General features: G+C 69.4%; 21 protein-coding genes. 7 read left to right on the top strand and 14 right to left on the bottom strand.

Features of this window, described 5'->3' with window-relative positions; genetic code table 11:
• On the bottom strand, positions 1–2,433 hold a 2,433-nt coding region (locus tag ACYVE7_RS01920), incomplete at its 3' end, for a hypothetical protein (RefSeq protein WP_460362618.1).
• A 429-nt stretch (positions 2,434–2,862) separates the two neighbouring features.
• On the opposite strand from ACYVE7_RS01920, the gene ACYVE7_RS01915 reads away from it, so the two are divergent.
• A complete protein-coding gene (locus ACYVE7_RS01915) occupies positions 2,863–3,648 on the top strand; it encodes an SLATT domain-containing protein (protein ID WP_460362616.1) in 786 nt (261 codons plus the stop codon).
• 161 nt (positions 3,649–3,809) lie between these two features.
• On the opposite strand, the gene ACYVE7_RS01910 is transcribed toward ACYVE7_RS01915, so the two are convergent.
• From ACYVE7_RS01910 to ACYVE7_RS01880, 7 genes are all read right to left on the bottom strand, one after another.
• Positions 3,810–6,899 carry an ATP-binding protein gene (locus ACYVE7_RS01910; RefSeq protein WP_460362615.1) on the bottom strand — a complete coding sequence of 1,030 codons (3,090 nt, stop codon included), beginning with the start codon at positions 6,897–6,899 and terminating at the stop codon, positions 3,810–3,812.
• A complete protein-coding gene (locus ACYVE7_RS01905) occupies positions 6,896–7,525 on the bottom strand; it encodes a hypothetical protein (protein ID WP_460362613.1) in 630 nt (209 codons plus the stop codon). Before ACYVE7_RS01905 ends, ACYVE7_RS01910 begins: the two co-directional genes overlap by 4 nt.
• A 3-nt stretch (positions 7,526–7,528) precedes the next feature.
• A complete protein-coding gene (locus ACYVE7_RS01900; RefSeq protein ID WP_460362611.1) occupies positions 7,529–8,611 on the bottom strand; it encodes a hypothetical protein in 1,083 nt (360 codons plus the stop codon).
• Positions 8,608–9,108: a DUF4365 domain-containing protein gene (locus ACYVE7_RS01895; protein ID WP_460362609.1), complete on the bottom strand. Its 501-nt coding sequence runs from the start codon at positions 9,106–9,108 to the stop codon at positions 8,608–8,610. Before ACYVE7_RS01895 ends, ACYVE7_RS01900 begins: the two co-directional genes overlap by 4 nt.
• A gap of 149 nt (positions 9,109–9,257) precedes the next feature.
• Complete coding sequence (locus ACYVE7_RS01890; RefSeq protein ID WP_460362607.1) at positions 9,258–10,412, bottom strand: hypothetical protein; 1,155 nt, start codon at positions 10,410–10,412, stop codon at positions 9,258–9,260.
• A gap of 29 nt (positions 10,413–10,441) precedes the next feature.
• On the bottom strand, positions 10,442–11,344 hold the full coding sequence (locus ACYVE7_RS01885; RefSeq protein ID WP_460362605.1) for a GNAT family N-acetyltransferase: 903 nt from the start codon (positions 11,342–11,344) through the stop codon (positions 10,442–10,444).
• Complete coding sequence (locus ACYVE7_RS01880) at positions 11,341–13,308, bottom strand: helicase-related protein (protein WP_460362603.1); 1,968 nt, start codon at positions 13,306–13,308, stop codon at positions 11,341–11,343. The genes ACYVE7_RS01885 and ACYVE7_RS01880 overlap by 4 nt, the downstream gene beginning before the upstream one ends.
• A gap of 120 nt (positions 13,309–13,428) precedes the next feature.
• On the opposite strand from ACYVE7_RS01880, the gene ACYVE7_RS01875 reads away from it, so the two are divergent.
• Positions 13,429–14,316 (top strand): helix-turn-helix domain-containing protein, encoded by an 888-nt coding sequence (locus tag ACYVE7_RS01875; protein ID WP_460362601.1) that lies wholly within the window; start codon positions 13,429–13,431, stop codon positions 14,314–14,316.
• Here the strand turns inward: ACYVE7_RS01875 and ACYVE7_RS01870 are convergent.
• Entirely contained in the window at positions 14,301–15,050 is a 750-nt protein-coding gene (locus tag ACYVE7_RS01870) for a DUF6879 family protein (protein WP_460362599.1), read from the bottom strand. The genes ACYVE7_RS01875 and ACYVE7_RS01870 overlap by 16 nt on opposite strands.
• Before the next feature lie 1,395 nt (positions 15,051–16,445).
• Here ACYVE7_RS01870 and ACYVE7_RS01865 point away from each other — a divergent pair.
• The 5 genes from ACYVE7_RS01865 (at position 16,446) to ACYVE7_RS01845 (ending at position 28,572) form a co-directional block, all read left to right on the top strand.
• A complete protein-coding gene (locus ACYVE7_RS01865) occupies positions 16,446–17,966 on the top strand; it encodes a 3'-5' exonuclease (protein ID WP_460362597.1) in 1,521 nt (506 codons plus the stop codon).
• A 63-nt stretch (positions 17,967–18,029) separates the two neighbouring features.
• Positions 18,030–21,824, top strand: a complete 3,795-nt coding sequence (locus ACYVE7_RS01860) for a protein kinase domain-containing protein (protein WP_460362595.1) — start codon at positions 18,030–18,032, stop codon at positions 21,822–21,824.
• Positions 21,821–23,467 (top strand): methylation-associated defense system protein MAD7, encoded by a 1,647-nt coding sequence (gene mads7, locus ACYVE7_RS01855; protein WP_460362593.1) that lies wholly within the window; start codon positions 21,821–21,823, stop codon positions 23,465–23,467. Before ACYVE7_RS01860 ends, mads7 begins: the two co-directional genes overlap by 4 nt.
• Positions 23,468–23,574: 107 nt before the next feature.
• A complete protein-coding gene (locus ACYVE7_RS01850) occupies positions 23,575–28,263 on the top strand; it encodes a helicase HerA domain-containing protein (RefSeq protein WP_460362591.1) in 4,689 nt (1,562 codons plus the stop codon).
• Positions 28,264–28,452: 189 nt separating this feature from the next.
• Entirely contained in the window at positions 28,453–28,572 is a 120-nt protein-coding gene (locus ACYVE7_RS01845) for a DUF397 domain-containing protein (RefSeq protein WP_460362589.1), read from the top strand.
• Here ACYVE7_RS01845 and ACYVE7_RS01840 read toward each other — a convergent pair.
• From ACYVE7_RS01840 to ACYVE7_RS01820, 5 genes are read right to left on the bottom strand one after another with little or no spacing between them, the layout of a single operon-like run.
• Positions 28,556–29,461, bottom strand: a complete 906-nt coding sequence (locus ACYVE7_RS01840; protein ID WP_460362587.1) for a serine/threonine-protein kinase — start codon at positions 29,459–29,461, stop codon at positions 28,556–28,558. The genes ACYVE7_RS01845 and ACYVE7_RS01840 overlap by 17 nt on opposite strands.
• The gene (locus tag ACYVE7_RS01835) at positions 29,458–31,626 is read right to left on the bottom strand and encodes a UvrD-helicase domain-containing protein (protein ID WP_460362586.1); all 2,169 of its coding nucleotides are present in this window, start codon (positions 31,624–31,626) and stop codon (positions 29,458–29,460) included. Before ACYVE7_RS01835 ends, ACYVE7_RS01840 begins: the two co-directional genes overlap by 4 nt.
• A 2-nt stretch (positions 31,627–31,628) precedes the next feature.
• The gene (locus tag ACYVE7_RS01830; RefSeq protein ID WP_460362584.1) at positions 31,629–38,087 is read right to left on the bottom strand and encodes a DEAD/DEAH box helicase; all 6,459 of its coding nucleotides are present in this window, start codon (positions 38,085–38,087) and stop codon (positions 31,629–31,631) included.
• Positions 38,084–43,240 carry a DNA methyltransferase family protein gene (locus tag ACYVE7_RS01825; protein WP_460362582.1) on the bottom strand — a complete coding sequence of 1,719 codons (5,157 nt, stop codon included), beginning with the start codon at positions 43,238–43,240 and terminating at the stop codon, positions 38,084–38,086. Before ACYVE7_RS01825 ends, ACYVE7_RS01830 begins: the two co-directional genes overlap by 4 nt.
• Positions 43,237–45,975, bottom strand: coding sequence for a helicase-related protein (locus tag ACYVE7_RS01820; RefSeq protein ID WP_460362580.1), 2,739 nt, complete (start codon positions 45,973–45,975; stop codon positions 43,237–43,239). The genes ACYVE7_RS01825 and ACYVE7_RS01820 overlap by 4 nt, the downstream gene beginning before the upstream one ends.
• Positions 45,976–46,136 lie beyond the last annotated feature (161 nt).

Genomic DNA, 46,136 nt, shown 5'->3' with positions numbered 1-46,136 from the left:
CGCCGGGGCCGGCTCGTCCGCGCCGGCCCACTGCCCGGCCACCGCGGCCCACACCGGGAGGGTCGTGCCCCGCAGCTCGGAGGCCCGGCCGGAAGCACGGCCCGGATCACCGAACGCGGCTTCGAAGAGCACCTCGACGGCTTCCACCGGAAGGAGTTCGAGGGTGGCGCCGAGCTCCGCGTACCGGTCGCGAACCGCGGCGATACCCTCCAGCGCGCCCCGACCGTCCCCTGCCGCCGCCCGGACGACGAGCTCGGCGAGATCGCACTGGGCGACTCCGATCTCCTCGAAGACCGCGGCGCTCAGCTCACGAGCCCGCGGGATCAGTGGGCGGGCGGCCTCCGGGTCGGACCACATCAGCGCCAGCACCCGGTGGCGGAGCGCGCGCGCCTCCCAGAGCGGTGCGTGCACTCTGCGTGCCAGGTCGAGCGCGTCGCGGAACAAGCCGGCGGCCTCCGCGAACCGGGCGTTGTGCAGGGCGGCATGACCGAGCATGTCGAAACGCCGGATGCGGTCGATGGCCGTCGGGGCGTCATCGCCCATCAGCCGGACCACCTCCCGGTAGTCGCTGCGGCGCAACGCCCCGTCGGCGCGGGCGAACGGCAGGCAGGCGCTGACGTAGCCGCCGTCGTCGACGATGGCGTCGTTGTGCCGGTCCGCGACGTCGAGCAGCCCCGCGATGTGGGCGCGGCTGGCCAGCTCGGCGTGGAAATAGTTGGCGTAGGGGCTGCCGGCGAAGTCGCCCGCGACCCGCCGGAGAGCGAGATAGCAGTCCCGGGAGCCCAGCCCGCCGCGAGCGTTGAGGCGGGCGAACGTGACAAGCCTCAGCAGTTCCGGCGAGTCCGGGAAGTCCTGCAGCCCGCCGACGATCTGACGGTGGCCGAGCATCCCCAGCGTGTACAGCATGTCACCGAGCTCTCGCGGCAGCAGCCCGTGCTCGTGGGCGGCGTGCAGCGCGAGCAGTGTCGCCGACGCGCACCGGCGGCTGAGGTGTGGCCGTCCGTCCTCCCAGACGGCCAGCGCGAGCTCGGCCAGCCGGGCGATCGCCCGTTCGGCGTGGGCGCGCCGCTCGGCCTCGGTCCAGCCGTCGTCGGTGCGCTCGTCGGCGTCGGCCACCCCGCTCCGGAGGGTGTCGGGGAGCCGGAAGGGCGGCCAGACCGACGGGTCGTGCCCGATCTCGGGGCGGTCCAGGAACGCCGCGATCCGCCGTGCGCCGACCTCCGGCAGGACGGCCGCGAGCAGGTCGGCGTCGAACGCCTCCAGCAGGGCGGCCGCGCGCAGCAGAGCACGCTCCGCGGTCGTCATGTCCCGCATCACCCGCAGGACCAGCTCGGGGAACGGCAGCCCGAACGCCTCGGCCGGCGGGCTCTCACCGCGCGCCAGAAACCCCTGGTAGAGCCCTGTCGACAGCTCCAGGTAGAGCGGGGATCCAGCCGCACCGCGCACGATCCGCTCTCGCGCGCGGGCGTCGACGACCGACCGGCCGCCGACGGTCAGCCGTGTCGCCAGGAACTCCCTGGACGCGTCGTCGCGGAGAGCCTTGACCTCGATCGGGTGCGCCAGACCCGGCCAGAGCGCCGCCCCGCCGTACCGCAAGCCCGCGGACCGGGTCGGTTCGTGCCAGGCCAGCCGCCGACGCCCCGAGGCCAGGAACAGGACGTTCGGCATCAGATAGACGAGCCGTGCGACCAGGTCCTCCATTCCGTCGCGTTCCGCCGGCATCGCCTGTACCTGCTCCAGAGAGTCCAGCACGCACAGCGCGAGCACCGGACCGCGCGCCCGCGCCCGCTCCAGGTCGGCGGCGAGCAGAATCGGCATGTTGGCGAGCATCTCGTCCGGATCCTGCTCGTCGAGCAGCACCTGGAGTGCGGGGAACTCCCTGCGCATCCGTTCCAACCGGGTGTTCCCGACGACCGTCCGCCGCGCCTTGTTGAGCGCGTTGACCACGAACGAGATCGCCCCGAACCCGCCGAGCACCTGATCGACGATCTGCCCGATCTGCCGGGCGACCTCCGGCGAGCTCCGCCCCACGAACGTGACCAGCGACTCCCCTGGGTGCTTGCGCGCCCAGTACACGGCCAACGCGACGTCGAACATCGGCCAGGACCCCGCCAACGGCGCCAACGCGGCCCGCAACCGCAACAGCACCGCCTCGAACCCGGCGCTGGCCGGGTGCGCGAAGTCCACGAACGCGCACCCGCCCTGCGCGCCCCTGCCGTCGAGCACGGACGCCGTCCAGTGCCGGGCCAGAGTCGACTTCCCGATCCCGCCTGGTCCGTACAGCGACGTCAGATTCTCGGCCGGCCGCCGGAAGTCCATCAGCTGCTCGGGCGCCCACCGCCGCACCTCGTGCGCCGCGACCCACCCCGCCAGCCGCTCCGCCTCACTCTCCCGGTTGACGAACACCTCACGCCTCTCGAACGGCGCAGCCAACCCGTAAGTGAAGAAATCCCGAGACCCCACCCCAAAAGCTGATCACACCCCACCCACCCCCGTCCACCCGGGTCTCCCGACGGCAGGCACAACACGGCCGTCAACTCCCCGACGTCGCCGGCCAGTGCCATGACGAGGTCGCTATATCGCATCAGGCTTGGTGGGCAGGTGCCTTCATCCGAAGGAGGCCATCCTCACGATCATGCTCGACCGCTTGCATGAATTGATTGCCGACTCTCTGATCTCCATCACCCATGCCTTACACCGTGAACGGTCCACCGACCGATCCCCAGGTGACGGCATTCTGTCAGTGTCTCTCTCTAATCTCTGTTTGGACCGCCACATCGGCGGCACTTGTGCACCTTCTCCTCTTGAAGGTCACCGCAGCAGCAAAGGAGCCCCCTCTTGAGCACGAATAAGGCGATAGACATGACCGGCATCGAGACCAGTATCGCGATCACCCAAGAGAACCTGCGGCAGAGGCTGTTCTACCAGCGCCTTCTCGGCCTTTGGCTGCTCGTCAGCCTCACTCTGACGATCGGATTCGCCTGGGTGGTCGTCCGAGAGATCAAGAGTTTCCCCCGCGAAGCGCAGTACTGGTGCTTCGGAATAGCCTCGGTGTCACTGCTGCTTACAGGGCTCCTCATCGCTGGGCTGCAGAGCACACGTTTCGATGCGGAACGAGAACTGCGACGACTACAGACACTGCGGCGCTCGCCGGGCACGGCACCGAGCAAAGGCGTAGACGCCGTAAGAGCGAGGTATCGCACCGAGGCCTGGGACGATGTTGAACGAGAGCGCGAAAAGGCTGGCCGCAACCGGCAGCTACACCGCCTCATGCAGGCGGTCGTGATGCTCGGCTCCATCCTCGTCACCGCACTGACCGGCGCGACGGCTCCGGCGAATCCCACCAACTGGGTGATCGTCGGGATCAGTATCTCCGTCGCCGGAGCAGCTGGATTCAGCAACCTGTTCCGCTGGCGCGAACTGAGCTTCAGCCAGCAGCAGACCGCAAACGAGATCGAAAAGCAGTACAACCACCTAGACCTGCTCATTCACGACTACGCAGCGCCCGGCATTGATCCGTTGCAGCTCTTCGCGGAGCGGATCGAGGCGCTGAAGGAGGAGCAGCGCAACCGAGAACTCCAGTTGGAGCACTCGCCCGATCGCGGCGGATCAGATGCGGCCGCTGCGGGTTCGCCTCAACCCACGTAGCCGACCCGCCCGCCAGACGGAGGGGCGAGCAGCCTTAAGTTAATCGCTCGGCCCAGCCAGCTTAGGAGCGGACGGACACACGGCCGTCCGCTTCCTACTGCGATAGGCATGGTGCATGTGCCCCTGCCTGATTGGGCTCGTCGATTGTTAGGGCGTCGAGGTCAGGGGTGGGCTCGGTGGAGGATTTCTTCTTCGGTGAGGGGGGATGGGGGGTGGTGGGTGAGGCAGTGGGGGGTTTGGAGGAGGGGGGAGGGGAGGTCGGCTGAGGTGGCGTAGAACTCGCCGGCGTTGAGGCGGCCTGCCCGGTCGGCGTTGCCGCCGCGGGCGCGGGCCATGTCCTTGACGACGGCCAGCTGGGTCGGGTTGTTGATACGGCCGATGAAGACCGTGGTGGCGTTTCCGGAGACCTTGTTGTCGACGCCCTTGGGGGCCTGGGTGGCGAAGATCAGGGCGAGGCCGTACTTGCGGGCCTGGGAGATGAGGGTCTGGGTGCTGGCCAGGGCCGGGGTCCGGCGGCCCGAGGGGGCGAAGTCCTGCGCCTCGTCCATGACGAACAGCCCGCTGAGCGGCTTGTCCCGCACCGGATTCCGTTTGATCCACGTGAACAGCGCCGTCTGAAGCTGGCTGACGAAACCCGGACGCGCCTCATGGGTCAGCCCCACGAGGCTGATGACGGAGACCCGCGCCCGCTTACCCGGCGACGGGGTGAGGAGAAGAGCGGGATCCATGGGCTCACCCTGGCCGGCGAAGAGCGGATCGTTGATCGTCGCCGCCCTGAGGAGCTGGCCGATCTCCGCCGCGATCTCGTCGGCCTTGTCGAGGCCGCTCGCCGCGAACGGCAGCGCCGACAGCATCTCCAGGAGAGCGGGGAAACCGGTCCTGCCGGAGCGGGCGAAATGCTCCAGGGCTTGGCGGAGGACCGCCCTGCCCTTGCTGGCCTTGGCGCTGGCGCCGTCGAGCCGCGCGCGTGGCGCGAGGGTTTCGACCGCGAGGCTCAGAGCCGACTCCAGTTCGTCGGGGTCGTCCAGAAGCGCGGCGAAGTCGGGCAGGGGCTGGAAGGTCAGCGGACGTCCCCGCGAACGTCCGGGAGTCCAGACCACGACCTCGGTGTCGGCGAAGTAGCGGTCGGCGCGGTCGGCGTCGCCCGGGCGCCAGGTCGCGGGCGGTTCCGGCCACGGATCGCCGAGACGGGCCAGGTCGTTGTTCGGGTCGAGGACGATCGAGGAGACGCCCTGCAGAGCGCACTCCTCGATGATCCGGCGGAGCAGGACGGTCTTCCCGGAACCCGACCCGGCGAAGACCGCGACGTGCCGCGCCAGCACCGACAGGTCGAGCGCCACCTCCGTCCGGTCGTCCATCCGCTGCCCGACCACCAGACGCGGCTGGGAACCGGAAACCTCCGGGACCGCTTCAGGAGTGCGCTCACGCTCGGCCGCCGGCGCGATCGCGACGTCCGCGAGCAGCGCGCCCAGCAGCTCCGTGCCGCTGGCCGGCCGCCGGGAACGCAGCCATGCTTCGAGATCGCCGTCGGCCTCCTCCGCCAGGATCCGCAGCGCGGAGAACACCCGCAGATCGTCGCGAGGAACGGGGACGGCGGTCCCTCCGCACTCCTTCAGCTCCGCGAGCCGGGCCCGCGTCACCTCGCCGTCCAGCCAGCCGTGATTGCGCAGGATGACGAAGGACCGGTCGGGGACGTCGGCGCCCAGCCCGGAAGCCTTCATCCCGGCCTGGATCCTGGCCAGATAGGCCCTGTGGTGGACGTCGCCGATCATCCGGAACGTCCAGTGCCGCTCCTCCTCGGTCACCGGATCGAGGGTCTGCCGGAGCCTGGCGTGGAGCGCGGGCTTGCGGCCCGACGGCAGCGGGTCGATCCGGAAGGCCCTGCCGTCCTCCTGCCCCTGCTCGGTGATCCAGGCATCCAGGCCGGCGAAGAGCAGGGGCGGCACCACGACGTCCTCGCGGACGGGATCGTAGGCGGCGTCGATGTCCGCGGCCGCTTTGAGCTCCCGGAACCGGGCGTCCAGCCGTGCGAGATCCGGTTCCTTCTTGTGGACGGTGACGGCCTTCTCCGCGACGGGCTGCGCGAACTGCTCCAGGAGCCGCACATCGCCGGCGTTCCGGCAGCGTTCGATGTGGTCGCCGATCCTGCGGAGCAGGGTGCGCGGAGTCAGCCCGACAGCCGTCGTGAACGCGCCGGGAGCGATCGGCCAGACGGGCTCGGGCGGGACGAACTCGGCTTTGGCGAACGCCGCGGCGAACCGCTTCTCGATCATCGTCCGGGCGGCCCGGGGGTCCGCCAGGGTCGAGAGCACGAGCGAGGTGCGGAACCGGTCCTGAGCCGTGCCGACCGCGTGCTCCTCGATCAGTCTCCAGGAAGACGGCAGGCAGGCCACCAGGCAAAGGGTCCGCTGGGTGAGGTGGCGGAGCGCCATGAGGCCGCCCGCGATCTCCTCGATCGCGTCGGGACGCCCCTCGACCTCCGGGACCGTCGCCGTGCGCGATCTGCGCGAGAACTCCAGGAGCGCGTCGATCTGGTCGACCGCGATCGCGGTCGGCCCCGTCAACGCCAGCAAGGTCGACAGCTCCGAGACGATCTCGCGGTGGTTCCTGAGCCCTCGGCCCAGCCCCCACGCGGCCCGGTCGCCCTCCTGCGTCTCCTCCACCGAGGTGAGATGGTCGTGACCGACTTCGAGGGCGTCGCCGGAGCCGACCGCGTACAGCGCCAGGGCCCGGAGGGTGTCCCGGCATCGCAGGAGCCGCTTGTCACGGGCGAGCACGCCCGCGACCAGCGCGTCAAGGTCCGCGCGGGTGCACGGACGGTATTCGGCGAACCGGTCGCCGACCCCGGCGAAGGACGCGAGCCGCCGCAACGCGACGACCGCCTGCACGGGACCGTCGGAAGCGCTCCTCCCGAGGTCCTCGACCATGGCGTTCGCCACCAGCCGCCAGAACTCCCCGCCCGAGCTGAAGTCCACCAGGAAGAAGTAGCCGCCCGCCTCGGCCATCCTTCCCTTGACCCAGCCGAGCAGATGCGTCTTGCCCGCGCCTCCCTCGCCTTCGATCACGACCCCGAGGGGACTGGTGCCCGACGCGGCGACGGCCTCCTCCACACCGTCGGTGATCAGCCGTTCGGCGTGGGGTTGAAGGCCGGCCACATGGAACGGCGGCGGGTTCCAGGCGTGTTCCGCCGTCGCGGCCCAGTCGAGGATCCTGGACACCTCACGCAGCGCCCTCTCCTGCGCCCCGTTCACCGCGCCTCGATCGCCAGCAGGTGCTTCTTCACTCCGCCCACGCTCACGGCCGCTTCCCGATCTTCGTCCAGCAGGGTCTTCTGGTCCGCCTCGGGCACCAGGTGGACGTCCGGGAGCTGCTCCATCACGCGGAGCGCGTCATCGATCTCGGTTCGGGGGACGGCCGTGAGCAGGGGCCGCAGCCTGGTCAGCAGCACCCACTCCCGGGGCTTGGCCGCGACCTGCCAGTAGGCGTCCCGGATCAGGGCGGGCAGGTCGGCCTCCTCGCGGGGCCCCCTGGCGGTCAGGACCAGATCGCCGAGACTGAGGTCGGCCGCGTCGAGGTAGTCCCGGAGCAGTTCGAGGACGACGTAGAGCGCCTTGCCGAGTGAGCCACCGCGGTCCGGCGCGATCCCGGACAGCTCTGCGGCGCACCACGCCCAGCCCTCGTCGGTCAGCTCGTGCCGGAACGCCCTGCCCTCCTTCTCGCTCCGCACCAGGTGGAGCTCGTTGAAGCGACGCCGCGGAGCCCCGTCGATCGCGTCGCCGATCAGGGCGCGGAGTTCGGGATTGGACGCCGTGCCGCCCAACGCCATCAGCGCCAGCAGGAGCGACCGCTCCCTGGTCCCGAACGTGTTCTTGTCCATCTGTCAGGTCTCCTCATTCATCGGTTCGAAGAGGTCCGCCACGAGTTCGTGGCTGCCGTTCACCTCGCGGAGTGTGCCTTCCACCAGGACCGCACCGCCGGCCCGGTGCGCCGAGATGGCTTCGTCGTAGGTCGCCTCGTCCGGGAGCCGCACCCAGACCGACCGGTGGGTCGCCGTCCCGTCGACGGCGATCCGGCCCTGCACCTTCACCCGGAACCGGTTTCCGCTCCGGTCGTCGGAGAGGGCGCGGATGAATCCGCTGATCGAAGCCCTGCGCTGCCGGAGCCTGCGCAGCCGGTGTTTGACGGTGCGGAGCACCTGCCCGGCGCCGGCTTCGAACTCGACCACGGTCGCGGGGACATCCGGGGGCGCCGCGCGCGCCCAGCGGAAGCCGATCTCAAAGCCGGTGCCGCTCCCGGAGCCGCCGAGCTGCGCGAGCGCGCCGCACAGCTCCGCCGAAACCCCCTCGGCGACCGTCTCGTCGAAGATCCGGTAGTCCTTGCTCCGCAGGGCGCTGCCGGCCGCGTCACTGAGCAGCGGGAGCGTCCGCTGGAGCAGCAGCAGAGCTCGGCGCCCCAGGTCGGAACCGTCCGCGTTCTGGACGGGGACCCGCACCAGCATCGTGCCCTCGGACGCGATGACCGGCCCGACGCACGCTCCCTGGAGCAGCTCGCGGACCGGCGCGGGGGCCGCGCCGTCGAACACCGCGCTCGGACCGGAATGCGCCACCCGCGCCGCCGCCGACAGCACGTCCCGCGCGCCGGACAGCGCGGTGACCGTGTCGCCGAGGCCGATTTGCCCGTTCAGCGCGATCGCTGGGGTCCGGTACCACTGCAGGTCGGCCATCGGCGTCGCGATGTCGGCCGCGACCAGCTCGCGCGGGCGCCGTTCGAGCCGCGCCAGAACCCCGACGATCTCCTGGAGGCGCCGCGCTCCATCCGCGAACCGGTCGCCGTCCGGCACGACGACCTCGTGGTCGTCCCCGAGGATCCAGACGGACGCGCCCCTCCACCGCTCCGGCTGCCGTACCCAGCCCGAGCTTTCGAGGTAGCCGCTGACATCGGCGGCGGACAGCTCCCCCGTCATGCTTCCGGCGCCCCGACCAGCTCGCGCAGCGCCTTCACGGTGAGGACGTCTCCCAGGGAAAGCCTCAGCGGGGGATGGCGGCCCGCATCGGGTTCGAGGATCGGGGCCTCCCCGTCGAACCCCCGGTAGTAGCAGAGCCTGCTGAGCACGAGGCCGTCGGTCTCGACCCGGACATAGCGTTCGGCATCCGGCGGCACGACCACCACGAACAGGTAGCGGGGAACCAGGAACGGCCCGTGGACGAGCTTGTTGTACTGAAGCTCGTTCAGCCCCCGGTAGACGAGTTCGCTCCCTTTGATCACGGGTGTCGACCATGACTTCACCTGAACCTCGATCGCGGGTGAGGCGATCAAGCCGCTCCGGCCCGGGTACTTGAACCCGAGGTCCACTCCGTCATGGTCGAGGTCGTCCTTGAAGACCAGCAGCCCGGCCGCCGATGCGAGCGCCCGCACATAATCCTCAGCGAACTTCCCCTGATGGTTCCGCTTCTCCAGCATCCGTCCCCTCCCCCGCGATGAAATATCACCATTCAGGGCATAGCGGCGAGATTCCCCACAAGTAATGAAACCGTCATCGTCGATCACTTAGGCCACCGATCGCGCTGATGCACCATAAGCAATTGTTTCGGATGAATAGTTGAGGTTATTCAGCCGTTTCTGAAGGTGGATAGGGCGGTGTGGAACGCTTCGGAGGTGGAGTCGGCTTGGGCCAGGGTGCCGGTGAGGAGGAGCATCCGGGGTGGGCGGGAGGAGTCGTAGAAGGTGGGTTTGTGGTGACGGAGGAGGGTTTCGCCGTCGCGGGGCCAGGAGAAGGACGGGCGGTTCAGGAGGGTACGGAGGACCTGGGTGGCCCTGTCGGGGTCGCGGTCGGCCAGCCGGCGGAGCGGGATCGGGGAGAGCCAGTCGGTGCGCAGGTAGTGGGTGAGGGTGTCGCGGTGGGCTCGGCGGGCGACGAGCTCCGGGTAGGTGAAGGCGTCCTCCAGGAGGCCGTAGTCGCGGTAGACGTACATGCCCTCGCCCTCGGCGAAGTGGAGGGCGGCGCTGCGCATCTGGTCCAGGTCGGGTGGGACGGACAGCCGGACGACCAGTTGCTGGAGCCGGCCGGCCCGGATCTGCTGCTGTTCGCTCCTGCGGTACTCGGTCAGACGGGAGAGCAGTTCGCTGCCGGCGATGATGACCAGTTCGTCCCCGAAATGCTCGAGAAACGCCTCACGGTGGGCGTTCACCGCGGCTCGGGCGGCGGCCAGCTTCTCGGGATTGCGGAACATGAGCTCGGGACTCTTGATCGCCTTGACGGCCGCGGCGTCGATGAGGGGCTGGCGGTCCGCCGGCAGGGTCATCATCGGGTTGTAGGTGAACAGCCAGCCGTCCGGAACCGCGACGACCAGTCCTGTGAGGAGCCATCCGGGGCGTAGCCGCGGCGGCAGAGGGAGATCCGGCGGCAGGAGGACGGGGTAGTCGAGATCGTCGAAGACACTACGGACGATCATTCGGTCGGGGCGGATCGTGACGACCTCGAACGTGCCGCTCACGGAGTCGCGCCAGCCGAGGACGAGTTCCCGGTCTTCGCCGGTCAGCGTGCGGGCGAACAGGTCGAGGACCCGGCTTCCGGTGGGCAGTTCCTCCGAGAAGGTGAACTCGCCGAGCACCATGCCCCGAAGGAACGGATCGTTCACCAGGCCGGGTGCGACCGGGCCGCCCCGTACCCGGGCGCACTCGACGACCGCCTCTTCGATCTCCCGCTGGTAGTGGTTCAGCGCGAACTGCTTGGCGTCCTCGATCAGGTCGGTGGCCTTCTTCATGGGCTTTCTCCTGGTTTCCGTCGGTGGGTTCAGCTGGGAGGTGTGGTGGGGAGGCCGGGGATGGTCGGGGTTCGGACGGACCAGCCGTCGTCGGCGGCTATGCGTTCGAAGACGCGGATCTTGTAGGCCAGCCCTTCGGGGGCGCCCAGGTCGCAGTGGGCCCGGGCTTCGGCCCAGTGTTCGGGTGAGCGGATGAGGGGGTGGCCGCGGACGGCGAGGTGGACGGAGAAGGTGGTGAGGGCGTAGATGGGGAGTGCGCTGCGCGGGCGGGCGGCCTGGAGGCGGCGGTGGAGCGGAGTCTCCGTCAGGGACAGGCTGTCGCCTTGGCGTCGGGCGACGAGCAGGGGGCCGTCGGGGATCTCGAAGGTGAGGGCCCCTTCCGCGTCGATCACCCGGTAAGGCGGCAGACGGCCGGCACGGGCGAAGGTCAGGCCGTGTTTCCAGGCCGTCGCCCACATGCCGAGGTCCAGGTAGTAGGTGACGGCGCGCTGCCAGACCCAGTCGGTGTCGAGGCAGATGCCGTCGAGACCCGCGGCCACGGCCTGCTCGTACACGGTGTTCAGCGCGCCCCGCGCATGGCCGCGATGACGTTCCCGTGGCAGCACGTACAGCGAGGACACGTGAACGGAGCCGAAGCCGTGCGGGTAGCGGTAGACCTCGATCGTGCCGACGTCGCCGGTAGGCCCAGTCAGCCAGAACCGGCGGCTGAACCGGCCCGTCCAGACGGCGGCCTTCCTGCCGAGCCTGGCCTCCCAGGAACGCACCGCCTTCGGGGTGAGCAGCGCGGGATCAAGGACCTCCCCGTAGGCGCCTTCGATCGTCGACGCCAGGTCGCAGAGGTCGAACCGGCGCCCTTCCCCGAACTCGACCGGTCGCAGGTTCTCAGCAGAAGCGAGCCGCTCAAGCACCCGCTTCACTTCTTCATCTCTCATCGGAACACCTCCGAGTAGTCGTGGTGACAGGAGTCGCACTGGGGGAACCACGGAGGACAGGGACGGCCGCATCGTTCGCAAAGCCCATGGCGGGACCGATGGCCGACCAGAAGCCGGACGACCGTCCGAACGATCCGTTCCTCGGCGGCCGCGACGTCCGGCCGGGTGAGGCCGCCGATCGGCCCGAAGGTTCTGAGGGCCACGCTCAGATCACGGACATATCGAGCGTCTGACTCGGCCGTGGCGAGGTCGCGGGATGTCCGGCGCGGAAGAGCGAGGTCTGCGCCGGCGAGGACGGCCCGCGCCGTCGGCGCGAAGGCCGGTGCGTCGGCATCGACGGGCAGCAGGAGAAGCCGCCAGAGATCGTGGGACGAACCAGACCACCGGGTGGTGATACCCGGGCCTGCTCCGACCGCCGCACGGACCACCTCCCAGCGCGCCTTCAGACGCGCGACCTCGATCGGCTCCAGTAAGCCGGGTAGCTCCGCCGCGGCGGCCGCCCATCCGTCGAGCGCGTAAGGGAGCTCGGCGCAGGTCGGATTCCCCAGATCGGCCCAGACAGGGGCGAGACGGGCACGGCGAACGGCCAGGTCCGTGGCGACGGAGCCGTTGGCCGCCGCCACTGCGCGCGCGACCAGGCCCCGATCGGCCGAGAGCCCGGGGACACGACTGGAGTAGACGCCGGTTTCGCCGGTGCCGTCCGTATTCCCGCGGCCGGCACGCCCCGCGATCTGGGCGGCCTCCCAGAGCCGGAGCGGCCTACGGCGAACGCCGTCGTACTTGACCGTCTCGGCGAAGGCCACAGCCCGCAGCGGAAGATTGACGCCGTGGCCGATCGCGTCCGTGGCGACGATGACGTCCGCCTCGCCGTCACGGAAACGGTCGAGCTGAGACCTGCGGACGTCCGGTGGCATCGCGCCGTAGAGGACGACCGCTCTCCGTCCCGCGTCAAGGAGTTCCCTGTGGAGGGCCAGCACCGTCTTGCGGCCGAACGCGACGACCGCTGAGCCCGCCGGAACGGTCCGCGCCGTCCAGGGACCGCGTTCCCCCAGGAGCGAGAAACGCTCATGGATCACGGTCTCCACCCGCACCGCGTCGGCGAGGAGCTCCCGCAGCAGCGGCCCGGCCTCGGCTGCGGCCGTGACGTGCAGAACCCGATAGCCGCCCGAAGCGAGAAGCCTGGTCCAGACATGTCCGCGTTCCGGATCGGCCAGCCAGTGCGCCTCGTCGACGACCGCGAAGTCCGCGGTGGGCGGGGCCGCCTCGGCGGTGCAGCAGAGGATCGGCGCACCCCGGTTGCGCTCCTCCTCCCCCGTCAGCAGACCGACCCGCTCGGCCCCGACCCGCGCCGCCAGACGATCATGAACCTCCCAGGCCAGCGCCCGGAGCGGCGCGCAGTAGACGCCTCTGCCGTTCTCGGCGAGCAGCCCGATCGCCTCATGGGTCTTACCCGAGTTCGTCGGCCCGAGCCGCAGCACGACCCGTTCCGGCGGATCGTCGCGAGCCGGAACCCGGACGCGAGCCCGCGCGGCCACCTCCCGCACCCGCTCCGCCGCCCGCCGCCGTCGTTCGGCCAGCCGCTCGGCCCCTGCCGCCGCCTCCGCCCTGAGCCCCTCGACGTCGCCCGCCCGCCAGTAGCGAACCGTGAGAACCTTCCCGTACTTACGGATCTCCGCAGCCGCCACGACCTCCGTCCCGGCGTTCCGCGCCAGGGTCCTGAACCGCGCCGCGCTGACACCCAGCAACGCCCCGGCCTCCGTGGCGTTCAGCCGCGTCTCCGCCGCCAACCGCCGCCGGAACCCCTCAAGATCCTCTAACGCCTCAGCGACCTTCTCTGCGCAGAACGACCGCCCTTCCCTACGCAGCAGCCCGCACTCCAGCGCGAGGCCCACCTCCCGCTCCGAAAGCCCCAGCAACTCCCGAACCTTCCGCCGCCCCACCGGACGACCCGCGTTCTTCTCCATCCCCCAACCGTACGAACCCCCACTGACACTTTCGGTGACCGATCCCGATCGACACCCGTCCCCAAGCCCACGGAGACGGCAGAGCCGACCTCGTAGCGGACGACCTTCCATAATGGCGGTATGGCAGATTCACGATCGTCGTCGGCCCGGGCCGCCAGGGAACAGCTCGGCGCCCGTCTGCGAAGGCTGCGTGAGGACGCCGGTCTCAGCCCGGCGGAGTTCGCCCGACGAGCGAAGTGGGCGGACACCTCCCTGGTCTCCATCTACGAGAAGGGGAGACGGACCATCACGTCCAAGCACGTTCGGCTGTGGTGCTCTCTCTGCGGGGCCTCGGAGCAGGAGACCGGGGACCTGCTGGCCGATCAGGCGAACGTCGCCAAGGTATGGACCACCTACCAGCAGCTGAACCAGCGAGGTCTCGCCCCCGCACAGAAGTCGGTGCGCGATCTCTTCGAGCGGGTCGAACTGATGCGCGTCTACCAGACGAGGCTCGTCCCCGGCCTTCTGCAGAGCGAGGAGTACGCCGCTTGCGTCATCAGAGCCGTGCGGGCCGAGCAGGGCGCCGGGACCGATGACATCGCCGAGGCCGTGGCCGAACGGATGGATCGGCGGGCCGCCCTGCATCGGCCCGACGCCCGGTGGATGTTCCTGCTGGAGGAGGACGTCCTGTGGCACCGAACGGTCCCTGTCGAGACCCATGTCGAGCAGTTGCGGCATCTGCTCGACATGACCCGGCATCCCTCCGTCTGGATCGGCGTCATCCCGCGCGCTCAGGAGCGCCTGAGCACGCGGGGGCTCGGCGTCTGGCCCGAGGAGCCCTTCACGATCTCTGATGAGAGCCACGTCAACGTGGAGCTGGTGTCGGGCCTGCTGTCGGTGACCAGCCCGGACGAGATAGCGCTGTACGTCAACGCCTGGAACCGGCTGTCCCGCCTCGCCACCCCCGGAAACCCGACCCGGGAACTCATCCAGGCGGCTCTCGACTCCCTAGGTCATCGAGGGTCGTAGTCGGCGTGCGGAACCGCCCTCCGCCAGGCCCGATCGAACACCCGACGGCAGCGGGCCACGACCTCGTTGTCGCTCACGAACAGTTCGTCGCTCAGCTCCGAGCCGTCACCCCGATGAAAATCGAACGCCACCACACGGCCGTCGATCAGCCAGAGGTCCGCGGTCGGCAGCAGCAGATCGAAGCTCTGCCGACGCGGAAGCCAGGCCACCGACTCCCCCGCCGCGATGTTCTCCTCCATCAGCGAGTGCTCCCACCTGACATAGTCGGAGACCGGCTCCGACACGACGCGCAGCCGGCGGAAGTCCACGCCGCGCTCTGTGAGCCCGCCGACCAGCGACACCCACTCGGCGCGGTCATGGACGCCGCTCCCGCCCGCGACCCACTCCTGGAAAGCGGCCGACGACGTGTCGTAGGAGTCCCGCGACTGGAGCCGGTAGACCGACCGCCGGGCCCCTCTCAGCAGGTCGAACAGCGACACCTCGTCGGCGCCGATGCGGCTCCGACGTCGGCTTCCCAAGGCCGCTTCCGCGAGCATCCCCGCCATCCGCGCGGGCAGCCACACCACCATCTCGTCGGCGCCTCGCGGGCTGTGCCCTTCGATCTCCGCCAGAATCGCGGGATCGTTCACGATCCTGCCCTGGAAGAAGAAATCCCCTGTGTCCGGCGCCACGAAGATCGCTGGACACTTCTCCAACGGTGATCCCGGATCCTTGCCGACGAACGTCAACCCCATCTTGCGACCCCTCTCGGACGTGCTGCTTGTGCCATCGGAAGACCATCACCCGGTCCGCCCCATGGTCAAAGAATCCGAGGACAAGGTGTCAAAAATAGTCAAAACCCTGGCCACCGGCTGTTTTCTCCCCTACGCTCGAGCCCGCGGAAGCGATCTTGGAGGCCGTCCCTGTCCCCAGCGAGGGGCGGACACGGGCGGCCTCCCTGATGGCCGGCCCGGGCGGTGATGAACAGGTCCGCCGAGATCCACGGTGCGCCGGATGCCCGGTCCTGACCCATACGGTGCGACGGCTGGATACCGTGGGGTGCGATGTCCGAGAATCCCGACCCTCGCCCGTTCGCCCATGTGGACGCACCCAACAGGGCGCGTTCGACCGGGCCGAGCGGGTCGTCCTGCGCGGGCCGGTTCGCGCGGAGTTCGGCGAGCAGCGCCGCCTTGAGCTCGCGGCGGATCCGTCGAGCTTGGCGGCGTAGGCCTTCAGCGCCTCGGCCAGGTGGTTGGCGACTGTTCGATGGCCGCGTCGAAGCCGGAACCCCCAGCCCGTTCCTGCCGCGCCGACCCGCCCCACCGACCACACCTGACGCACCTGCACAGCCCGGGTCTCGCTTCCTCAGATCCCGAGCTTCAGGCCGACGTAGGCGATTTGATGTTCCCGCCGGACGGATCCGGCAGGAAGTGGATGCGTCCAGCGCCCGGGGTGAAGCGGGCACCTCAGAACGCGTCTGGATCTCGATCCGCTCGGAATCGACCGGTTGGAAGTGCCGATGCCTTGAATGTACTGGTCAGAGCCACTACGCCACAATTACCACAACCAAACAGGCGATTGCTTGGCTGAGCGGAGAAGTCAGCCCAGTCCCCCCGTCGCCACCCAGCCGTTCCGCCGGCCATCCAGTGGTGCGACCTGATCACCCGGACCTACGAGCAGACCGACGGGTTCCTGTTCGGGCGGCGCACGTGCGAGCTGCTCGCGCGGTCGTGGGGCCACCGGCTTCCCTCCCGGGCGCTACCAGCTCCTCGCCGCGATCAACGCCGTCCACACCTCGGCCCCGACATGCCCTCCACCGACTGGTCCCAGATACTCGCACTCTACGACCACCTCCAGACCCTCGACCCGTCCCCATCGTCACCCTCAACCGCGCCATAGCCCTGGCTGAGCTCTCCGGCCCCGAACCCCACCTCTCCTCCTTCACCGCCTCGGCCGCCCCACCGGCTCCCGCACCTCCTACGACTGGGCCATCTCCACCACCCCGGCCGAATCAGCCTTCCTCACCTGCGCCGAGGCCGCCTCCCCTAGCGAGCGAAGTGCACAGCCCATTTCGATAACAGATCAAGGATCTCCCGACGGAACTTCGACCGTTCGTGTAATGGTCAGGTTGGTAATTTCGAGGAGGTTAAGTGGGGTCGGCAGGCGAATCGCTCCTAAGTAGATTGGCTCGGGGTTTCCTGGCGGATGGGCTCGCGCTGTGCGCCAGCCGCGGCGACCGACCAGACCTCATCCTGGCGGACCGCGTCTGCGGGCTGGTCGTTCTCGATATTGAGAGCGAGGAGTCCGACCCGACATCACGGGCTCCCTTTGCCCGGCTCAACCGGAAGGTCACCGATCTCAGGGAGCAATACCCGATCGTGGCGAGCCTCCGCCCCCATCGGCTGGTCGTCTTCGAGGGGTGTCCCGACTCGCTCCTCCCCGCGGCACCCGAAACCGCACCCCGAACCTTGGGGCTCGCGGACGTCTACTCCGGCGTGTGGCGGACCCGGCTCGAATCCCGTCCGATCAGCCCCAAGGTGCTGGGCGCCCTGCGCGCGGAGCTCTCGCCTGCGCTCTCCTTCGATCTGCGCTATCACCAGGGTACGAACGACCCGGGCCGAGCCGAGCGAGCATCCCTGCGGATCGAACTCGATGCCCGGCAGGCAGCCGCGGCGACTCTTCCCAGCAACGAAGTCCTGGTGCTGACCGGCTCTCCGGGCAGCGGCAAAACCCTCGTCCTTGCCAGCAGGGCCCGCCATTTGGCGACGCTCCATCCCGACTGGCGCATTGCCATGCTCTGCTACAACAACGCACTCGTGCCCCATCTGCAGGCTCTCGTGGCCGAGCATCCGAACATCCGGGTGCAGACATTCGCCAAATATGCCCACCAGTCGGGTCACCGTTTCGCCTTCGACACCGCTTATCGCGCCGACGCCGACTTCGCCGCCGCACAGTCCAAAGGAATCACGCCCGAGGTCGACGCACTCCTCGTCGACGAGTTCCAGGATTTCCACAACGGCTGGATCCGGTTCCTGCTCGCCACCGTTCGAAAAGAACGCGGCGGCACCACCCTCGCAGGCGACGACGGACAGGCGATCTATCGAGAAATATCACCAACCACCGCCCTTGTGGGGCGAAATGTCGACTATCTGGCTTTGGGGCACCCCTATCGGAGCACCAGGCAGATTCTCGAGGCGGCCTCAGCTCTTCAGCCAACGAACGCGTCATCCGAAGGGCTCGAGGGACAACCGGTAGAACTGATCTGGGCCCAGTCGTGGAGTGACCAGGCCGAAGCCGCCGCCTGGCACATCCGCCACATGATCGAGAGCGACGAGCGCCAGCCAGGCGACATCGCGATCCTCGTCACCCAGCGGCGGGGAACGCTCAAGCGACTGCTGACCGCGCTCTCAGCCGCCGGGATACCCCACCAGATAGAGGGAAAACCCGAGGCCGCGAACCCCACCGCGGACGTGCGGCGATCGAGCGTGCGCATCATGACGGTGCACGCGGCCAAGGGCTTGGAATTCGACGTCGTCATCCTCTTCGGCCTTGAGGCTCTGCCCTATCGAGGATCCCGCCCGCGCTCCCCAAGGCCGTGTCGGCTTCGTCGGCGCGACAAGGGCTCGCGATCAACTCCTGGTGACCTACACCCGAGCGAGTGGACATGTTGAGGCGCTCGGTAAGAGTCCGAGCGTCCACCGGTCCATCTGGCCCAACGACTACGAGGGATGACCATGGCCGAACTGTTCGTACTGGGCGAATACCAGGGACCCGGCGAGCGCGAGACTGCGGAGACCCTCGCCCGGGACCTTCCGCAGCACTGGTGCGTGCTGGCCGGACGCAAGCTGAGCGGGCCCGACCGCAGCGACCTTGATCTGGTCGTCGTGGGAGAAAGAGCGATCTTCCTCCTGGAGGAGAAGCACTGGGGACCTCGGATCGAGCTCGGAGACCAGGTCTGGCGGGTGCGCGGCGAGGAGCGCAGGAACCCCTTGGACCGCGTCAATCATCTGGCGCGGGTGCTGGCCGGGCAGCTGCGCGGACACGTTCCCGGTTACCGAACCGCCATCGGCGGACGTCGGATCGTGGTCGCGGGCATCGTTCTCTCCTACGAGGGTGTCGAACTGGCGCCGACCTCCGACTTCATCGACGGCGACGCGGTGAAGCGGCTCTCCGACGTGTCGACATGGTTGCGGCTCCGGGACGCGGAGTACGGCGCCGATCTGGGAGGGGTACGAGAAGCGGTCCTCCGCTTCCTGACCGGCCTGCCCGCTCGGGGATCCCTCCCTGAACGGATCGGCCCCTACCGGATCGTGCAGGAGATCGAGCCCATCGAGACCGCTCGCTGCTTCCACGCCAAGGACGGTGCCCGCACCGTCATCCTGCGCTGCTACCCGATGCACGGATGGGGCCCGGACCTTCCGCCGAGCGGAGTCGTCGAACGGGAACGTCTCGCCCTCGACCGGCTGGAGGAGCGCGACCGGACCTGGCAGATCCATCCGGCCTTCGCAGACGAGGTCCGTCAGTGGACGGTCGTCCCCGTCGTTCCGGCCAAGGGCAAGAACCTCATGACGTCCCTGCGGATCGCCGACCCGGAACGCACGGGGAACCGGCTGCCCAGGCAGGTCGCCGCCGATGTGGTGGCCGATGCCTTTCGCGCGTTGGGCGAAGTCCATGAGGCCGGGCTGGTGCACCGCGGGTTGTATCCGCGCCGTATCTACCTCGGGCGAGGGCTGCGTGTGAAATTCAGCGATTTCTATCTGGCGCGAGCATCCGGGGAACGGACCATCACCCCGGAGATGAATGCCGATGCCGATCCCGGCACGCCGTACCGCGCTCCTGAATGCCGGGTGAATCTGGCGATGGCCGGGCCCTGCTCAGATGTCTACTCGTTGGCTCTCGCGCTCAGCTGCTGGGTGCTCGGCGATCTGCCCGCAGAACCCGATGTGCGCGCTGTCCGGAAGGCCATCACCGCAGAACCGATGATCGGTGACGTCCTGGCGAGCTGCCTGGATGATGACCCCGGCCGAAGGCCCAGCGCCGAGGAGGCGGCCGAGCGGATCAGCGAGACACACACGGCCGGAGACCCGCCGACACCCGTGCCCGGGATCGAGACGTTCCAGGTCGGCGGCATCGTCGATGACCGGTACGAGCTGCGGCAGCTCCTCGGCCAGGGCGGCTTCGCCCAGACCTGGCGGGTCTGGGACCGGATGGCCTTGGCCGAGCGGGTCATCAAACGCTTCCACAACGATGACCTCGCCGAACACGCCCTGCGGGAGTTCCAAGCCGCAGATGTGATCCGGCACGACAACTGCGCCCGGGTCTATGACATCTCTCGGGAAGCACCCCGCTACCTCGTCTTGGAATACTTCCCCGGAGTCGACCTGCGCTACTTCTCAGCGCATCACGCACCCGACGCCGACCGGTACCGGTCGATCGCGCTGGATCTCCTCAGCGCCCTCGATCACCTGCACAGCCGGGGCATTCTGCATCGGGACATCACCCCGAAGAACGTGATCGTGACACCGGATCACCGCGGCAAGCTCATCGACTTCGGGGTCGCCGGACGACCTCGGACGACCACCGTGGTCGGCACCCCTCCCTACTCCGCGCCTGAGCAGAGCGCGGGGATGGGTGCGACGGCGCGCAGCGATCTTTATGGTTTCGCGGTCACGATGATCTACACGATGCTGCGGCGCTACCCGTACGGGGGCGATCCGGTGAGCGGCGAGGCGCGCCGGGAGCGGCTGGTGCCCCTCACCGAGGACGAGCGCCGAACGTGGGGAGCCCTCGGCGCCGCCATGCTGGACACGCTGTTCACCGCAGCGAGCGCCGATCCCGCCGAACGTCCCGGTTCAGCCGAGGAGCTGGCCTTCCGGCTGAGCCTGCTCGGCGAGATGAGCGAGACCGGCGGGGCAAGGGAGATCAATCCGACGGTAGACGACCTGCGCGGACTCTATCGAGCCAGCACGGTCGGGAACGGTGGAAACCGGGGTCTGGACGACGATTTCTCCCGCGATACCTACGTACCCACCCTGCTGGATGAGAAGCTGCTGCCCGCGATCGTCCGAGGAGACCCCCGGTGGGTCCTGCTGACCGGCAACCCCGGAGACGGAAAGACCGCGTTCCTGGTCAAGGTGGGCGAAACACTGCGCGCCCTCGGAGCCGAGATCGTGAGCGAAGACGCCCCCGGATGGCGGATGCTGCTGGACGGTCATGTGTTCATCGCCGTCTTCGACGCCAGCGAGTCCCACGACGGGAAATCCTCGGATGAGCTGATGCGCGAGGCGCTGCTCCCCGCACCGGGCGAGCAGCCGGACAAGCGTACGGCCCTGCTCGCGGTGAACGATGGGCGGCTGCTCCACTTCCTCGAAGCCTATGACGACGAGTTCGATGAGGAGGCGATGGCGGTACGCCGACAGCTGGAGGGCCGGCAGCGCCGCGACGATCCATCCGACGACCGCATCATCGTTGTCGATCTCAAACGGCGCACGCTTGCCCGCAGACCAGGCGGCGCGAGTCTCGTCAGCGAGATCCTCGGACGTCTCACCGCGGCCGAACGCTGGGCCGTCTGCGACGGCTGCCTGTCGCGGGCCGTCTGCCCGATTCGCCACAACGCCGAGGAACTACGGGGTCGCGCGGTGGACGGTGTGGAGGAACTCGTCGCCACCTCACATCTGCGCAGACAGCGCCGCGCCACCTTCCGGGACGTGCGGTCTGCCCTGTCCTGGCTGATCACCGGGGACAGGTCCTGCGCGGACGTGCACGAGGCGAGGGAGAACGGCATGGATCTTCGGCTCGCCGCCAACGCCCAGGTGGAGGATCTCGCTTTCGATCCCCGATCGGCCGACTACCTGATTCAGGAGTGGGCGGGCCTCGATCCGGCGGATACCGCCGCGCCCGACGTCGAACGCGCCGCACGCGGTCTCCTCGCGGAGCCGGCGAACTTCACCGAGGACGCGCGCATCCGGGCACAACGGCGGCTGTTCATCGGCACCTGGCGTCCGGACGGGCTGGACCGGGCGGCGGTCCGCGTGTACCGGTATCTCCATGAGTTCGAGGAGACGCTGCTCGAATCGTCGGACGACCCACCAGCGAACGCCAAGGCCCGCCTTCTCCTCGGGCTGAGCAGGCTCCTCGGAGCACCCGGCTACCAGGGCTGCGACCTCGCCCTGGCGGACCAGGGAGCAGAGGTCACCTGGGCGGTGCTCAAAGAGATCCCGGCTGCCGAGTTCACTCTCCAGAAGGTCGAGAGCCCCTCGGAATATGTGGAGTGGCGCCCGGAGGCACTTCAGCTCGTGCACGCCGGAGCATCCCTCACCTTGACGCTGGACACTTTCGAACTCGTCATGAGGGCCGCGGACGGCGACCTCATCGGTGACAGCACCGCCGATTCGGTGCGTCAGGAGATCGAGACCTTCGCGGCGGTGCTGCGGCGCAGCCCCGCGACGGCGGTCCGCATCGTCAACCCCGCAGGCGTCGCACGGCGTGCGGTGATCACCGACCGACGTATCGTTCTGGAGGCACCATGACGCTGGTCATCCCCAAGGAACTGAGAAAGATCGAGTTCACCGAGCTGACGCTGGTCGAGCTCAACGACATCGATCTCGACCGGTTGCTGCCCAAGCTCTGGGAGCTGATCGTCAAGCAGGGGCGGCTCTCCTCCGCTCCGAAGGAGACGGACGACGACGGCTACGACCGGTATCTCCATGCCCTCGCACACCACGACCGCCTCGAGGGATTCGCCGACGAGCACGGGATCAAAGTGCTGGACGGGTGGCTGCGATCCTCTGTCGTACGCATTGGAGCCAAAGGACGCGGCGGCAGGTCCGGCACCCAGATGGACTACGTGCTCCCGTTGACGATCGCGAGTTACCGTGGTGGCCTGCCCAGAACCCGCCGCCACCGGCACGCGCACACCTTGATCTACTTCTTGCTGGTCGAAGGGTTGAAGGCCCGCGGGATCGAGGCTCCGGAACGGAACCTGCGACGTCAGCTCGAACGCGCCGTGGGCGATGGGGTGACCATCGGTCCGGACGGCGCCTGGGCGCCGAGCTACGACGGTGCGGCGGACATCGACATCAACGCCCTGCTGTCCATCAGCTTCCTGGAGGGCTTCACCCCGCTCGGTCCGGGCCCCGCTGAAAAGAAGCAGCGCAGCAGCGTCGTACCGCAGGCGACGAGCGCCATGGGCGATGATCTTCTGGACTATCTCGCCGCCTACGGGGGACGGCTGACGCCGTCCGCGTTCGTCGACAGATTCGCGGCCCTGGTATCCCTGCGGCTGTTCCAGTTGCCGTTGCGCATCGCCCGTGCGGTGCGGCATGTCATCAGGACCGGAGAGAAGTCCGAGGACATGCGTGATGACGTGCCGGTCCACAACTCCTTGGAGCTCTACTCCGACTTCACCCGGGTCCGTGGTTCGGCTTCGGACACATTGGCCCGGCGCTGTGTCCAGCGGGACATGGACGTCATGCGCGGTTTCCTGTCCGACCGGCTGCTCCTGCGCTCGCTGCGTCAATCCATGTTCAACCTGAAGCGCGAAGGCGACGAGATCAAGGCTCTCCCCATGCCGGACAGCCTGGTCGCCATGGTCGCCAGGCGAGAGGACCCGATGGTCAGCGCCTACGCGAATCATCAGATGCAGATCATCGAGCGAGCGACCGAAGAGGATTCCAGCGGTACCGAGGAAGACCTCGAATACATCAAGTCGGTGATCTACACCAAGGAACCCCCCATCGAACAGCTCACCAAACTTCTGTTCGAGGGCCTCTCCGACGCGGCTCAGCGCAATCAGATGCACTGGTTCTGGCATACCGGCGGAGTGACGAAGCCTTACGGTCTGATCGATGGATCCTTGACCTCGCGGAGTTCATGGCGTTACGCCCCGTCCGACGACCTCCTCTACGCGCTCCTGCTCGCGTGCTTCACCAGCGATCAGGGGAACAGCCGCCGCAGAAGGATGCCGATCTCGGAACTGCTGCGGATGCTGCGTGAGCGGTTCGGGATCCTCATCGACCGTCCGCCGACGGATTTCGACAGCGTCGACCACCGCGCGGCCGCCGCCGAGAACCTCGAGGCGTTCAAACGCAGACTGAGGCTGCTCGGTTGTTTCGAGGGGCTGAGCGACGATTTCTCCGCCCAGTTCGTCCGCATCCCCATGGAGCTGAAATGAACATCGGCCTCCCCCGCATCTTGATAGCGCGCATCGCCGCGACCCTTGACGGCCACCTGCGGAACCGAGGTGAGGGCCATTGCGTCCGTGTCGATGATCTCTCCGCCGTGGACGCCACAGCCCTCGCCGAGACCACCGCGGAACTCCACTCGAACCGTGCCGTCCACGTGCTCTCACCGGATCCCCTCGGACGGCTGGAGATCGCGATCGACCGTGCCATCGAGCTGCGGAACCGCAAGGAGCGCCAGCTGCTCCTGCTGGTCCCGGCGGGGACCGGTCACACGGCCAGTTCACTGGACAACTCGTTCGAGCCGCTGCCGCTGCTGACCTTGTTGGCATCGGTGACCGACGCTCTGGAGAAGGATCTGCTGGAGACATCGGCCGGTCCCGTACTCACCCAGGTCAAACGGGTGCTCGGCAGAGACCTCCAAACGGAGCCCTGGGCAAGGTTCCTGAGCGCCGTCGTCAACGATCCCAGCGAGCTGTCGGTCGGGCGGGAACTCTGGCGGGTCGGCCTCATTCCGGATCTGTCGGGCGAGAGATTGGCCGAGCGGCTGCCGCGGAACGCGAAAGCGGTCGCCGCCATCGCCCGACCTGCCCGGACGACCTCACGAGTGATCGATCGGCTCGTCGAAGCGCAGATCAAGGAGGGCGAGTTCCGTCGTGCCATGACGTCCTTCCTGGAACAGCAGGAGGCCGGCGCGCTGGCCAACCCGACCGTCTGGGCTCAGGCGATCGGTGAGCGCCCTGCCGCGGACCTCACCTTCGACCGGTGGCCGCTCGTCGAGATGCAGCAGACCAGCCTGGAGCAGATCAAAGTCCTGCCGTTCGTCAAGCCCAACGGTCAGGTCGATCCCCAGGCCAAGCTGCGTCAAGGAGACGACGGACAGCTGTACTGCGATGTGACGCCCGACCGCCCGGGCAAGATCGTCGTCAAGTGGACCACGGAACCGGCCAAGACCAGTGCCGTCGCATCCTGGCGGATCGAACTGGTGCCGCCCGCCGACCTCCGCTCGATCGATACCCCGCCGATAGCCGCCACCAAGGCGAAGGGCACGGCACGCCGCACCACCCTGAGCATCTCGGTGACGGAGGACGATCTCGCCGAGGGGACGCTCTTCGTCGTCCAGGTCCGCGCTCAGGACGCCGATGGCAATGACCTGGGACTGCCGGACGGCTCCGTCGCCGAGGCGGAGAGCGACCAGTTCCAGGTCAGGCTGGACGACCACGCTCCCGAGCCGGTCTCGCGAGCGGCGGGGGCGGCATCCTTGCCGGAAGCCGTGCTCGTCGTGGCGGTCGAGAACGGCGGCGAGCTCTCAGAGAGCGCACCGGTGTGGGACGCCGACGGGCAGCTGTTCGACCTGCGGATCGGTGGCCGCAGGACCCAGGTCCGGGTGTCACGGGTGATCACCGGCCTGCAACGCCGACTGATGGCCGACCCGCGTGAGGCCGTCGCGTTCGAGGCGATCTCTCCGCTCGGCGAGCCGATCGATCCGGACCAAGCAGAACGACGGCCCTTGGAGATCCCGTCCGCGTTGGCGGAGCACCGCCGGAAACTGCTCGCCGCTCTCGCCTCACATGCCCCACGTGACGTGGTGGAAGTCCTGGCCTGGGACGACGACCTGCGAACCGAGGTGAGCGTCTATGTCCGTAGCTACAAGCGGGCGCTCGACGGCGGCGATACGTCGACACGTTCGGCTCTGCTGCGGATGGACACCTTGGTGCTGCACGTCGGCACGGGATCTGATGCCGTGTCCGGACTCGTCCTCCTGCCGATCCACCCCATCCGGCTGGCCTGGGTCGCCGCCCACGACCGGATCTTGAGGGAGTGGGCCGAGGAGCTCGGTGGCGCGGGCGGCGACAAGGCCGATCGCGCGCGCCGGGTCGATCTCGCGATGGTGTCCCGGCTGTCACCGGCGAACCTGCCCTTCGTCACCATCGACCAGTCGGGTGCACCGTACGTGCATGCCGAGGAACTGACCCATGGCTCGGCGCTCTATCTACCGCCGGACACGACTGAGCCGCAGTCGGCCGCGGACGTCATCTGCGGGGCCATCGACGTCGTCCGAGTCAACGCCCACCTGTCGATCGCGTCCCAGACCATCGGTGAGCGAGTGCGCAGCTACCTGGACGCCCATCCTGGAATCGGCGCCCTGAGGATCATGTCGGTCAATCCGGGATCGGGAGCGGTGCTGGCACGGGCGCTCGCCCCGATCGCGCTTCCCGAGGAGCCTTCCGCCCAGAACACCCAGCCGGCGGAACCCCAGCGGATGGAGATCATCGCGTACAGCGATCGGCTGCCTTACACCGATCCGATCGCGGTTCTTCGAGAACTGCAGCGCACCGTCGCGACGAGCGAGACCCGGCGCAGAGCCACCCATCTGGTCCCGCCGATGGGATTGGCCGCGCGTAGCCTGGCGAGGCTCGCCTCGGACAAGGAAGGGCACCACCTGGCCGTGGTGCAGGACCTGGTCACGGGGAGGATCACCGGTTCCCCAGCTCCACCCGACGCGTGGACTACGGCCTTCCAGGACCTGCTGACACCTCTGCGGGCGGAACGCGCTCTCGACGGCGCCGCAGAATGGCATGTGACACCGGCGCTGAAACCCCGGCGCAGCGGACGGATCGAGACGGACATGGTGGAGGCCCACCGCTCCCACCAGAAGGCCGCCGCGGCGGTGCTGGGCCTGACATCCGACGTCCCCGCCCTCTCCATCCGGCTCGGGCAGGCCGACCTGGCACAGATCCGGGCCGCTCACCGGCGTGCTGACTGGGTCGTGACACTGGATCGGGGGTTCGGCGCGGCACTCTTCGAGGAGACCACGCGAGGCACCGCGGACGACGGCCGCTACCTCCTCGACTACACGCCGGACTTCCTAGAGGGGTTCGACGGGAAGATCACCGTGACCACCGCGCATCACGACGAGGTCCGGCGCATCTTGGCCGAAGCGATGAGGAAACTGGGTTTGACGGGAGACGACCCATCGGTGTCCCTTGTCCTCAACCGGCTGCTGCTCGTCTCCGGACGGCTCGCGCTCCGCCTGCTCCGGGAGACTTCGCTGTCGGTCGAAGCGGTCAGTCTCGCCGCCGTCATGGCCCATCTGGAACAGCGAGGCCGGCTCGCAGGAAAGATCGTCGTTCCGGTCGACGCCCACCCCGAGATCTTCGGTGCGCGACCGGTGCAGGAAGGATCGGCCCGGCGCTGCGACCTGCTGCTCGTACAGGTCACTCGACGCTCTCTGCGGATCGAATGCATCGAGGTCAAAGGCCGAGGCGCCGCGCAGCTGCCGACGTCGCTCGCCGACGAGATCGTCGACCAGCTGGAGAACACCGAACGGGTGTTGCGGCGCCAGTTCTTCATGACGGACCCGCCGCGGCTCGACGGCGCCCTCCAACGAACTCGGCTCGCGGGCCTGCTGCACCACTACGCGGAACGGTCGGCCCGCTACGGCCTCCTTCCAGCGGACAAGCTGCCGGAAACCCATCGGAACATCGATCGCATCGAGGAGTCGGTCGAACCCCCGGAGATCAGCATGAAGGGCTTCGTCATCAGCCCCGATGGCACCGGCGGTTTTCCCGCCAAGCACCGCAATGTGTCGATCGCCGTCTTGACCGCTGAAGACCTGGGACAGGCCGGCTTCACCACGATCAACCCCGCGGCCGCCCCGATCCCCCCGAGCGAGACGACCCCGAACGAGACGACTCCGCCGCCGGCCGAGGTCCCTCGCCCCGCCGAAGCTCCCGCACCACGATCAGAAGCCGAGAAGCCACCGCCTGAGGAGGACACCCCCGTACCCTCAACGATCAGCGTCGGATTGGGACTCGATACCGGCGGCGTCGAGGTCTCCTGGAACATCAGCACCAAGGGCAGCCCGCACGCCTTCATCCTGGGCATCCCCGGGCAGGGCAAATCGGTGACCACTCGTCGGATCATCCGCCAGTTCGCCGAACAGGGCCTCCCCTCCCTGATCCTGGACTTTCACGGCGACATGGCGATCGACCCCCCTCCCCGCGCCCAGATCGTCGATGCGGCGGACGGTCTCCCGTTCAGCCCCTTCGAGCTGTCCTCCACTGATCCACGAGTGATCGCCGAGACCGCATGGGAAGTCTCGGAGATCATCGGCTATGTCTGCGGCCTCGGAGAGATACAGCGCAATCATGTCTACGACGGCCTGAAACGCGCCTACGAGACCGCAGGCGGCGTTCCCGACATGGGGCTCGTCGCCGACCAGATCGGGAAGGTCGAACAGGCCGCACGTGGCAAGAACGCCAGAGACCGCCTGCGCCCGTTGACGGATTTCGGGCTGTTCGCCAACTCCCCGACCGAGGCGTTTCTCTCCACGTGGAGTGCGGGCATGGTCGTCGATCTGAGCAGACTCAAGCTGGAGACGGTCCAGCTGGCCGCCGGAGCCTTCCTCCTGCGAAAGATCTACCGTGAGATGTTCCAGTGGGGTCCTGCCGATGCGCTGCGCCTCGCCGTCGTCCTTGACGAAGCACACCGGCTGGCCGGGGACATCACCCTCCCCAAGCTCATGAAAGAGGGCCGCAAGTACGGGATATCCGTGGTGGTCGCCAGTCAGGGAAGTGCCGACTTCCACCGCGACGTGCTGGCCAATGCGGGGGCGAAAATGGTCTTCCGGACCAACTACCCGGAATCGCGGACGACGGCCGGATTCCTTCGCGGCCGCGACGGTGACGATCTCAGCCGGCCCATCGAGCAACTCGCCGTCGGATGGGCCTACATCTCCACTCCGGAGCACGTCCAGGCGCGGAAGACGGCCATGCACAACGCGTGAGCAGGAGGACCGCCGTCTCCTCCGCCGGGTGGCCCTCGCCCAGCCAGCCGCCGAGCCAGCGGCGCGCGAGGCCGACCTGGTCGACCCGGCCGGGAAGACCGCCGCGATCGAGGCGATCGCGGGACGTCCACCGCAGCACCGGGCAGGCGCAAGAGCAGCCATAGTGACGAGAACGGCGATTGCGGCGAGGTGGGGGCTGTGCGGCGGGTCATCGCGGTGCGGGATGCGAAGCAGCCTGGGCGGGGGCATCTGGTCGTGTCGCAGGGTGTGTGGGGTGGGTTGTTGGAGGGGGTCAGGGCAGGGCGGTGAGGAGGCTGGCGGCGTAGAGGGCCAAGGGGCTCTGGGACGCCACCGGGGACAGGACGTCCAGGAGCGGTGGCAGGGGCGTCTGGAACGGAAGGAGCGCGGCGTGGACGGACGCCGCGCTCGGCGGGCGGGACGCCGGGGTCTTCGCCAGGAGCGACCACGTCAGGTCGGCCAGGGGCGGCGGGACGTCAGCGCGGGTGACGCGCGGAGGTGGGGTCTTAAGGGTGTGCTGGATCTCGTCCATGGGGGTGCGGGCGGTGAAGGGGCGGGCACCGGTGAGGAGTTCGTGGAGGAGACAGCCGACGGCGTAGAGGTCCGAGGAGGCCGACGCCGGAGCATCCTCGAAGAGTTCGGGGGCCAGATAGAGAGCCGTGCCGGGGAGTTCGCCGCGCGTCGTGATCTGGGAGTACTCCGGGACGCCCGAGGTCGTCGCGACACCGAAGTCCAGGAGTTTCAGCGCGCCGTCGCGGGTGACGATCAGGTTCGCCGGTTTGATGTCGCGGTGCACCAGCTGCTCGGCGTGGGCGGCGGCCAGCACCGCGCAGACCTGGGCGGTGACGAACACCGCCCAGGCGACCGGCAGCGGGTCGTTCTCCGCGATCAGGTCGGCGACCGTCACGCCTTGGACGCGCTCCATCACCGTGTACAGCGTGCCGCCGTCCGTCCCGTGGTCGTACAGCACCGGCACGCCGGGGTGCCGCAGCCGGGCGGTGATCCGGGCCTCCCGATGGAAGCGCCGGACGGCCCGCCCGTCGTCGCCCAGCAGGGCGGACGCGATGAGCTTCACCGCGACGGTCCGGTTGAGGCGCAGGTCGACGGCCTCCCATACCTCGCCCATGCCGCCGCGTCCGATCGGCCGCGACACCTGATAGCGGTCGGCGATCTTCCTCATGGCAGGAACCGGCTTTTCTCCCCGTGCCAGGTGATCGCGACGGTGTCGCGGGCGCGGGTGACGGCGACGAACAGCAGTGACCGCGCCATCCGCTCCTCGCGCCGGTAGCGGACCGGGTCCGTGTCGGCCCACTGCTCGATCCGCTGGGCCGGTACCAGACCCTCCCCCGCACCCGCGATGATCATCCGCTGGTATTCGAGGCCCTTGAACCGGTGCATGGTGCCGACGTGGACGGCGTCCCGGACCTTGGGGCCGTCGGAACCGATCGCGGCGGCGACGATCCCGGCGCGGCCGAGACGGTTCTCGACCTCGGCGACCATGTGCCGTTCGGGCACGCAGATCCCGATCGAGGCGGGCGTGATGTCGTTCCACCCCCGCACGCGCTCGACGATGCCGTCGAGTTCGGCGTCCCAGGTACGGTAGCCGTGCAGTTCGGGGTCCGCGCCGCGGAGGACGGACCGGTATCCGGCGAGGTCATCGCTGCCGTCGTCGAGGTCGTCGAAGTCCGCCCCGCCGAGGACGCCGACGGCCGCGCCGAGGATCTCGTGGGTAGTGCGGTAGCTGAGCGCCAACCGGGACGACCGGCCGCGGATCTCGATGCCGAGGCTGCCGAGCGACACCTGGTTGGCGTAGATGCGCTGATGGCTGTCGCCCGCGATGAACAGGTCGGCGGGCCCGTGCGGGATCATCGCGCGGAGCAGTTTCCAGTGGGCGGCGCTCAGGTCCTGGGCCTCGTCGATGACGGCGTGCCGGAACCGGGGCCGCAGCCAGATCCCCGACTCCCGGTGGATCTTGTAGGACGACACCTGCCCGGCCTCGTAGTCGGCGAGCGCCCTGGCCCGTTCGGCTTCCAGCCGGGCGGCCCGCTCGGCGACTTGCCGGTATGTCCACAGGCCCTTGTCGTCGAGGCGTTTGACGAACCGTTCGACGAGCTGCCAGATCTCGGCCCGGTCCTGCCGGGTGATGGCGCGGCCCCGGCCTGGTCGGCGGGCGCGGAAGTAGTCGGCGCGGGTGGCGACGGCGTGGCCGAGGACGACCTGCGACCATTCGGCGTGCAGGAATTCGGGGTCCCAGCGGCCGTCGCCCTGCTCGGTGAGCATGTCCTCCCATTCGCGGATCGCCCGCTGGTCGTCGATCCACTGCCGGCGGTCGCCGCCCGCCGACTCCGCGACGATCTGGGTGGCGAGCCGGTCGATGTTGACGATCTCGACGCGTTTGAGCACGCCAGGACCGGCCAGATCGGTGAGTCGCTGGCGCAGGTCGGCGGCCAGGTTCTTGTTGAACGTGGTGAGCAGCACGTCCTTGCCGTCGCCCGGCGGGAGCTGCTCGACCAGCTGCCGCACTCGGTGCAGCGCCACGATCGTCTTGCCGGTGCCGGGGCCGCCGCTGACCCGGGCGGGCCCGCTGTACGCCCGCTCCACGATCTTCCGCTGGGTGGGGTGGAGGAAGATCCGCCAGCGGCCGAAGTCGCCGTCCTCCAGGACGCTCTGCAGGGCGACGTCGTCGGTGGTGACGGCGGTGGCGGGCCGGGTGAGCGCGGAGGCGTAGTCGTCCTCGTCGATCTCCTCGTCGGCGGCGACCGGCGCGGTGATCTGTTCGAGGATCTCCTCGGCGGTGCGGCCGTCGAAGAGGGCGAGCAGCACGTCGCCGGTGAGCTGCGGCGCGATCTCCACCAGGGCCAGGAGTTCGTCCTCGGCGGCGAGCTTGAAGATCAGCGGGATCAGCGGTTCGCTGACGCCCAGCTCCACCAGCTGCTCGGCGGTGACATGCGCGAACAGCCCGACAGGCGGACGTTCGACGGCTGCCTTCTCCGCGGTCCGCTCGACCCGCTCCTCGGCGGCGACGAGGTCGAGGAACTCGATGCCGCCGGTGACCGGGTTGATCTGCGGACGGAATCGGTCGAGGTTCTCGTACACCTCCTTGCGGTGCTTGACCGCGACGAGGATGTAGTCGCTACCACCGGCGTGCAGGAGCAACGCCCGGTAGTCGGCGTTGACGCGCGCCGAGTGCAGGCGTTCGCCCTTGAGCGCCTTGAAGTGCAGCGACGGGTTGGCGGGGTCGCGCCGGAACTTGTGCTGGAAGTCGTAGATCGCGCCCTTGACGTCGCGCGGAAGCTTGAGGATCTCCTTGTCGGCGCGGTCGAGCATGCGGAGTCTCGCGGGCACGGTCACTCTCCCCTGATCCGGCGGGCCAGCTCGGCGGCCGACCAGCCTCTGACGTCGTCGACGGCCCAGCCCGCCTCGGCGAAGGCGGAATTCCGCCGGTGATCCTCGTCTGTGTCCCCGGCGAGCACCAGGGCTATCTTCTGCTCGGGCCAGACGAGCTCGGCGCACCAGGCCTGCTCGCCGAGCTCGTAGCCGACGTCCTCGGTCGCCGGTGCGGGGACGCCGAGCGCGGCCAGTTCCCGCGCGAGTTCGGCAAGACCGGGCTCGTCGGGGGCGAGGAGGTCGTAGATCTCCTCCCAGCGTTCGTCGAGGACGGCGTCGATCGCGGTCTCCAGCGCCCGTTCGACGGGGCTGGCCGTGACCGGTTCCTCCCCGTAGGCCAGCTCGGCGTCGAGCGGGACGAGCGCCAGGGTCCGGTCGAGGCGTTCGCCGCCCGCGACGGCCAGCATCGCCAGATCGGTCGCGTCGAGGCCGGAGACGGCCAGCTGGACGGCCTCTCCGTCGCCGCCGGCGAGGAACTGCAGGATGTTGCTCCAGAACAGCCACGCCGCCCACTGCCTGCGGTGGGTGGCCTCGTCGGCGACGGCTTCGGGCCGGTCGTCGACGGCGACGAGGGCCGTCCAGACGTAACCGGTGCGCCGTTCGACGGTAGCGACGATCGGCAGTCCGGAGACGTCGAAAGCGCGGATCACCCGGACCCCGGACGGGTCGGCGCCGGGCATCGGCTCACCGCGCAGCGCCGCGCCCAGCGCCTTCGCGGCGTCGCCGTGCCGCACGACCGCCTGGTCTCCGGCGGTGACACCCGGCAGGAGACCCGCGATCGCGGCCTCGGCCCGCCACTGCCACAGCAGCGGGTCGGGTTCGCTGAGAAACGCCAGGAGCATGTCGACGGGGTTGGTCCACACCGTCCGCGCCAGTTCGGCGGGATCCCGATCGGGCGCGACCATGCCGTAGATCTGCCGGGCGGCCATCTGGGCATTGTTGAGGTAGGGGGCGCGCAGCGGCTCACCCGCCGGGACGGGGCCGTACGCGCGGCTCTTCCACTCCTCCAGGTCCTCCCAGGTCAGCTGGTGGACGTAGCGGCCGTGAGCGCGCAGCTCAGTCCGCTTGCGGGCGTCGCTCGCGAGCCGGTTGACCTCGGGCGCGGCGTGGTAGTCGTAGCCGTCCAGGTAGACGGCGACCTCGCAGCGCGGCCCGTCGACCCGGTGGAACAGCACGTCGGGGCGGGTGCCCTCGATGGTGTTCTGGAAGGTGACCCGCCAGCGGACGAGCCGCCCGTCCGGGCCGTCGATCCGCAGGTCGCCGGTGCGGTGGCCGCGCGGGGCGCGGTCGCCGCGCTCGAAGGTGCCCGGCGTGTCGGGACGTCGCGCCCATGCCTCGACTCCCGCGAGGAAGCGGGCCTCCAGTTCGCTGCCGATCAGGTCCCACAGCGAGATCAGGTCAGTGGACGGCACCTTCGCCGTCCCCCATTCCTCCAGCAGGTCGTCGAGCATTGCCAGGGCGAGCGCCCGGTCCACAACCGGGTACTCGCGGGACGGGACGTGCGCGAGCAGGCACCGGTGGCAGGCCGCCTTGAGTGGGTTCTCCCGGCAGGGGCAGTCCCGGAGGATCGCGTGGGCGGCGGCGAGGACCCCGTGGAACTCCGCGGGGTCGGCGAGCCGGTGCAGGTAGCCGGTGCCGCCGGGCAGGGTGTCGTGCAGAACGAGGAACCGGCGGACGCGCTTGGTCCTCCGGTCGGGCATGGTCGCGGCGACGATCTGCAGGTGGTCGGGGTCACCGCCGTACTTGGCGGCGATGCCCGCGTGCAGGGCCGCCTTGAACGACGCCGTCCGCTCCTCGATCAGCAGCGTGGACACCGGCAGCAGGATCCGGATCGCCTCAGTGCGCAGCTCGTGCGCGAGGATCAGCGGCACGTGCTCGACGTCCTGCGATGAGCGCCGGTGGATGCACCACTGCCGGTGGTGGCGCCGGGTCGGGTCGTTCAGCGACGTCGCCAGCAGCGAGCCCTGGACGCCGCGGGCGGGCGGCCCGTCGAGGGTGGTGCCGCCGCAGACCGGGCAGGTGTGGAACGGGTTGACCAGGACGTCCTCGCCGGCGAACCGGTCGACGGCGGGCCGGTCCTGCCGGGACGGCCCCAGGTTGAACGTCCGGATCACGGCGTTGCGGGTGAAGTCGGCGCCGAACGTCTTCGTCTCATGCCGCCAGGAGTCCCGGGCGAGGTCGGCCGGGTCGATGTCGACGGCCACGGCCCGCTCGTAGTAGAGGCGCTGCCGGTCGTCGTGGTCGTCGCGGATGCGGGCGTCGTCGCGCCGGTCGTGGGAGGTGACCCGGACGGGCTTCAGCACCCGGTGCAGGTGCTGGACGCCGCCGATCGCCGGTTCCTCGCAGCGCGGGCAGGCCGAGGTGTCGGTCTCGGCCAGGTGAGTGCGGACGTGCCCGCAGGACGGGCAGATCCGCCACGCCTCGTAGGCGGGACGGCTCGGCGTGCCGATGTCCAGACCAGTGATCTTGTGCTGGTAGCCGAGCAGGTAGAAGGAGTTGCCGGGGGCGAGCTCGGTCAGCGCGATCCGCGAAGACCGCTGGTACTCGCGGACCTCGGTGTGGTATCGCTCGTTGCCGCCCGCGCTCTCGTCCTCCCAGGTGAGGGTCGCCTCCAACGCGGTGGTGGAGTCGACCAGCGAGTAGTTCGGCAGCAGCCCGAGCTCCACGAGCGCGTTCTGGGCGTTCTGCCGACCGATCTCGCTGATCCGCTTGGCGACGCCGCGCCGTTCCGCGCGCAGCGCCTCCCGGGCGGTCTTCTCGGCGGGGGCCATGTCGGGGAGCGCGTCCCTGGCCTCGTCGATGGACCGGAGGCGGTCGCGGAGGTCGGCGAGGCGCTCGTTCCAGACGCGCCCGGCCTCTTCGACGGCGTCCGCGAGACCGGCGCGGGCGTAGGTCTCGAGTTCGGCGCGGGCCTCAGGGAGGACGGCGCCGGGGAACAGCCGCAGGAAGCTGCCGACGAGCGTCTCCGCGTCGGCGAGGGCCGCCGTGGTCAGCAGGGCGAGCCAGCCGGTCTCGCCGAACAGCGCGGCGGCGACCCGCGGCATCGGCGGCACGCCGGCGAGCCGGCCGCGGGCCGTCAGGTCGACGAGGTGCGCGACGTACTGGCGGCGCAGGATCTCGATCGCCGACAGATAGCTGCCGGGCGGCACGATCTCCCCGGCGATCATGTCGCGGGGCTCGTCGAGGTAGTAGAGGTCGCGGGGGCCGCTGCCGACGAGCGTCACCAGGAAGGCGTTGCCGCTCTGCCGTCCCGCGCGTCCGGCCCGCTGGACGTAACTGGCCGGATTGGGCGGCAGCGAGGCGAGGACGACGGCCGACAGGTCGCCGATGTCGATGCCGAGTTCGAGCGTCGCGGTACACGACAGGACGTTCGGGTCGTTGTACCGCTCGCCCTCGCGGAACCGCTCCTCGACGATCTCGCGCTGCTTGCGGCTGAGCGGCCCGGCGTGTTCGGCGGTGACGACCCGGAACATCTCGTCGCTCGCCAGATAGAGGCGCCGGTAGTAGTCGCCCACGTGGCCCTTGCCGCCGCCGCGCGTGTTGAGATGCCCGGCGCACCGGTAGCGGGGGCAGGGCTGGCCGAGCCAGTCGTCGACGAGGCTCGGGTGGACGGTCTGCGCCCACGCGCACCGGTCGCAGCCGACGCCCGCGTCGTCGACGTCCGCCCCGGTGAGCTTGCGGATCTGGATGTGGCCGGGCTGGAGCCCGTAGACGCGGGTGGCGCCGTCGCCGGCGGTGCGGACCGAGATGATCCCTTCGGCCGCGAGGATCGGCAGGATGCGGGAGAGGTACTCCCCCGCCATGCCGCGCGGCAATGTCAGGCAGCGGGCCGCCCAGTCCTGGTACCAGCCCTGAGCGGAGTCGATCCGGTCGAACTCCGATCCGCGCTTACCGCGGTCGATCAGGAAGGTGGGGGCGGACAGCCCCTTGGGGAAGGCGGGCATCCCTTCGGGGCGCTGACCCCAGATGGCGCGGAACCTTCGGGTGCCCGCGTTGTCGATCCATGCCTCCAGCCAGGCGTGCTTGACGCCGCCGCGCACCCGCATCCGCTCCAGCAGGCCGCGCACGAACGCCAGATACCGTTCGGGCGTGGCGAGCTCGACCATGCCGGGGATCTGCTGGTGGACGTCGCGGGCCGCCTTCACCAGCTTCCCGGGGTCGGGGATCACGACCTCGACGGCGGCGGTGCGGGTGAGTTCCAGGGTGCGGCCCTGCCGGGATCGCAGGCCGAGCTCCATCACGGTCGCGAACGCCAGGCGCTGCGCGATGAGGTTCCAGGCGTCCGGCGAACCGGTGGTGGACTGGCCGAGGATCTGATCGACCTCGTCGAGTTCGTGCAGGTCGGGCGGGACGACGGCGGGCAGCACCGCGGAGTCGCTGGCGACGGCGACGAGATCGGCGATCAGGTCGTTCAGCCGGGTCGGGGTGACGGCGTCGAGCCGGGAGGCGAGCAGGCGGCGCAGCGAGAACGTGTAGGAACGGTTGGCGACGAACCCGGCCCGGTGGGCGGCGTCCTGCACCGCGTCGTTGAACATGAGGGTCTTGCGTTCACTCGGGTCGAGCTGGCGGCCCGCGAACATCTGAGTGATCGCCACCGAGGCCAGCGACGCCAGTCCCGCGCCGAGGAACCGGATGCCCTCGTCCAGACCGCAGGCCGGGCACCGGTCGGCCTCGGCGGCGGCGTCGGCCTCCCGGTCGTTGCGCAGATCGGTCAGGACGAAGATCTCCTCGCCCGTGCCGTGGGCGTCCCCCTCGGTGACGGGACGGACCCGCTCACCGTTGAACGCGCCGAGTTCCTTCGGCAGGTCGGCGAACTCGGCGGCGGTCGCCAGCAGCAGCGCCCTGACCCGTTTCTTCTCCGCGCCGACCACCGCCTTGTAGATCCGTTCGGGCTGGGTGACGAGGTCGTTCGGGTTCCGTTCCGGCGAGTAGGCGGCCCAGCCGGACCGGCCGCAGTGCCGGCAGTAGACGGCCGGGAGCAGGGCACGTCCGGTGACGCTGGCGGCGGGAAGCGTCTCGTCGGTGACAGGCGGCTCGCCGATCCAGCCGAACGCGGGCTGCCGGTGCACCAGGCGCAGCAGCCGCGACACCGCCCGCACCCACATGTGCGTCTCGATCAGCAGGAACGGCCGGTCGGGCCGCTGCGGGTCGCGGGCCGCCGACAGGACGGCGATGAACTGCGCGAGCGCGTCGGCGGCGACCTGCGGCGACTGCTGGATGGTGGCGCCCCAACCGTAGGCGCCGGCCCCCGACAGGCCGCGGATCAGCTCCAGCGAGGTCGCGGGCCCGTCCTTCAGCAGGTGAAGGACAGCCTTGGTGAGGATGTGGCCTTTGAGCAGCCCGCCGAGTTCGGCCCGCTTCTCGTCGGTCTCGGTCAGCCCGCGCAGGCCGGTGACGGCGAACGCGGCGGTGTCGAGGGCCTTTGGGTCGAGCAGGGGGTTGCCGCAGCTCATCAGCTCGCGCGGGCTCGGCAGCGGCAGCAGCTCGTTGAGCTCGATGAACTCCTCGACCGTCTGCCGGTCCTCCGTGATCACGGAGCCCTCGTCGAAGTCCCGGCCGAAGATCTCCTTGGCGACGGCGCGGATCGGCGCGCTGTCGCCGCCCTCGCCGAGGGTGGCGCTGGTCGCGACCGGGCAGATCGCGCCGAGCGGTTCGTCGTCGCGGGACTGGCCGAGTGCGGCGGCGAGCCGCCGCAGCAGCATGGCGACGTCGGTGCCCTGGGCGCCGTCGTAGGTGTGGAACTCGTCGACGACGATGTAGGCGAGCTCGGCGTCCTTCCACAGCGGCAGGTCGTCGCCGCGCTGCAGCAGCAGGTCGAGCATCTTGTAGTTGGTGATGAGGATGTCGGGCGGGTTCCGGCGGATCTCCGCGCGGCGCGTCATCACCTTCGCATAGTCGGTCTCGGGGGTGTCGCCGATGTAGAGGGCGGCGGTGACGTCGCGGAGCGCCGGGTCGGCGAGGAACCGGTTGAGGCGTTTCGCCTGGTCGGTGGCGAGCGCGTTCATCGGGTACAGCAGGATCGCTTTCACACCGCCGCGCCCGGACCGCCGCTGCCTGCGGCAGTGGTCGAGGACGGGCACCAGGAACGACTCGGTCTTGCCCGAGCCGGTGCCGGTCGTGACCAGCGTCGGCTGGGGGGTGTGGCCACCGTGGCTGGTGAGCCGGCGGATCGCCTTCTCCTGGTGCGTGTAGGGCGTCCAATCCTTCGGCGCCCACTCCACGCAGGACCGCCAGCCGTCCTCGGCGAACCGGAACGGCGTCCTGATCCGCACGTAGGGACCGCGGAAGATGCCCTGCCGCTCGTCCTTGAGGAACCGTTCGAGGGCGCCCCGGACGTGGGTGTCGGCGAGCGCGAACGTCGTGCTCAGGTACTGGGTGACGCTCTCGCGCAGCTCCCCTGCCGCCAGGGTCGGCTTCACTGCTCCGCCTCCCCCGCCCGGTAGCCGGACGCCCGGAGCCGCTCGGCGAAGTGCGCGTGCGCCTCCCGCATCTCGGTCTCCCGGTCGGCTTTGTAGAACGGCGCGGTGTACCCGACCGGCACCGGCCCGCCGTCCTCCAGATGCGCGGTCAGCTCCGCCCAGCTCTCCTTCCGCTGCCGCTGCCCGAACGTCCGCGCATTCCCGGCCAGCTTCCACCCGTCCTTGTCGAACCAGGTCACGGCCTCGTACTTCTGCAACACCGGGAACCGGCCCCGGTAGGCCGCGATCAGCGAGTCGGCGTCCATCCCGAGCCAGACGGCCACCAACGCGTCGATCTCCACGAGCGCCGACCGCCGCTCCCGCTCCGTCCGCAACGGCGTCGCCATGGTCCACTCCGGCCCGACCTCGTTCAACACCCCGAGCCCCGGCCACTCTCGAGCCCAGCCCTCTCCGGCCCAGCCCTCCGCGTCGTACAGCTCCCGCCACAGGCGCGCGTAGGCGTCCGTCAGGCAGTTCAGCCGCAACGTCCGAAGCAACAACGCCGCCGCAAGCGGATGCTCCAGCTCCGGCGCCGGCATCGCACGCGCCGACCCGACCCGCATGTCGGCTCGTCCTGTGGCGCGAAGGAAGTAGTCCATCGGCAGACCTGCCCAGAAACCGCCTACTAGTGCCGTGTGGCGCAATTCTGGCAGCGCCAAACTGTGAACGGCGTCGACGTGAGTGGTGCCAGTCGGGATCAACGCAGGGTAGAGCGCCCGCTCGGTGTTCGGCGCGATCATCCGTCGCCAGGCCAGTCGGTAAAAGGCGGAGAACCTGCGCTTCGCTCGTTGCTGGAGGGCCTCGTCGATCTCTCCGGCCGTCACCTCGGCGGGCTCGCGGTCGGTTTCGTCTGCGATCGTCAGGCGCGCACGGTTCAACGCTCTCTCGTCGGCGCGAAGCCGCCGAAGGGCCGCGTGATCGGTCCATCGGTCCTGCTTGCGCAGGAAGGCCGGAGTTCGGCCTTCGACGCGGACGTAGGCGGTGCTCGGCACATGATCGGCACTCAGGCCGACGAGATCGACGCCGAAAGGGTCATTGCTGTTGGCGTCGTGGCGCTTGAAGATCGGATTGGCCAGGCCCAGTTGAGTTCCCTTGAGAACGACGCGCCGCCACCGATCAGGCTGATACTCCTCGTCACCGGACCGGTTGTAGTCGATGAGGCGTTCCTTCTTGGCTCCGCTCTCGTGGTAGCCGGGGGAAATGCGGTCACCCAACTGGCCGAGACGAAGGGGGTAACGGGCGAGGGATTCGATGGCCGATGCCTCCGCCGAGCTCACCGGGAACAGCAGCCTGGCCTGCTCGACGGGCTGCTCCTCATCCCCGAGCAGCCGCCGCCAGATGTCCAGGGTCTCCCGGTCGACACGGATGACGCGGGCTCGATGCGGCCGCTCGTCGAATTCCTTGTTCCGGTACCGGATCCCGGGCACTTCACCTGAGCCATCGTGCTCGCCCGAAGACCGCAGCGCCTCCGTCGAGACCAGCCAGGACAAGTGGTCGAACCCGATCTCTCCCGACGCCCCGTACACGTGCACTCCGAAGTGCGTCGTGTCGCCTACCGGCCTGGGAAAGAAGCGCTGCCCCGAGTTAACGAAATCACCGTGAATGCGAAGACGCCGGTATGTCTCGGCCCTCAGCCTGCCTTCTTTGTCACCAGTGAAATGCGTTCCCGAGTGCAGGAAGCCAGCGGTTCCTCGCGGGGAGGCGCTCCCCCAGACCCTGCACATGAAAGCACGGTAGAGATCGGGTTGCGTGCCCGTCAGCAGCGGATACGTCTGTTCGGACCCGAACAGGGCGACCTGGCCGCTGGTCGTGGTCAGCTCGTCAAGATAGTAGTGCTTTACCTCGAGGATTCTGAGCAGTTCCGTCTTCCGGTGGTCCTTCGTCGAGATCGAAGCCTTCTCCTCGAGTTCGAACCAGGGCTCGAACTCGGCGAGGACGGCCGGTTCGTCCCAGCGGGGGCGGACCCAGGGTGGGTTACCCATCTGGAGGTCGAAGCCGCCTCGGTGGAAGATCTGGGCGAACTGGAGGTTCCAGTGGAAGAAGGCGTGCTTGTCAGTAAGGTCCTTGACGGTGTCGAGCCAGGGGAAGAGGGCCGGGAGGCGGGTTTCGGGGCGGGCGGTGCCCTTGAGGAGGGCGTTGACCAGGTTGTCCTCGTAGGCTTCGACGGCTTCGAGGGTGTTGAGCTCTTCGAGGAGGGTGTTGGTCGCGATCGGTTCGGTGCCGAGGATGGCTTCGGCGAAGTCGAGCCAGGCGTCCAGGTCGGGGAGGGCTGCGGCGCTGAGGGTCTTCGTGGGTTTCGGCTGGTTCTTCGGCTTGGCGGGGCGGTGGGTCAGCGCCTCTGCCGCCCACTCCTCCAGGGTGCCCTGTTCGCCGAAGCCCTCGAACAGGGACGGGGTGATGCCGAGGGCGCTGAAACCGATCGTCTCGTCGGCGGGCGGCTGCGCCTCGACCGGTGGCTCGGGGGCGGGGTCGAAGGAGACGATGACGGATTCGCCGTCGGCGTATTCGGGGTCGTCGCCGTCGAGGAGGCCGACCTTGTCGACGGGCCAGAACCAGAGGGCCGACCAGGTGTCCATGAGGAGCTTCAGACGCCAGTACGGGGTGCCGCTCTCCACCAGGTCGCTGTAGACCTTCTCCTTCGGGAGGGCGTGCTCGGGCTGGGTGATCCAGTCGGCACCCCAGACATCGATGGCGCGGCGGATCTCGGCTTCGGAGAGGGTGAGGCGGCGGACGACGACGTTCCACAGGTGTTCGGCGTTGGCCGACAGGGTCTGGAGGCGTTTCAGCTGGCTGCGGCGGCCCTTCGCGCTCACCTTGCCGGAGATCTTGCGGCGCCAGGCGGCGAGACGTTTCGCCTCGGCCGGGGCAAGGTCCTTGGCCTCCTTGGCACCGGCGACCGCGCCCCAGCCGGAGCCGGGCAGCAGGAAGTGCCAGACGGCGCCGTCGGGGAGGGCGCTGTCCTGCATGTTCGCCGAGAACGGGACGTCCTCGGGCGTCTCCTTGAGCCAGCCGCCCGAGGTGAGGGAGTCGGGATGGTAGACGCGGCGGGACGCGCCGATCAGCGAGTTACCGTGCCTCAGGTGCAGGCCGAACCAGGGGGCCCGGAGGCCCGCGTGCATGACGTTCAGCCAGACCGAGACGTCGGCGAGCTCGATCGCGGTCTCGTTGAGGTCGACGCCGTAGGCGTTGTGGAGCGCGATGTACGCCTTGGCCTTCTGCAGCTCGAACTCGTAGTCCTCACCGTCGATGGTCCGCTTCTCGTCCCGCAGCTCCTCCTCGCGGCGACGCAGGTAGAGGGCGGCCACCTGGTCGATCGCCTCGTTGAGGAACGCGCCCGAGCCGAGGGCCGGTTCGCAGAGCGTCCAGCCGAGGATCTCGCGGGCCGTGGTGCGGGTGCCGCCCTGGTCGAGGCGGTGCTTCAACGCCAGCTCGACGGTGACCTTCGTCAGTGAGTCGGGCGTGTAGTAGGAGGCGCTGGTCTCGCGGTCACGGCCGGCGAGCCGGTACACGAACGCGCCCCGGTCGTACTTGACGTGCTCGCCGGTCTTGACGCCGTCCTCGTCGACGACGGGGACGAACACCGCCTCCTCGTAGCCCGGCACCTTCGACTCGGGCACCAGCCAGGAGCCGTCGCGCGGGTCGCCGCCCTTGGCGACCTCGTACAGCACCTCGTCGGCGATGCGTCCCGTGTAGGACATGAGGCCCTCGTAGACCGCGCCGAGCTGGTTGATGCCGAGCTGCGCGTAGGAGATGAACCCGCCGCGGCCCTTCTTGCCGCCCTTGGTGAGCATCAGCAGCCGCAGCACCCGGTAGAGGACCTCGTTGCGGAGCCGCAGGTCCAGAATCGGGCTTTCGGGGTCGTCGGGGTCGAGCCGGTAGCGGCCGATCAGCTCGATCGCGCCGGGTTCGAACAGGTCGGAGCGGAGCGCCTCGAACCGCAGGCCCTCGCCCGTCGAGACGGCGCCTTCCGGGTGCGGCGCATGACCCGTGTTGACCATGCGGAACAGCAGGTCGAGCGACTCGTACAGGTGGAAGCCGTGGCGGGCCTCCTCGCCGGCGAGGTCGCGGACGACGAGATCGCCGAGCCGGGCCATGCTGTAGCCCTGCGCGTAGTCCTTGTCGGCGGTCGGCAGGATGCCGAGTTCCGGCCTGGCCTCGGCGTACAGCAGGAACAGCATCCGGTACAGGTAGCGGAGCGCCTCGCGGGTCAGCTGCTTCGGCAGGACCCTCGCCGACTTGAGCTGCTCGGGCGCGTACCCCTGCTCGCGGATGCGGTCGAGGATCTCGTTGGCGATGTGCTCGACGGAGTGCCGCAGCCCCTCCCGCAGCTCGGCGGAGACGCCGACGGCGTGCAGCCGGGACGCACTCAGCAGCTCGGCGAGGGGTTCGGTGCCGCCGTCCTCGGGCGGCAGCAGCGAGTCGGCGCCGAACAGGGCGGCGATCAGGTCGAGTTCGGCGGCGGCGTTGCGGCCGAGCGCGATGTCCAGGCAGGCAGCCAGGTAGCGGCCCTCGCCCCAGGTGGCGTGGTCGGCCAGCACGACGACGCCACCGGCGAGCAGCAGCACGTAGCGGGGCGGGGCGTCCGACGCGAACAGCCACGCGGCCAGTTTCGCGCCCGTCGTCAGCCTCTCTCTCGGCCCCACCTCGACGGGGTGCAGCAGCTGCGCGGTGAGAGCGGCGTCGGCGTCGGACGACCAGGCGCATTCGATCGCGACGAGGTGCGCGTCGGCGTAGGCGACCTGGACGGCGTGCTCCTCCTCCGCCCGGACGACCGTCAGCTCGCGGGGTTCCGCCCGGTAGCCGAGCGCGGTGAGGACCGTCCCGTTGAGCGTGTGCTGGTCCTTGCGCCAGACCTCCATCTCGCCCGGGTCGGGCAGCGGCTCGTCCTCGTCCCGCAGCCGGGTTTCGAACTCGGCGAGCAGCGGACGCGCCGCGAAGTAGGGCTTGCCGAGCGCGCGCAGACCCTTGCGGGGCGTGGTACGGCCGTCCTGCTCCTGCTCGGTCCAGCGGGCGTACAGGCCGCCGTCCTTCTTCGCGAGGGCCTTCGGCAGCAGCTCGGCCAGGTAATGCGCCGAGAAGTAGTCGCCGCGGTTGACGATCGAGTCGAAGCTCACTGGCCCTCCCCCATCAGCACGGCGAGGACCCGCAGCAGCGGCTCGCCGGTGGTCTCCATCTGGTCGATCAGCTGCCGCCGCTCGTCGGCGGTGGTCTTCGCCTCGGCGCGCTGCGCGGCGGTCCTGGCGACGCCCGCGTCGAGCGTCAGCTGCTCCCAGGACGCCACGTCGCGACGGAACGGCTCCAGCGTCTCGGTGATCGCGGCGTCGTAGTGGGACCGGCGGCGGTCCAAGTGCTCGTGGGCGGCCTCGACCGCCGGGACCAGCAGACCCTGGGCGGCCGTCAGATCCAGCGCCACACCCTTGTTGATCATTCCGGGGCCGACCTTCGCCGCGCGCAGCACCTCGATCATGGTCCGGTCGTCGACGGACGGCGGATCGCCGCTGACGGCCATCCATTCCACGACGGTGGGGCGGCCGAGCCGGTTGGAGTAGACGCCCTGAATCAGGAAGACGGGGGCGGCGACGTCCGCGACGATCACCGGTGCCTTCTGCCGGCCGAGCCTGACCAGGACCTTGTCGGTCGCCCACTCCACCAGCGGGTGCAGATCCGACAGGTAGGCGATCTCCGGCCACATCGTCTTGGAGGCGCGGGCCTCGTCCAGCTTGGCCTGGGCCAGGTCGCGGTCGAAGGTGACGCGCATCCGGCGGTGGATGTCGTGGGTGCGCAGGTAGGAGGCCGGCAGGGCCGACAGCCGGTGCACGAGGTCCTTCGGCGGCTCGAACGCCAGCATCGCGCCGTCGTCCTCGAGGCCGGGCAGGAGGGCGAGGGAGCGGATCGCCTCGCGGGTGAAGTCCTCGGTGCCGCCGAACAGCGACGGGACGGGCGCGCGTCGCGGTTCGGGCGCGGCCGGGGCGACGCCGAGGTTGTCGAGCAGGGCCGCCAGGGGGTCCATCCCGGCGGGACGCTCCAGGGACTCCTCGACGGTCCTACCGTCCAGAAGGTCCTGAATGAGCCGCCGCTCCTCCTTCTCGGCGGTGAACTGGCCGGTGACGCCCTCCGCGGTGCCGAGGCTGCGATGGGCGGTCTCCTCCTTGTCGATCAGTTTGAGCGCGACCGTCCGGTCGTCGAGGACGTTCTCGGCGCCGGAAGTGAGGATGAGGGCCTGGAAGCGCGGCTGGTGGCGCTGCCCGTACCGGTCGATGCGGCCGTTGCGCTGCTCGATCCGGATGAGGCTCCACGGCACGTCGTAGTGGATCAGGTGGTGGCATTCGCGGTGCAGGTTGACGCCCTCGGACGCGACGTCGCCGGTGAGCAGCACCCGCACGGGGCTGTCGGACAGCGAGAACCGTTCGACGATCTGCTGCTGCTGGGCGTCGGAGAAGCCGCCGTGCATGAGGTCGACGGCATCGGCCTTCAGCCTCAGCTTCGCGGGCAGGACGGCACGGAGCCAGTTCAGGGTCGGCACGCTCTCGGAGAACACCACCACGCGGGTGGTGCTGCGCGGCCCGACCCCGGCCTTCTGCAGGGCGGTCACCAGCGCGGCGAGCTTCGCGGAGTCATCGTCGGTGAGCTGCTCCGCGAGCGCGCCAAGTGCCGTCAGGGCGTCGGCTTCGCGGCCGGTGGCGTTCTTCAGGCGGTTGGTGACCGTCTGGGCCAGGGCCTTGTGCGAGGAGAGGAACGCCTTCGCGAGGGTGTACGGGAACAGCCGGTTCTTGGCGTCGACGGGTGCGCCGCCCGACAGCCAGACCTCGGTGAGCTCGTCGAAGACCTTCTCCTCGGCGGGCGTCGCCGCACACGTCACCGGTTCCGATGGGCCGCGGTCGGGCCAGCGGTCCCCCATCTGGTCGCTGACCTCGGGGGCCACCTTGGTCCGGCGGATGTAGAGGGGGTCGATGTCGGCGGCCGAGTAGCGCGACTTGTCGACGATCGCCGCCGGGTCGAGCATCCGGATCAGTTCGGCGAACGACTCGGCCTTGCCGTTGTGCGGGGTGGCGCTCGCGAGGAGCAGCGCGTCGGTGCGGCGGGCCAGGCGGCGGGCGAGCCGGTTGCGGAGGCTGGCCTCTCCGATCAGATTGTGGGACTCGTCGATGACGACGGCGTCCCACTCCATGGCGTCCAGGTGCTGGCCGTAGCGGCCCTCGTTCTTGAGGGTGTCGACCGAGATGATGATCCGCTTGTAGTAGAGGAACGGATTGCGTCCGGCGGGGATGTCCTGCTGGATCCGTTCCAGGCCGAGCGAGTCCAGCCGGACGAGGGGGATGTTGAACCTGGTCCACAGCTCGTGCTGGAACTGCTCCAGCACCTGCTGCGGCGTCACCACGAGGATGCGTTCGCCGCGGCCGCGCCGGATCAGCTCGGCCAGGATCAGGCCGATCTCGAGGGTCTTTCCGAGGCCCACCACATCCGCGAGCAGCAGCCGGGGACGCAGGCCCAGCAGGGCCTTCTCCGCCGGGCGGAGCTGGTAGGTGAGGGCGTCCAGGAGGAAGGCACCGGCGAGGGCCAGGCCCTTCTCGGTCTGCGGCAGCGGGGTGCGGCGCAGCACCGCCTCCAGGTAGAGGCGGGACTTGGCGAAACCAGGCGTCGCGTCGAGTTCGAGTTCGGTGTCCTCCGGGCGGAGCACGTCCACCGGCTCGATGTCGGTGAAGAACACGCCGGTCTCGTCGCGGACGAACTCCGACGCGCCGATCGCCGTGATGCGGTAGCCCTTCCCGGCGGGGTCGCAGGTCCGGACGATCCACTCGGCGTCGCGGACGACGACCCGGGCGCCGGGCGGATACGGCGTCTCGGTCATCGGTCCTCCTCCATCGGTCATCACTCGGTCAGAAAGGCGCGGTGGCGGCGTAGTCGGTGCGAATCTGCCGCACGAGGCCGGCGACCGCCGGATGGGGGGCGGGCGTGCGCGGCAGGCGGCGTTCCGGCGCCGGCGGCTCGATCTCCGGCGGGTCGGCGGCG

It is taken from the genome of Actinocorallia lasiicapitis, assembly GCF_054778695.1.
The sequence above is the reverse complement of the archived record's forward strand: the minus strand, read 5'-3'. Positions and strand labels throughout refer to the sequence as shown.

Excerpts from the sequence above, each read along its gene's own strand:
- ACYVE7_RS01915 (WP_460362616.1), top strand. The coding sequence starts at position 2,863 with ATGACCGGCATCGAGACCAGTATCGCGATCACCCAAGAGAACCTGCGG.
- ACYVE7_RS01905 (WP_460362613.1), bottom strand. The coding sequence starts at position 7,525 with ATGGACAAGAACACGTTCGGGACCAGGGAGCGGTCGCTCCTGCTGGCG.
- ACYVE7_RS01900 (WP_460362611.1), bottom strand. The coding sequence starts at position 8,611 with ATGACGGGGGAGCTGTCCGCCGCCGATGTCAGCGGCTACCTCGAAAGC.
- ACYVE7_RS01895 (WP_460362609.1), bottom strand. The coding sequence starts at position 9,108 with ATGCTGGAGAAGCGGAACCATCAGGGGAAGTTCGCTGAGGATTATGTG.
- ACYVE7_RS01890 (WP_460362607.1), bottom strand. The coding sequence starts at position 10,412 with ATGAAGAAGGCCACCGACCTGATCGAGGACGCCAAGCAGTTCGCGCTG.
- ACYVE7_RS01885 (WP_460362605.1), bottom strand. The coding sequence starts at position 11,344 with ATGAGAGATGAAGAAGTGAAGCGGGTGCTTGAGCGGCTCGCTTCTGCT.
- ACYVE7_RS01880 (WP_460362603.1), bottom strand. The coding sequence starts at position 13,308 with ATGGAGAAGAACGCGGGTCGTCCGGTGGGGCGGCGGAAGGTTCGGGAG.
- ACYVE7_RS01875 (WP_460362601.1), top strand. The coding sequence starts at position 13,429 with ATGGCAGATTCACGATCGTCGTCGGCCCGGGCCGCCAGGGAACAGCTC.
- ACYVE7_RS01870 (WP_460362599.1), bottom strand. The coding sequence starts at position 15,050 with ATGGGGTTGACGTTCGTCGGCAAGGATCCGGGATCACCGTTGGAGAAG.
- ACYVE7_RS01860 (WP_460362595.1), top strand. The coding sequence starts at position 18,030 with ATGGCCGAACTGTTCGTACTGGGCGAATACCAGGGACCCGGCGAGCGC.
- mads7 (WP_460362593.1), top strand. The coding sequence starts at position 21,821 with ATGACGCTGGTCATCCCCAAGGAACTGAGAAAGATCGAGTTCACCGAG.
- ACYVE7_RS01840 (WP_460362587.1), bottom strand. The coding sequence starts at position 29,461 with ATGAGGAAGATCGCCGACCGCTATCAGGTGTCGCGGCCGATCGGACGC.
- ACYVE7_RS01820 (WP_460362580.1), bottom strand. The coding sequence starts at position 45,975 with ATGACCGAGACGCCGTATCCGCCCGGCGCCCGGGTCGTCGTCCGCGAC.